57 protein-coding genes are annotated in these 57,671 nt (G+C 43.7%); 42 read left to right on the forward strand and 15 right to left on the reverse strand.

Features of this window, described 5'->3' with window-relative positions; genetic code table 11:
• Positions 1-406 precede the first annotated feature (406 nt).
• The 7 genes from ACE4RR_RS16325 (at position 407) to ACE4RR_RS16355 (ending at position 4,688) form a co-directional block, all read left to right on the forward strand.
• Positions 407-1,591 carry a D-alanyl-D-alanine carboxypeptidase family protein gene (locus tag ACE4RR_RS16325; RefSeq protein ID WP_375536505.1) on the forward strand — a complete coding sequence of 395 codons (1,185 nt, stop codon included), beginning with the start codon at positions 407-409 and terminating at the stop codon, positions 1,589-1,591.
• Between the two features lie 27 nt (positions 1,592-1,618).
• Positions 1,619-2,257, forward strand: coding sequence for a CPBP family intramembrane glutamic endopeptidase (locus tag ACE4RR_RS16330; RefSeq protein ID WP_375536506.1), 639 nt, complete (start codon positions 1,619-1,621; stop codon positions 2,255-2,257).
• A gap of 220 nt (positions 2,258-2,477) precedes the next feature.
• Positions 2,478-2,606 (forward strand): hypothetical protein, encoded by a 129-nt coding sequence (locus ACE4RR_RS16335; RefSeq protein WP_375536507.1) that lies wholly within the window; start codon positions 2,478-2,480, stop codon positions 2,604-2,606.
• Between the two features lie 113 nt (positions 2,607-2,719).
• Complete coding sequence (locus ACE4RR_RS16340; RefSeq protein WP_375536508.1) at positions 2,720-2,875, forward strand: YfhD family protein; 156 nt, start codon at positions 2,720-2,722, stop codon at positions 2,873-2,875.
• Between the two features lie 16 nt (positions 2,876-2,891).
• The gene (bcbE, locus tag ACE4RR_RS16345; protein ID WP_375536509.1) at positions 2,892-4,130 is read left to right on the forward strand and encodes a bacillibactin exporter BcbE; all 1,239 of its coding nucleotides are present in this window, start codon (positions 2,892-2,894) and stop codon (positions 4,128-4,130) included.
• A 143-nt stretch (positions 4,131-4,273) separates the two neighbouring features.
• Positions 4,274-4,402: a hypothetical protein gene (locus ACE4RR_RS16350; RefSeq protein ID WP_375536510.1), complete on the forward strand. Its 129-nt coding sequence runs from the start codon at positions 4,274-4,276 to the stop codon at positions 4,400-4,402.
• A gap of 148 nt (positions 4,403-4,550) precedes the next feature.
• The gene (locus ACE4RR_RS16355; RefSeq protein ID WP_375536511.1) at positions 4,551-4,688 is read left to right on the forward strand and encodes a YjcZ family sporulation protein; all 138 of its coding nucleotides are present in this window, start codon (positions 4,551-4,553) and stop codon (positions 4,686-4,688) included.
• A gap of 226 nt (positions 4,689-4,914) precedes the next feature.
• On the opposite strand, the gene ACE4RR_RS16360 is transcribed toward ACE4RR_RS16355, so the two are convergent.
• From ACE4RR_RS16360 to ACE4RR_RS16370, 3 genes are all read right to left on the reverse strand, one after another.
• Positions 4,915-5,178: a hypothetical protein gene (locus ACE4RR_RS16360; protein ID WP_375536512.1), complete on the reverse strand. Its 264-nt coding sequence runs from the start codon at positions 5,176-5,178 to the stop codon at positions 4,915-4,917.
• A gap of 212 nt (positions 5,179-5,390) precedes the next feature.
• On the reverse strand, positions 5,391-7,007 hold the full coding sequence (gene abc-f / locus ACE4RR_RS16365; protein ID WP_375536513.1) for a ribosomal protection-like ABC-F family protein: 1,617 nt from the start codon (positions 7,005-7,007) through the stop codon (positions 5,391-5,393).
• 305 nt (positions 7,008-7,312) lie between these two features.
• Entirely contained in the window at positions 7,313-8,662 is a 1,350-nt protein-coding gene (locus tag ACE4RR_RS16370) for a TrkH family potassium uptake protein (protein ID WP_375536514.1), read from the reverse strand.
• 200 nt (positions 8,663-8,862) lie between these two features.
• On the opposite strand from ACE4RR_RS16370, the gene ACE4RR_RS16375 reads away from it, so the two are divergent.
• The gene (locus ACE4RR_RS16375; protein ID WP_375536515.1) at positions 8,863-10,905 is read left to right on the forward strand and encodes a catalase; all 2,043 of its coding nucleotides are present in this window, start codon (positions 8,863-8,865) and stop codon (positions 10,903-10,905) included.
• Between the two features lie 110 nt (positions 10,906-11,015).
• Here the strand turns inward: ACE4RR_RS16375 and ACE4RR_RS16380 are convergent, their stop codons facing one another.
• A complete protein-coding gene (locus ACE4RR_RS16380) occupies positions 11,016-11,222 on the reverse strand; it encodes a hypothetical protein (protein WP_375536516.1) in 207 nt (68 codons plus the stop codon).
• A 337-nt stretch (positions 11,223-11,559) separates the two neighbouring features.
• Between ACE4RR_RS16380 and ACE4RR_RS16385 the strand changes: the two genes are divergently transcribed.
• Both ACE4RR_RS16385 and ACE4RR_RS16390 read left to right on the forward strand, forming a co-directional pair.
• Complete coding sequence (locus ACE4RR_RS16385) at positions 11,560-11,691, forward strand: hypothetical protein (protein ID WP_375536517.1); 132 nt, start codon at positions 11,560-11,562, stop codon at positions 11,689-11,691.
• 202 nt (positions 11,692-11,893) lie between these two features.
• Positions 11,894-12,502, forward strand: a complete 609-nt coding sequence (locus tag ACE4RR_RS16390) for a metallophosphoesterase family protein (RefSeq protein WP_375536518.1) — start codon at positions 11,894-11,896, stop codon at positions 12,500-12,502.
• A 247-nt stretch (positions 12,503-12,749) separates the two neighbouring features.
• Here ACE4RR_RS16390 and ACE4RR_RS16395 read toward each other — a convergent pair whose 3' ends face one another.
• Positions 12,750-13,838, reverse strand: a complete 1,089-nt coding sequence (locus ACE4RR_RS16395) for a PRK06851 family protein (RefSeq protein ID WP_375536519.1) — start codon at positions 13,836-13,838, stop codon at positions 12,750-12,752.
• A gap of 238 nt (positions 13,839-14,076) precedes the next feature.
• Here ACE4RR_RS16395 and ACE4RR_RS16400 point away from each other — a divergent pair, with 238 nt between their 5' ends.
• Together ACE4RR_RS16400 and ACE4RR_RS16405 are read left to right on the forward strand one after the other, a co-directional pair.
• Positions 14,077-14,427 carry a PadR family transcriptional regulator gene (locus ACE4RR_RS16400; protein WP_375536520.1) on the forward strand — a complete coding sequence of 117 codons (351 nt, stop codon included), beginning with the start codon at positions 14,077-14,079 and terminating at the stop codon, positions 14,425-14,427.
• Positions 14,417-15,076, forward strand: a complete 660-nt coding sequence (locus ACE4RR_RS16405) for a permease prefix domain 1-containing protein (protein ID WP_375536521.1) — start codon at positions 14,417-14,419, stop codon at positions 15,074-15,076. The genes ACE4RR_RS16400 and ACE4RR_RS16405 overlap by 11 nt, the downstream gene beginning before the upstream one ends.
• 206 nt (positions 15,077-15,282) lie before the next feature.
• On the opposite strand, the gene ACE4RR_RS16410 is transcribed toward ACE4RR_RS16405, so the two are convergent.
• Entirely contained in the window at positions 15,283-16,335 is a 1,053-nt protein-coding gene (locus ACE4RR_RS16410) for a M14 family zinc carboxypeptidase (RefSeq protein ID WP_375536522.1), read from the reverse strand.
• A 346-nt stretch (positions 16,336-16,681) separates the two neighbouring features.
• Between ACE4RR_RS16410 and ACE4RR_RS16415 the strand changes: the two genes are divergently transcribed.
• The 23 genes from ACE4RR_RS16415 (at position 16,682) to ACE4RR_RS16525 (ending at position 42,474) form a co-directional block, all read left to right on the forward strand.
• Positions 16,682-17,155, forward strand: a complete 474-nt coding sequence (locus ACE4RR_RS16415; protein ID WP_375536523.1) for an HIT family protein — start codon at positions 16,682-16,684, stop codon at positions 17,153-17,155.
• 312 nt (positions 17,156-17,467) lie between these two features.
• Positions 17,468-18,469 (forward strand): Gfo/Idh/MocA family protein, encoded by a 1,002-nt coding sequence (locus ACE4RR_RS16420; RefSeq protein ID WP_375536524.1) that lies wholly within the window; start codon positions 17,468-17,470, stop codon positions 18,467-18,469.
• 45 nt (positions 18,470-18,514) lie between these two features.
• Positions 18,515-19,504 carry a Gfo/Idh/MocA family protein gene (locus ACE4RR_RS16425; RefSeq protein WP_375536525.1) on the forward strand — a complete coding sequence of 330 codons (990 nt, stop codon included), beginning with the start codon at positions 18,515-18,517 and terminating at the stop codon, positions 19,502-19,504.
• A 38-nt stretch (positions 19,505-19,542) separates the two neighbouring features.
• On the forward strand, positions 19,543-20,388 hold the full coding sequence (locus ACE4RR_RS16430; protein WP_375536526.1) for a sugar phosphate isomerase/epimerase family protein: 846 nt from the start codon (positions 19,543-19,545) through the stop codon (positions 20,386-20,388).
• Between the two features lie 77 nt (positions 20,389-20,465).
• Positions 20,466-21,395: a BadF/BadG/BcrA/BcrD ATPase family protein gene (locus ACE4RR_RS16435; protein WP_375536527.1), complete on the forward strand. Its 930-nt coding sequence runs from the start codon at positions 20,466-20,468 to the stop codon at positions 21,393-21,395.
• Positions 21,396-21,442: 47 nt separating this feature from the next.
• Entirely contained in the window at positions 21,443-21,904 is a 462-nt protein-coding gene (locus tag ACE4RR_RS16440) for an NUDIX hydrolase (protein ID WP_375536528.1), read from the forward strand.
• Between the two features lie 196 nt (positions 21,905-22,100).
• Entirely contained in the window at positions 22,101-22,880 is a 780-nt protein-coding gene (locus ACE4RR_RS16445; RefSeq protein ID WP_375536529.1) for a phytanoyl-CoA dioxygenase family protein, read from the forward strand.
• 231 nt (positions 22,881-23,111) lie between these two features.
• Positions 23,112-23,732 carry a YesL family protein gene (locus ACE4RR_RS16450; protein ID WP_375536530.1) on the forward strand — a complete coding sequence of 207 codons (621 nt, stop codon included), beginning with the start codon at positions 23,112-23,114 and terminating at the stop codon, positions 23,730-23,732.
• Positions 23,733-23,883: 151 nt separating this feature from the next.
• Complete coding sequence (locus ACE4RR_RS16455; RefSeq protein WP_375536531.1) at positions 23,884-25,218, forward strand: ABC transporter substrate-binding protein; 1,335 nt, start codon at positions 23,884-23,886, stop codon at positions 25,216-25,218.
• 80 nt (positions 25,219-25,298) lie between these two features.
• Positions 25,299-26,225, forward strand: a complete 927-nt coding sequence (locus tag ACE4RR_RS16460) for a carbohydrate ABC transporter permease (protein WP_375536532.1) — start codon at positions 25,299-25,301, stop codon at positions 26,223-26,225.
• Complete coding sequence (locus ACE4RR_RS16465; protein WP_375536533.1) at positions 26,225-27,130, forward strand: carbohydrate ABC transporter permease; 906 nt, start codon at positions 26,225-26,227, stop codon at positions 27,128-27,130. The genes ACE4RR_RS16460 and ACE4RR_RS16465 overlap by 1 nt, the downstream gene beginning before the upstream one ends.
• Before the next feature lie 132 nt (positions 27,131-27,262).
• Positions 27,263-28,177, forward strand: a complete 915-nt coding sequence (locus ACE4RR_RS16470; protein WP_375536534.1) for a class II fructose-bisphosphate aldolase — start codon at positions 27,263-27,265, stop codon at positions 28,175-28,177.
• A 10-nt stretch (positions 28,178-28,187) separates the two neighbouring features.
• A complete protein-coding gene (locus tag ACE4RR_RS16475) occupies positions 28,188-29,585 on the forward strand; it encodes a protein O-GlcNAcase (RefSeq protein WP_375536535.1) in 1,398 nt (465 codons plus the stop codon).
• A gap of 134 nt (positions 29,586-29,719) precedes the next feature.
• Positions 29,720-32,140: an alpha-mannosidase gene (locus tag ACE4RR_RS16480; RefSeq protein WP_375536536.1), complete on the forward strand. Its 2,421-nt coding sequence runs from the start codon at positions 29,720-29,722 to the stop codon at positions 32,138-32,140.
• Between the two features lie 106 nt (positions 32,141-32,246).
• Entirely contained in the window at positions 32,247-33,050 is an 804-nt protein-coding gene (locus ACE4RR_RS16485) for a DeoR/GlpR family DNA-binding transcription regulator (protein WP_375536537.1), read from the forward strand.
• A gap of 103 nt (positions 33,051-33,153) precedes the next feature.
• Complete coding sequence (locus tag ACE4RR_RS16490) at positions 33,154-33,816, forward strand: aspartate/glutamate racemase family protein (protein WP_375536538.1); 663 nt, start codon at positions 33,154-33,156, stop codon at positions 33,814-33,816.
• Complete coding sequence (locus ACE4RR_RS16495) at positions 33,817-35,322, forward strand: FGGY-family carbohydrate kinase (RefSeq protein WP_375536539.1); 1,506 nt, start codon at positions 33,817-33,819, stop codon at positions 35,320-35,322.
• A gap of 80 nt (positions 35,323-35,402) precedes the next feature.
• Positions 35,403-36,032, forward strand: coding sequence for a D-sedoheptulose-7-phosphate isomerase (locus tag ACE4RR_RS16500; RefSeq protein ID WP_375536540.1), 630 nt, complete (start codon positions 35,403-35,405; stop codon positions 36,030-36,032).
• A complete protein-coding gene (locus tag ACE4RR_RS16505) occupies positions 36,029-37,006 on the forward strand; it encodes an ROK family protein (RefSeq protein WP_375536541.1) in 978 nt (325 codons plus the stop codon). The genes ACE4RR_RS16500 and ACE4RR_RS16505 overlap by 4 nt, the downstream gene beginning before the upstream one ends.
• 208 nt (positions 37,007-37,214) lie before the next feature.
• Positions 37,215-38,462, forward strand: coding sequence for an amidohydrolase family protein (locus tag ACE4RR_RS16510; protein ID WP_375536542.1), 1,248 nt, complete (start codon positions 37,215-37,217; stop codon positions 38,460-38,462).
• Between the two features lie 18 nt (positions 38,463-38,480).
• A complete protein-coding gene (locus ACE4RR_RS16515; protein ID WP_375536543.1) occupies positions 38,481-40,553 on the forward strand; it encodes a Sip1-related alpha-galactosidase in 2,073 nt (690 codons plus the stop codon).
• A gap of 18 nt (positions 40,554-40,571) precedes the next feature.
• Positions 40,572-41,627 carry a Gfo/Idh/MocA family protein gene (locus ACE4RR_RS16520; protein ID WP_375536544.1) on the forward strand — a complete coding sequence of 352 codons (1,056 nt, stop codon included), beginning with the start codon at positions 40,572-40,574 and terminating at the stop codon, positions 41,625-41,627.
• 307 nt (positions 41,628-41,934) lie between these two features.
• The gene (locus ACE4RR_RS16525; protein WP_375536545.1) at positions 41,935-42,474 is read left to right on the forward strand and encodes a DUF3267 domain-containing protein; all 540 of its coding nucleotides are present in this window, start codon (positions 41,935-41,937) and stop codon (positions 42,472-42,474) included.
• Positions 42,475-42,503: 29 nt separating this feature from the next.
• Here the strand turns inward: ACE4RR_RS16525 and ACE4RR_RS16530 are convergent, their stop codons facing one another.
• Positions 42,504-43,205 carry a DUF421 domain-containing protein gene (locus ACE4RR_RS16530; RefSeq protein WP_375536546.1) on the reverse strand — a complete coding sequence of 234 codons (702 nt, stop codon included), beginning with the start codon at positions 43,203-43,205 and terminating at the stop codon, positions 42,504-42,506.
• 230 nt (positions 43,206-43,435) lie between these two features.
• Here ACE4RR_RS16530 and ACE4RR_RS16535 point away from each other — a divergent pair, with 230 nt between their 5' ends.
• Positions 43,436-43,888, forward strand: coding sequence for a GNAT family N-acetyltransferase (locus ACE4RR_RS16535; RefSeq protein WP_375536547.1), 453 nt, complete (start codon positions 43,436-43,438; stop codon positions 43,886-43,888).
• Positions 43,889-44,066: 178 nt separating this feature from the next.
• Entirely contained in the window at positions 44,067-44,489 is a 423-nt protein-coding gene (locus tag ACE4RR_RS16540; RefSeq protein ID WP_375536574.1) for an SRPBCC family protein, read from the forward strand.
• 358 nt (positions 44,490-44,847) lie between these two features.
• Here ACE4RR_RS16540 and ACE4RR_RS16545 read toward each other — a convergent pair whose 3' ends face one another.
• From ACE4RR_RS16545 to ACE4RR_RS16560, 4 genes are read right to left on the reverse strand one after another with little or no spacing between them, the layout of a single operon-like run.
• Positions 44,848-46,386: a glycoside hydrolase family 32 protein gene (locus tag ACE4RR_RS16545; protein ID WP_375536548.1), complete on the reverse strand. Its 1,539-nt coding sequence runs from the start codon at positions 46,384-46,386 to the stop codon at positions 44,848-44,850.
• A 22-nt stretch (positions 46,387-46,408) separates the two neighbouring features.
• Positions 46,409-47,236, reverse strand: a complete 828-nt coding sequence (locus ACE4RR_RS16550; protein WP_375536549.1) for a carbohydrate ABC transporter permease — start codon at positions 47,234-47,236, stop codon at positions 46,409-46,411.
• Positions 47,236-48,003, reverse strand: a complete 768-nt coding sequence (locus ACE4RR_RS16555) for a carbohydrate ABC transporter permease (protein WP_375536575.1) — start codon at positions 48,001-48,003, stop codon at positions 47,236-47,238. Before ACE4RR_RS16555 ends, ACE4RR_RS16550 begins: the two co-directional genes overlap by 1 nt.
• A 24-nt stretch (positions 48,004-48,027) precedes the next feature.
• Positions 48,028-48,192, reverse strand: a complete 165-nt coding sequence (locus tag ACE4RR_RS16560; protein WP_375536550.1) for a hypothetical protein — start codon at positions 48,190-48,192, stop codon at positions 48,028-48,030.
• Positions 48,193-48,450: 258 nt separating this feature from the next.
• Between ACE4RR_RS16560 and ACE4RR_RS16565 the strand changes: the two genes are divergently transcribed.
• Positions 48,451-49,443 carry a LacI family DNA-binding transcriptional regulator gene (locus ACE4RR_RS16565; protein ID WP_375536551.1) on the forward strand — a complete coding sequence of 331 codons (993 nt, stop codon included), beginning with the start codon at positions 48,451-48,453 and terminating at the stop codon, positions 49,441-49,443.
• A gap of 338 nt (positions 49,444-49,781) precedes the next feature.
• Here the strand turns inward: ACE4RR_RS16565 and ACE4RR_RS16570 are convergent, their stop codons facing one another.
• From ACE4RR_RS16570 to ACE4RR_RS16580, 3 genes are all read right to left on the reverse strand, one after another.
• Positions 49,782-50,759: a phosphotransferase family protein gene (locus tag ACE4RR_RS16570; RefSeq protein ID WP_375536552.1), complete on the reverse strand. Its 978-nt coding sequence runs from the start codon at positions 50,757-50,759 to the stop codon at positions 49,782-49,784.
• Positions 50,752-51,069 (reverse strand): CD3324 family protein, encoded by a 318-nt coding sequence (locus ACE4RR_RS16575; protein WP_375536553.1) that lies wholly within the window; start codon positions 51,067-51,069, stop codon positions 50,752-50,754. Before ACE4RR_RS16575 ends, ACE4RR_RS16570 begins: the two co-directional genes overlap by 8 nt.
• 628 nt (positions 51,070-51,697) lie before the next feature.
• Positions 51,698-51,838: a hypothetical protein gene (locus ACE4RR_RS16580; RefSeq protein WP_375536554.1), complete on the reverse strand. Its 141-nt coding sequence runs from the start codon at positions 51,836-51,838 to the stop codon at positions 51,698-51,700.
• A 216-nt stretch (positions 51,839-52,054) separates the two neighbouring features.
• Between ACE4RR_RS16580 and ACE4RR_RS16585 the strand changes: the two genes are divergently transcribed.
• From ACE4RR_RS16585 to ppsA, 4 genes are all read left to right on the forward strand, one after another.
• Positions 52,055-52,378 carry an ArsR/SmtB family transcription factor gene (locus ACE4RR_RS16585; protein ID WP_375536555.1) on the forward strand — a complete coding sequence of 108 codons (324 nt, stop codon included), beginning with the start codon at positions 52,055-52,057 and terminating at the stop codon, positions 52,376-52,378.
• A 30-nt stretch (positions 52,379-52,408) separates the two neighbouring features.
• Complete coding sequence (locus ACE4RR_RS16590; RefSeq protein WP_375536556.1) at positions 52,409-52,942, forward strand: SRPBCC family protein; 534 nt, start codon at positions 52,409-52,411, stop codon at positions 52,940-52,942.
• A gap of 223 nt (positions 52,943-53,165) precedes the next feature.
• Complete coding sequence (locus ACE4RR_RS16595; RefSeq protein ID WP_375536557.1) at positions 53,166-54,197, forward strand: serine hydrolase domain-containing protein; 1,032 nt, start codon at positions 53,166-53,168, stop codon at positions 54,195-54,197.
• A gap of 35 nt (positions 54,198-54,232) precedes the next feature.
• Positions 54,233-56,869 (forward strand): phosphoenolpyruvate synthase, encoded by a 2,637-nt coding sequence (gene ppsA, locus ACE4RR_RS16600; protein WP_375536558.1) that lies wholly within the window; start codon positions 54,233-54,235, stop codon positions 56,867-56,869.
• Between the two features lie 34 nt (positions 56,870-56,903).
• Here the strand turns inward: ppsA and rpiB are convergent, their stop codons facing one another.
• Positions 56,904-57,350, reverse strand: coding sequence for a ribose 5-phosphate isomerase B (rpiB, locus tag ACE4RR_RS16605; protein WP_375536559.1), 447 nt, complete (start codon positions 57,348-57,350; stop codon positions 56,904-56,906).
• Between the last annotated feature and the right edge of the window lie 321 nt (positions 57,351-57,671).

The following is a 57,671-nucleotide window of genomic DNA, read 5'->3' on the forward strand; positions in this document are numbered from 1 at the left end:
CGGGCTGGGCTTGACGCTTCTGCGAGATCATCTACGATTGAAACATAGGGAAGAATGATCTGTAGCTGTCACCATCGCATCATTCCTATTCTGTTAAAGGGTGTCCACTTTCTTGACAGAGGTCCACAGTGTCCGCAGAACCCGTAGTTGCTCCCGGACATTTTCTGAAGTTTCTATGAATTCCGTTGCAGGCTTCGTCAGGCCAAATATGAGAAATAAGTACTGAGGAAAGACCTAGACAGACTATCCTTGACAATAATCGACACTATTCGAAATTACCATTGCCCTAATAATTTGATTTCATGTAAAATTGTTAGAGAATTGCAACATATACATAAGTATTTTGAAATATATCTTCTGTATTATAGACATGGTTAGACATAAATCGACAGGGAGGATCTCCGGTTTGGCACAATTTCCACGTACTACTTTAATTCTTATACTGCCAATTTTACTTATCACTTCCATAACACTCATCCCATTCACTGCAAGTGCCGCGGATTCGGAACAAGCCCCTTCCCTTTATAGTGAAACAGCTGTGTTAATGGATGCTGAGACAGGACAGATATTATATGGGAAGGATGCCTCGAGACAGATGAGCCCGGCTTCCATTACGAAGATTGCATCTGGAATCCTGGCGCTGGAGCAAGGTAAACTTGAGGACAGTGTAAAAATCAGTGAAGAAGCTGCCAATGTGGAAGGATCGACGGTGTACCTTCTCGAGGAAGAAGAAATGCAGCTCGAGCAGCTTATTCAAGGAATGCTTATCAATTCAGGCAATGATGCGGGGACAGCTATTGCCGAACACATATATGGATCGGAAGAAGAATTTTCTGCAGAGATGACCCGCTACTTAGAGGAAGAAACAGGGATCGAAAACACAAACTTTACGAATCCTCATGGTCTTTATGGGGAAGATCATTATACGACGGCTGAGGACATGGCTCGTATTACACGATATGCGATGGAAAATGAAGCCTTCCGCGAAATTGTCGCCACGAAAGAACTAGACTGGGAAGGTGCGGGCTGGGAAACGACTCTGCGCAATCACCATCAGCTATTATGGGACTATGAAGGGGCAACGGGAGTTAAGAATGGTTATGTGAGCCAGGCCGGCTTTACTCTCGTTACAACTGCGGACAGAGACGGCCGCGAACTGATCGCGGTCGTTATGAAAGCAGGCAGTAATGCCCAGGCTTATGAGGATACACAAGATCTTCTTAATTTTGGCTTTGATGAGTTTGAAAAACAGCAAACAGGGGAAGAGCAAACTATTCTTTCTCCAGATGGAACGGAATTTATCATTCCGGAAGACTTCACCTATTTAAAGAAACCGGGAGCCGAAACGTCGTTTGAGATTGAAGATGACGGCAATATGGCAGTGGTGGATGTTGAGAGCTCAGAGCATATTTATGAGCTGCAGCTTGAGCTCTCCGAAGATGTTAAACCGGAGGAAAAACAATCTGCTGCACCGCAGCAAGATTCCAAAGAAGAAAAAAACGACGAATCCTTTTTTGTGAGAAACTGGTCTGAGTTCGGCTACATCATGGCTGATATCATCCGCTATCAGGTCTATTTCTGGAGAAATTAATATTGAATGTCTGGAGAATATCTGCCTATGGAAAAACAACGATCTCTTCCTGAAGAGGATGTCACGCTTCAGGCTGTCTGGAAGAGCTTTGGCTTATTTGTCCTAGTCGGTATCCTCATCATTTTGATGTTTTACAACGAAGGACGCATTGAGCACCTGCTGGACGTGTGGAGCATTGATAACTTTGTGCTTTTTGCCAGTACAGGACTGATAATAGGAGGGCTTTTTGCATCCTTTACCATCGCCGTCTACAAGATGACGGAGCTGCAGCTTCCCGATAACGACTACACCCGCATCATTAAAGATTTATTGCATAAAAAATTCGGCATTATGACGATAGCAGTCGGCGCAAGTGTAGCAGAAGAGGTGCTTTTTCGAGCCGCCCTGCTTGGGGTGCTTGCTTTATATATTGGAGAAGTGCCAGCGTTGTTTTTAGTCGCGCTCATTTTTATGGCACTTCATATTCCGCAATATAAAGGTAGTCTGCTTATCCATTTTATCGTGTTTTTTATGGGAGTAGTTCTCGGCCTCCTGTTTTTGTGGACAGGGACCTTATGGGCTCCGATCATTGCGCACGGAGTGTATAATGCGATTATCGCCGTCTTAATGAAAATGGGAAAACTTGAGAAACCAGCAGCCGACGGGCAGGAACAGCCAGCTCAATAAGTAGTAGAGGTTTAGAAACGACCAGCCATTGGTCGTTTTTTTCGTTCTACTTTAAGAAGATTACAAAACTAAGGCGTTCGCTGTGTGGCCCGGAGAAAAACCAAGTTACTCTATTACAGGAACAGCATATGGACAGGAAATCCATTATTTTATAAAATTTTCCAAGATTCTATGGACTGGCGGACATGAGATGCGCTATTTGCCTGAATGGAGGGGGATTTTGCTTACTTTTCGGCCGATAATGGAACTCATGTCCGGCAATGTCGAAAATCCATACTGTGTGGAGTACACCGCGGAAAAGGAGGTGTCCGGAGAACCGGCCGCTAATGACCGCCAGGCTTTTCATTGAGAGGTCATACGCTGCTTTGAGGTCTTAGTATGTGGCAAATCAAAGATGGATAATAAAACATTTTCAGACGAATACTACGTCTATATTCAGAAAGCAGAAAGGAGGAAAAAGTAATGAAAAAGGAAAATAAAAACAAGGTCGTTCACAAGGAAAATATCGCAACGAACGAAGATGTTGAATATTCTGAGGAGCTCGCGGATGAAAACGATAGAAAAGCGAGAGAACGCTCCGAGGAAGCAGATAAACGTGCAATGAAAAAGAGAAGATAGCATATCGGAGGAACACATGAAAGAAAAACGATGGGACCTACTTGCGCTGGCGTCGATTCCGCTAATGATGACTCTTGGAAATTCGATGCTGATTCCAATACTTCCGCTGATTGAAAGGGAAATTAACATTACTCCCTTTCAATCGAGCCTGATTATCTCGGTGTATTCATTTATTGCTATTCTGCTCATTCCTTTTTCCGGCTATTTATCTGACCGGATAGGCCGGAAAAAAGTTATCATCCCAAGCTTAATACTGGTCGGAATAGGTGGTGCGCTTGCCGCCTACGCAGCCTGGCAGATGAAAAACCCCTATACAGTCATTCTCATCGGCAGATTTCTGCAGGGAGCCGGAGCATCCGGTGCTTTTCCAGTTGTTCTGCCGACCGTCGGTGACATGTTCAAACAAGAGGAGCAGGTCAGCCAGGGTCTTGGAATCATCGAGACAGCCAATACGCTCGGCAAAGTACTGAGCCCGATCGTTGGAGCACTGCTCGCTGTTATTATTTGGTATGTGCCATTCGTGGCCATTCCTATTTTGTCTTTTTTATCTGCTTTTCTCGTGATGTTTTTAGTGAAAGTTCCTAAACAAGAGGCTAAAGAAAAGACGAAAAATACATTTCATCATTTTAAGGATCAATTAAAGAAAACCTTTCACGATAACGGGCGCTGGCTTATGGTTGTATTTACCATCGGCGGTATTTTAATGTTTGTGCTCTTTGGCTTTTTGTTTCATTTTTCCTCTGTACTGGAAGAAAAATATAATATTGACGGCTACCAAAAAGGTCTGGTGCTCGCGGTACCACTGCTATTTTTATGCATTGCCTCATTTGTGAGCGGTAAAATCATCGGTAAAGACAAGCAGCGAATGAAATACTGTATCGCAGCAGGCACATTAGCTGCTTCTGTTTCTCTTTTTTTTATAAAAGTAGAACTGAGCCTGCTGCTTTTTATTGGTCTCCTTGCCATTGCCGGCACCGGTATCGGACTTGCACTGCCATGTCTGGATGCTCTGATTACCGAAGGGATCGAAAAAGAGGAGCGTGGTTTTGTTACCTCTCTATACAGCTCGATGCGATTTGTCGGAGTAGCTGCCGGCCCGCCATTGATTGCTGTGCTAATGAAAGAAAATGCAGGTCTTATATATATTACGCTTGCCGGCACCACTATTATAGCTGCATTAATGAGCGTATTTTGGATCCGGCCTTCTGATTCTGGGGAGGAAGAAGGAAAGCCCGAACCTAGCACAGTCAGATAAATTTAAAAAAACAGCCTGGCCCAGGAGCCAGGCTGTTTTTTTAAAAGGGATTGCGAAAAGAAATAGAAAGGTTAGTTTGTAATAGTGCAATAGTGAAGTGTGGCTTCACCATCGAAGCCCTTGAGGAGCCGGAGCCATCCCCTGTGCTGCTCGCCGGGGATTCAGGAATGATGGATGAACGGCGAAGACCGATGTTTTTAATTATTTCTTCTATGAAATCATTGAACGAAAGCGACCGGCCGCGGTCCAGCGTGAAAACATCCAGCTCGTAATTAAAGCAGTCATTTTGCGACACAGATGTGGATACGTATGTTCAATTTAAAGGAAATTAAGCTCATCCCCCTGCACATACCTATTCAAGAAATAAATAAGTACATAGGATGTGGAGAAAGAGTAATTTTATGAAAGGGGCGTGATCGCATGGGTGGTGGAGGCTACGGCGGAGGCGAAGGCTTTGCCCTGATAGTCGTGTTGTTCGTTCTGCTTCTTATTGCCGGGGCAGCCTGGTTCTATAATAATAATGGTTATAACGGAAATGGTTTCGGATTTGGTTTCTAATTCGAAGCTTGAAAAGAGGAGTCGTTCCCAACTGGACGGCTCTGTTTTTTTTGAGGCAGAAGAACACGAAATCGCATCAAGAAAGCTGGAGGGCACGAGGTCTTTGGTACGAAAAAGTCAGACGCCGGCCCCCTTACATAAAAAGAGAGACCGGCGTTTTTTTACGTTACTAATGTTAAAAAAGAGGTATTATTTATTTGGTTTGTCTGCAGCTGTTCGACAGCTATTAAGATTCTTCCTCTTCTGATTCTTCTTCCATATCCGTGCTGTCTTCTTCCGTTTCTTCCTCTTCCATACCATCTTGCATGTCGGACTCATCATCAGCCGGCTCTTCTTCTTCATTCATATCATCTTCAGCAGGAGCCTCTTCTTCCGTTGGAGCTTCTTCACCGGATGGTGCCTCTTCTTCATTTTCCCCGCCGCCACATGCGGTAAGTACACCAAAGGCCATCATTGCGGACGCAGTCGTTAAAAGCAGTTTCTTGTTCATACATTTCTCCCTCCACTCAGATAAGATGAATTGAAGCTGATGCGATCAGCTAAAAACATCCTAGCAGAAGGCTCAGGAAAGCGTCTATGCGATTCGTGTATTTTTGATGCTCGTTCTATACTTTCCCATGCATGTGGATAAATTTGGGTCTATTATAAAATTTTTGTAAGATTTATTGATTTATTTTTAAGATGATTAACGTAATGAGTTGACTATAGCTTTTTCATTATCTCAAGCAGTTCCTGCTCCAGTAGTGCTTTTTCCTCTGCGTTCTGAGAAGCGGCAATCCGGCCTTCGAGAGCCGTGCGCTGCATGTCGAGTACCAGGCGATCGGTTTTTCCGGTCTGCATCGCATCAGTTGGTTGTTTTTTTCGGTTGCGAAATTCGGAAAAAGTGCCCCGGAACAGCTCAACCTTTTCCTGTCCAATCGATAGGATATGATCGGTGGTCTTATCAAGAAAGGCCCGGTCATGTGTAGCAAATAAGATTGTACCAGGGTAGGCTGTGATCATAGCTTGAAGGGCATGCCTTGCCCGCAGATCAAGATAGTTGGTCGGTTCATCGAGCAGCAGCACATTATGTCTGGCAAGCAGCAGGGAGGCGATAGCAATTTTTCCACGCTCTCCTCCGCTCGTCTCTTTTATCCGGCGATGGACTGACTCTTGCTTAAATCCAATATTTGCGAGCACTGTCCTGATAAACGTTTCATCATGAAGGCTCTTCTCTGAAGCCTGCTCCAGAATGGTAGCTTCCTTATCAAGCAGCTTTAGTTTTTGGTGGAAATAACCAATATCCGCTTTTTGAGAAAGGGAAACGCCGGGCTTTTTTTCATACACTGCTGTTAAAAGCGTGGATTTACCAGCGCCATTTGGGCCGATCACGCCGACTTTCGCTCCTGGTGGAATGACACTTGAAAAAGCAGGGAAAAGGGTGCGTCGACCAGCCTGAAGCTGAAGATTTTCAAATGCCAGAGCCCGTTTACCATAAAGCTTTTGATGTGCATGCTCAGGGAAATCAATCGTTTCCCGCTCGCGTGGTTTAACTTTTTTCTCCAGCTTGTTGAGTCGATTCTCCATTGTTTTCGCGATGGCTGACATTTTTCCAGCTCGGTTTCGGATTCCGCCTTTATGAAGGCGTGCTTCTGAGTTTCCCATACGGGACGGGGCTTTATTCATCTTTTGAGAGCGTTCATGACGTTCTAGAGCCGCATTTTCAATGCGCTGCTTTTCTTTTTGGTATTTATCATATTCTTCCTGCTTTTGTTCCGTTTCCATTCGATGCTGGCGCATAAAAGCATCGTAATTTCCTTCATATTCCTTAAGCTCTCCATTTTCAAGCAGCCAGATGTTGCTGCACACCTTATTTAAAAAGGTTTCATCATGCGAAACGATAATCAGTGCGCCTCGAAAAGCACGCAGGCTTTCTTCAAGCTTTTCAATACCGTTCATATCAAGATGGCTCGTCGGTTCATCAGCAATCAGTAAGTCGGGATCACGACTGAGCGCCGCTGCTATTTTTGCACGTGATTCTTCTCCTCCGCTTTTTTCAGTATGCGCCGGAACGGCCCACTGCTTTTGGAGGACTCCTATTTCATCACCACCAAAATCATTTTCCAGCTGAGCAATATAGGCGAGTGTGCCATACAATTGACGCTGAGATGCCTCAAGTTTTGTTTCCCCTGCGATCATCTTCAACAGAGTTGATTTGCCCGTACCGTTATCGCCGACAAGTCCGATTCGTTCGCCATGATACACCTGAAGATGCGATATTGAAAACAACTTCCGTAATTCTGCCGATGCTTCTATTCTTGTCATTTCAAGTAACAGCATTCTCATTCCTCCTTTAGGCTTCATTCGGAGGGGAGTAAAAAAAGACCCCCTCCATCGATCAGGAGAGAGTCGTAACGTAGACAAAAGGATATAAATGTGCCGCAGGCAGGCGTAAATAAAATTTTCCGCAGGGCAGACCTTATAGCCAAAAAGTGCGTACGTATCCCATCTCCAGATCATCCGAAATAATTAAGTTTCCCGGCTGGTTTGATGGGTTATTACTTCATTGGCCTAAAGGTTCGCCTCCTTTTCAATATCTGTTTTAACCTTATAAAAACAATCGTGCGATGTCAAGCGCATTTTTCTTACCCCGTAAAAATATCATCGGTGGGATAGCGGACAGATGGTTTCTTTGGCTTCGCAATGGTAAAGGCAAGTGTCAGTGGCCCGACGCGCCCTATAAACATCATGATAATAATAATCTGCTTGCCGACTGCTGATAATTCCGGCGTCAGGCCCATCGAGAGGCCGACGGTTCCGAAGGCAGAAAAAGCCTCAAATAATATCATGATAAAAGGCGCGCTTCTTTCTGTGATGACAAGGACAAACACACAAATAAATATAAACGTGGAGCTCATTACAATGATCGACAGCGCTCTAAGAATAATGAGATGGCGGATCGCGCGTCCGAACACCACCGGTTCTTCTTCGCCCTTAAGAAAGGCAATACACGCAACAATCATAATCAAAAAGGTGGTCAGCTTAATCCCGCTCCCGGTAGAGCCGCTTCCTGCTCCGATAAACATTAAAAGAAGTGTCATCATTAAAGAATCCGTCCGCATGCTGCCAATATCGATGGAATTAAAACCCGCCGTCCGCGGGGTGACCGCCTGAAAATAGGAAGCCCATATCTTTTCATCGAGTGGAAGTGGACCAAGTGTTGCAGGGTTCGAAAATTCCAGGAAAAAGAATACCAACATCACGAATGAATTCACAACGAGCGTTCCGACAATCATCATTTTTGAATGAAGCGACAATGTCTTAAATTGTCTTTTGTGAAGGACATCAGCGATGACGGTAAATCCGATACCTCCGATAATGAAGCTGAAGGTGATAATTATATTTACGGCAGGATCGCCGACATATCGGGTCAGTCCATCCTCCCACAGGGAAAACCCAGCATTATTGAACGCTGAAATAGAATGAAAGACACTCGTGTACAAACCGAACTGCCATCCGTAATCAGGAACCCAGCGCAGCGCGAGAATCACGGCAGCCACTGTTTCGACGGTCAAGGAAAATAGGGCAAGCAGTCTGATAAGCCGGATTAAACCGCCAATAGACGTCGCATTGAGAGCTTCTTGAATCAGCAGTCTCTGCTTCAGTCCAATTCGTTTTCCAAACAGAAGAAAAATCAATACCGCAAAGGTCATTAATCCAAGACCGCCGATTTGGATAAGAACGAGGATAACAACCTGGCCGAAAACCGTAAACACGGTCCCTGTATCGACCACGACCAAACCAGTCACCGTTGTGGCGGAAGCCGCTGTGAAAAGAGCATCAATCCAGGAAATATGAACTGTCGCAGCAGCAGGAGTTTTCAATAAAAAGGTCCCAGCAACAATAACAAGCGCAAATGTCAACGCAAGAAACTGAGGCGGACTCATGTCGATCATCCACGGTTTAAAGCTTGTGGTCTTAAGCCTCTGCACCATTTCAGTCATCTTCTTCCGCAGTAATGTAAGTTTAATGAGATGAGATTACTCTTTATAAAGTGGAATGTCAATACTTGATTTTTATTGTGGTCGTCCCCGGGCATTATGAAGAAATAATACTAGTTTTCAATTATTATATCGTTTTATGTCGCCAGATAATGGGAAAAAAGTTGAGAGTCATATTTTGAGGAGGTATAAATGTGGGTGAGAATCATAATAAAAATAAAAAAGATGAACAGCTCGAGCAGTACCGGGTGAATGATGAAGGCAAAAAGCTGACGACCAATCAGGGACTCAAGGTTGCCGAAGATGAGTTCTCCTTAAAAGCAGGCGAGCGCGGCCCTACATTAATGGAGGATTTTCATTTTCGGGAGAAGATGACTCATTTCGACCATGAACGGATTCCGGAACGGATCGTACACGCGCGCGGCTTCGCAGCACACGGTGAGTTTCAGCTATATGAATCATTGAAAAAGTATACAAAAGCGGACTTCTTAAATGACACGTCAAAAAAGACGCCGGTATTTGTACGGTTTTCAACCGTGGCAGGCTCGCGCGGTTCCTCTGAAACGGTCCGGGATGCCCGCGGCTTTGCGACGAAATTTTACACAGATGAAGGTAACTATGATTTAGTGGGAAACAACATACCGGTATTTTTCATTCAGGATGCAGTTAAATTTCCAGATTTCGTGCACTCGGTAAAGCCGGAGCCGCATAATGAAATGCCGCAGGCAGCATCTGCCCACGATACATTCTGGGATTTTGTTGCAAACAATCAGGAATCGGCACACATGATAATGTGGGCCATGTCCGACCGGGCCATTCCGAGAAGCTTTCGGATGATGGAAGGCTTTGGAGTTCACACCTTCCGTTTAGTTAACGAGGAAGGAAAATCCCATTTCGTAAAATTTCACTGGAAGCCAGTGCTTGGAACGCACTCCCTCGTTTGGGATGAAGCTCAAAAACTGTCTGGAAAGGACGCTGACTTTCACCGCCGTGATCTCTGGGAATCCATTGAAAACGGCGAATATCCAGAGTACGAGCTCGGCATTCAAGTGATTAAGGAAGAAGATGAATTCAGCTTTGATTTTGACATACTGGATCCGACGAAGCTGTGGCCGGAAGAAGACGTGCCTGTTCAGCTTGTTGGTAAAATGACACTGAACCGCAATGTGGACAACGTGTTTGCAGAAACAGAACAGGTGGCGTTCCATCCGGGCAGCGTTGTACCGGGGATTGACTTTTCGAACGATCCGCTTCTGCAGGGACGGCTGTTTTCTTATACCGATACTCAGCTGATCCGCTTAGGCGGCCCGAATTTCCATGAGCTCCCAATCAACCGTCCCGTCTGTCCATTTCATAATAACCAGCGCGACGGCTACGGACGTCAGACAATCAACAAAGGACCGGTGAGCTATCATAAAAACTCAATTGCCTCCAACACCCCGGAACCTGCAAGCGAAGCAGAAGGAGGCTACACGCATTACGCTGAAAAAATCGATGCCCATAAGGTCCGGGCCCGCAGTGAAAGCTTTAAGGATCATTTTTCTCAGGCGACGATGTTTTGGAACAGCATGAGTGATCCTGAAAAAGAACATCTTAAGGAAGCATTCAGCTTCGAGCTCGGCAAATTAGGCAGTGAATCAATCCAGCAGCAGGTTGTTGACATGTTTGCAAATGTCAGCAGAGAGCTTGCTGTCGATGTGGCAAATGCTATTGGTGTGAAGGAGCCGGAAGGCGGAGGTTCTGAAGTTACAAAAGCCTCTCCAGCACTCAGTCAGGAAAACACGAAGCATACTGCGGAAACGAGAAAAGTCGGTGTCATTATCTCAGATAACTTTAACGGGGAGGAAGTCACAAAAACTCTGGCACTATTGAAAAAAGAAGGCATAATTCTCGAGGTCATCAGTGATAAGCTTGGCAGGCTGAAAGGAACGACCGGCACCGAACTGGCAGTCGACCACACTTTTCTGACCGGCGAATCCGTCATTTTTGATGCTCTTTATGCAGTCGGCGGCAATGGTACGGATAAAAAATTCAACCATGATGCTGAATACTTTATTAACGAAGCGTTTCAGCACTTCAAGCCAATAGGGGCTACCCACGAAGGCAAGCGCTGGATTAAAGAAAATGAGCTGGAAAACAGTCCTGGTGTCATCGTCAGTGATGATATGGATGATTTTGCCGAAAAGTTCACCAGGGCAGTGGCCGCCCACCGTCACTGGGAACGCAGTATCGTCTAACCTTCATGTTTGCAAAAATAAACGGAGTCCTGGATATTGATCCCGGGCTCCGAAAATATGAAAACGTCTATTATCACTTTTGAGATTCCTGCAGATTTTTTATTCACTCTTTACGACGTACGCTGAATTCCAGTGTTCGGATTATTGCTGAAGTTAGAATAATTGTGAACCATGCGCTGCAGATCTTTATGCCCTTCTCTCACCTTCAATGTTTGATTAATGATTTTCTGAAAACCTTCCAAGTCCTTATCAGATGCATTCAATACCGATTTGGAAATTCCTTCGGCCATTTGTTGTAAGGAGTTATCGCGGGTCATGAATAACGACCACCTTTCTTCTGATTTTTCGGACTTCTTTTATGTCCTACCTACAAATTTTACATAAACGATAAATATCCTGCTGGGACTGCTTGAAAACTTATATACATATCTCCCCACATTAATGGCAGAAGTTCCTAATTTCTACATGTGAAATATCTCCGAATGAAAAAAACTCTGGAAATCGCTTTGATTTTTATCGTAAAAGCAAACTTATTGTAATACGATTATTGCAAAAAATATTTTGGGTAATCCGTCACATTTTAGAACAAATATTCGCTGTGCAACAAATTTAAATGGATAAATGTTACAATGTGTTGAAAAGGTGGGTGAGAGGATGGATGAAGAAGATAAATTATATCAACAACTTCAGAAAGAATTTCAAAAGAGTGTAAAACGAAGCCTAAATACAAAAGAAAAAGAATTTATAAGATGGATGGCTGAAAAGGCACTATCCAAAAAAGGCTAGTGACGACATGTTACCTGAAATTAATGTCCTCTTCTGATGTATTTCAGGTCCTGTTTGTTTCTAATTTATAAATTACCAGCCTATAACTTCAACCTTCAATATATTTAGGTCGAGATCGAAATACTGCAAGTAATTTTTTAAATAGATTGTTTTGGCTTTCCAATTAGTAGTTGTAAAAATCTTATAAGGTGGAGGACAGAAAATGCGGTACCTCGCTGTTTCAGATATCCACGGAGAAATGAGCAAATTAGAGGAAGTATTACAAAAGGCCTCATATGATCCTGGGCAGGACCAGCTAATATTACTTGGTGATTATATCGACCGCGGCCCTCATTCCAAGGAAGTGATCGATAAAGTAATGGAGCTGGTAGAAAAAGACGGAGCGATTGCCATCAAAGGAAACCATGATGACCTTTTCATCCGTTCAAAATACGAGCAGGAAATGAAAGAGCTCTGGGAAATGAATGGAGCAACCACGACAATTGAATCCTATGGAGAAGACATGGAAAAGCTTGAAGCGCACCGTAAATGGCTCGAGAACAACCTGCAGCTTTATTATGAAACAGAAGATTACATTTTTGTGCACGGTGGTCTGATGCCTAATGTTCCTCTAGACGAGCAGGAGGAGAGAACGATGCTTTGGATTCGGCACTCCGAAAAAGTCGGACTTGGCAAAACCATTATCCATGGCCATACTCCTGTCCGGGAAATCACATATGATGAAGACCAGATCGATATTGACACCGGAGCAGCTTACGGCGGAAAGCTTACTATGCTGGAATTGCCGAGCCACAATATCTATACCGCTTGATTTTAAGGCAAAAAAGTGACTGAGACTGAACCGTCTCTGAGATTAAACTACGCTTCCGTTTATCAAAAATGATAGCCGGAAGCGTTTATTATGATGCTTTACGAATTTTCTTATCCTTTAATCAATAAAGGTAATCTTTCTAAAGTGCAAGTGAGTTTGCGCAGGGAAGATCAACCTCTTTATATAACCTCTCTTATAGAAAACTCACCCAAAAGTGAGGGCATTCTTCATTTACTGTCCCAGAATTTTACGTGCTGGCCTGCTTCTCTAACTGCAGTGTCAGCATTTTATAAATATTTACAGTAACGGCAGGGTCCATTGCTTCAGCGTACATATTTTCAAGCTTTTCATTGATCTGACTGGCTTCTTTTAAATATGCAGCTCCTTTTTTCATCCACGTTTTGTAGCCTGCTGTGTGCTCCTGTATCGCCTCCGCATATTTTTCATCAGTTCCCGGCGTCACCACCTGTTTATAAAGGTCTACAATTTCGTCACTTTCCTGATCGGGAAAATATTCATGAGGATCCGTACTGTCAAATACACAAACTCCTAACTCTCTGACAATTACCATATCAATACTTTCCGGGTCAAAGCCGCAATGGTACAGCTCAACAATGTAACCTCTTTCCTCTGCTTCAGCAGCAACCTTCTTTAAAAGTGTTGATTTTCCCGTCCCGGCTCTCCCTTTAATAAAATATCGCTTGTTCAAATTTTCCGTGAGGTTGGGGATAAAATCTACGACACCGGATGGAGTGGAAGCACCGAAAAACCGATGCTTTGTGAAACCTTTCTTCCCGGACGGCTTTCTCTTTTTAAAAATTTTTTTAATCAGCTCATCTGCGGTTTGATCAGCTTTGTCAAAGTTCATTTCGTTTATATAGATTTTTTCAAGTTCATCATGAACATGCAGGCCTGTTTTAAATGCTTCATGTGAATTTTTATATGCGGCTTTAATTCCGTCCTTGTAAGCTACGAGCGTCTCTATTTTTTCCTTCAGCAGTTCTTCGTTAATTCCTTCATAGGTATTTACGGCTTTTTCAGTTGATGCATTACATACAAACGAATGGGAAGAGCCGTCATATAACCCAATGCTTAACTGAGGAATGATCACCCCATCAAGAGCTTCATGGTCTGCTGAGCAATGAATTTGTTCAACATCATAACCTTTGTTATGCCATTCTGCTGCGATCTTCTTCAACAAATTTGATTTCACCGTACTTGACGGCCCCTTTAGCACAAATACCCGTTCCAGCCCGTGAAAATTCGAAGCATATAACGGATAAAAGCCTTTGGCTGTATGATCTCCGGCAAAATAGTGCAGAACTCTGCCCGTCATTTAACCACTCCCCAGCAACATATTAAATAAACGTATTTCTCCGTTATACTCTATGCATCATTCTGAACAGGAATGACCACAATACAAATTCTCACGCAGAAAACCTGGCTCACGTTTGGATTATAAAGCTTTTTAAGATCTGGTTCCTGTAATTTCACATATATAATACTATTTATAACATATTACATTGACATACACAGTAATATGTTATAAATTATATATCAGGAGGTGAAGTATTGTGAGCGGAAGAATATCGACCGATTTAATACGAGGCAATACCGTCACGATCATATTAAATATTTTGAGGCAGGGAGACAGCTACGGTTATCAAATATATAAAACGATTACTGAATTAAGTAATCATCAATATGAATTAAAAGAAGCCACGCTCTATACCGCGTTCCGGCGTCTGGAAAAAGATGGACATATCCTTTCCTATTGGGGAGATGAATCCCAGGGGGGAAGACGGAAATATTACCGGATTACTGAGGAGGGGCAGATGCTCTATGAGCAGAACAGAGAGGATTGGTTATTTGCGAAGGACATTTTGGATGACTTAATCAAAGGAGAGATATCAGATGATAAATAGTAACAGCAAGCTTGATCGAAAGATAGATAACTATATTAATAAGCTTTTTGCAGAGGTAGGCGAAAGCCAGCAGCTGTTTGATTTAAAAGAAGAGCTTCATACGAACCTTAAAGAAAAAATCGCGGACTATAAGTCCCAGGGCATGGAGGAGGAGCAGGCGTTTAAAGAGGCAACTGTGTCGATGGGAGATTTAAGCGGACTTGTGGAGGAAATGAGAGAAATCGGGCGCGATAAAACAAAACAAACCATTTATACTTCCATGGCTAACCGTATTTCTACGGCGGGCATTGTAGTAGGCACGCTGCTGATTTTGTTTGGTATACTCGTTTCTCTTCTATTATATGCGATGGGAAATCCATTAGAGTCTGTAGCAGGATCAACGATTTTTGTTGTCTTCGGGGGAGCATTTCTTACGTATTCGGCTTTAACAAGAGAAACGCAGAAGAAATTTGGGATGAATAAAGTACGGGCGCTCCTTTACGCAGTATCGATCGGTCTGCTTCTTTTCGCAGGACTCGCTTCAGCTACCTCAGGATTTGCTACGCAAGAATCCTTCATAGCTGTCGCCTCATTGATACCTTTCGTCTTGTCCGGCGTTGGTCTATTCCTGGCATTGATATTCACTGGTCAGCCACGCAGAAAGCATTAAGCGAAATACGAGGTGAAAACTTTCCCCTGATAAAAATAATTAAGGCTTGCCGCCAGATTCAAATGGCGTAAGCCTTATTTTTTTATTTTATTAGAATAAACTTTCTAAAGTTCACGCTGATCTATTTTCGTGTAAACGAATAATTACAACAAACTCCACATCCCAAAGTGTCTTCTTCATTCTTTAGCTATGGCGCTATTTAACAGTTACTCTTCCACGGTATGCTGTTCTGGGAGTGTGTCCCACATACTCGTATCTGCTGTTTCTATCGAATTGTCCGCTAATGCTTTAATTGTTCCCATCATCGCTGCTTCAGCTTGATCAATCAAGTCATCACTGTACTGGTGCTCTAAAATACCTAGTTTGTTGGGCGAGTCAGAGAGTCCTCTGTTTTCAAAAAGCAATGTCGGAATGTCATAATTCACAGCCAGATTGTTCCTCGCCATTGAAGTAAGAGTGCTCTCGCTGTGGTAGCGTGCGATATTGCTGTAATCTTTAGGCTCAATACTGTCGTAAACGACGGCTCCAATTTTTTTGGAGTTATCAAGTACCTCTTCTGAGATATTATCATTGGTAGGGTAAAGCAGGGCACTAGTTACAATTTCCCCATCCTCTGTGGCACGGTTCGCAATTTGATGGTGAAAATCAATAGCATAATCGATGTCATATTCTTGCAGGACATTCTCATGCAGCGCCCTTGTTTCCGGCTGTGATAATGAATTATGGGTCCGATTTAAATTAATGCCATCCGCGTTATTTCTCGTCTGCAGACCCCCGCGGTACAAATTAGATGCATCCCAATCCACATCCCCCTCTGCTCCGTCCAGGTTTAACCGCGGAACGATGAGAATATTTACGTCCTCGAGTAATTTCGTTTTGTGTTTGCTGCCAGCGGAGAACTGCTCAATGATATCCAGAGCTGACTCCGTTACCAAGGATTCATTGCCATGCTGTTGAGTTAAAAATAAAACTGTTGGATTATCCGAATCAATGTGGCCGTCCTCACTCAATGTTACCAGGGAAAGCTCCCGTCCCTTCACAGATTCGCCGATCGTCTCGACCGTAACATGCGGTGATTGCTGATCTGCATCCTCCAGTAAATCAGACATTTCTTCGTAGTTTGTGAGACTCTCCATTTTCAGTAATTGCTCGTCTTCACCTGAGTCTGCTGCGTAAGAAAATTCAGGAGTCAAAGGTACGGCTAAAAAAAAGAAGGAGAACAATCCGGCTAACGCTGCCTTCGAAAAATTTTTCATCATACATAACCCTCCTATATTTAGTATATTAATAAAATTCAAAATCTTAATATAAAAATCCTTCCAATTTTTAGTAAATGAATCATAAGGCCACCACTACTATATTCACAATGTTTTATATGCGTTTCCGAAAAATCAACATAGAGATGGATATGCTTTTTATTGCTAATCATTTTATTAGAATAGTCTTGTAATAAAAGTATTAATAAGAAGGAGCGCTTTTCATATTTATGTTCTGCGCTATATGCCTTCCATCGTTTCAAACACACAAAGTGGAGGTATGGTAAAGTATTTAAAACCAGGAAATTCGTTTATATAGCAATATGAGAGCCAAAAAGGGAGTGGAAAAATGAAAGATTGTATATTCTGCGAGCCCGCTTTGCAGCCTGAGCAAACCATACAATTCAGTAATGACTATTGCATGTATTTACAGCTTCAACATAACCAGAAGGAGGAAGACGAGAAGAGATCGAAGAAATACTTGCAGGATGTTGGGGCGGGCAGCTTCCAGAAGGAAGAACTGATGCGCGCAAGCCGCAGCCCCTTAGAGGGTTCAGGAGTCATTGTGCCAAAGCAGCATAGAGAAACGGTATTTGAATTGACTGAAGAAGAATGGGAGGCAACTTATTCATTGCTTCATAAAGTAAAAGAATACTTGGATGAAATGTTTTCCCCGGACGGGTACAATATTGGCTGGAATTGCGGTGAAACCGGAGGGCAGACCATTTTCCACTCCCACTTACATATACTTCCGAGATACAAAAATGAGCCATTCGCTGGAAAAGGAATCAGATACCTGCTTAAAGGTGCATCACAAAAATAGGAACAGCTTTGAAACAGTTGAAATAGATGGTGATTTTTCAATTGCCCTCTGCTCCTGGTGACCAATATTATTTTCGCCGATGAATTGAAAAAAGTCGCTCATCAATTTGAAAATATCGCCCATGAATCGAAAAAAGTCGCTCATGATTTGGAAAATATCGCCGATGCTTCGAAAAATACCGCCGATCAATCAAAAAATTCGCTGATGCCTTGAAAAAATCGCTGATCCTCGCAAAGAAACATGAAAAATTGCCGATTCCATCAAAAACTAATGAGACACAAATCTAACCACTTTAGAAAAGGAGAGAAAACTATGGTTCGAGTTATCGTATTAGGTCTTGGAACAATGGGGGCCACCCACGCGGAAAGCTTCGCAAAAATGGAAAATGTCCAGTTGATTGGAGTAGTAGACACCAATAAAGACCTCTTGAATGAACATGCAGAAAGATTAGGAGCGCAGGGATTTGCCAGCTTTGCAGATGCAGCCGAGCAGCTGCAGGGCCAGATTGATGTAGTGTCCGTCTGCCTGCCGACAAATCAGCATGCTTTACATGTGAAATCCTCTGCAGATATCGGGGCAGATGTTATCTGTGAAAAGCCGCTTGCCCGCACACTCGAAGAAGCGCGGGACATGATTGAATATTGTAATAGGAAAGGGGCACGGCTATTCGTCGGTCACGTGGTCCGCTTTTTTCCTGAATATGTGAAGGCAAAGGCAGTCATTAATAGCGGGCAGGTCGGTGATGTTGCTGTGGCCAGGACGATGCGGGGAGGACCGTTTCCGCAGGCTTCCGGTAATTGGTACGCTGATTATGATATCAGCGGCAGCCTCATTCTCGATATGATTATTCATGATTTTGATTTCCTGCGCTGGACGTTTGGTGAAGTAGAGCACGTATATGCCAAAAATGTTGGAGGCACTAAAGGAAAAAACAACTCGAACAGAGACTACGCGCTGGTCACCCTCCGCTTCAAAAACGGGCTGATTGCCCACGTCGAAGGCACATGGGCACATAAACAGTTCAATACATCCTATGAATTCGCGGGGAAAAAAGGAATTATCAGCTACAGCAGTGCGAAAGAAAGCCCCCTGACACTGGAAAAATCAGAAAGTGAAGCCGGACAGGCAGGAAGCGTCGCTGTGCCCGAAAGTCCTCTGGCTGATTCCCCGTACGACCTTGAGCTAAAGCATTTTATTCATTGCATTCAGTCAGGAGAAGAATCAGTGGTGACTGCAGAAGATGCGTATAAAGCGATGGAGATAGCACTGGCGGCGCTGGAATCGATCGAAGAGAAAAAAGCAGTTTTCCTATAACGAACACTATTAGCAAATGTACAGAAAATGAGGAGGGACGACAGAATGAAGGTTGGTATTATTAGTTTTGCCCATGGCCATGCCTATTCCTATACAGAGAGCCTAGTAAAAATAAAGGATGTTGAGCTGGTTGGAATTTTTGATGAGGACCAAAAGAGAGGAACAAATGCAGCTGAAGCCTATCAGACTTCATTTTTTCAAAGCTATGAAGAACTGCTGCAGCAAAAACTCGATGCGGTCGTGGTGACCTCAGAAAACGCCCATCATGCGGAGCATGCAGTAGCTGCGGCTAAATCAGGAGCTGCTGTACTTTGTGAGAAGCCTCTAGCCCATACGATTGAGGACGCAAAGAGAATAATCCAGGTTTGTAAAGAGGAAGGGGTTATGCTGCAAACAGCTTTTCCCGTACGATTTAATCAGGTTATAAAACGGACGAAGCAGCTCATCGAGCAAGGAGAAATCGGTGAAATTCTTGCGATGAAAGGAACGAACCGCGGGAAAAACCCAGGGGGCTGGTTTAACGATAAAGAGCTTTCAGGCGGAGGAGCCGTTATAGATCATACCGTTCACGTAGTAGACATTATGCGGTGGGTGACAGGCTCAGAAGTGCAGGAGGTTTTCGCTGAAGTGGATCAGCTCTTTACAGACACTCCGGTCGATGACGCCGGACTGCTGACAATGACTTTTGAAAATAACGTCTTTGCCACTCTCGACTGCAGCTGGTCCCGAAATGAAAATTTCCCGATCTGGGGGGATGTGACGATAGAATTTATTGGCACGAACGGAACCATTTCAGCTGATGCCCAGGCACAAAAGCTTGATGTCTTTCAAAGTAATGGACTTGAATATGCTTATTGGGGAGATGACATGGACGAGGCACTCGTCCAGGATTTTATTAATAGTGTGAAAAATAAAACAGATCCGTCTATTTCAGGGACGGACGGCCTGCGGGCATTAGAAGTCGCCATCTCCGCATACCAATCTGCTCAAGAAAAACAGCCGGTTTCTAATTCAAGCATTTCTACTTTCAAGTAAATAATAAATTTCGAGTCAAAAAGAAAGGAGCCAATACCATGAAAAAAGGAATTAACCAATGGTGTTATCCGTCAGGAACACCTCTTTCCAATGTACTTTCCTGGACGAAGGAAGCAGGCTTTGACGCGATTGAACTGAATGTAGGAAAAGCAGGGGACATTGGGCTGACCATGGACACTACGCCGGCAGAAGCGCAGGAAATAAAAACGCAGATCTTAAAAGCAGGTCTTACCATTGAAAGTTTATCCACTGCCCTTCTATGGGAGTATCCTCTGTCATCCAATATTGCCGAAGAACGTGAAAAGGGAAAGCATATCGTCAAAAAAATGCTTGAGCTTGCTGCAGCGATGGAGCTTGATGCCGTATTAGTCGTGCCGGGCGTAGTAACACCGGATGTTGCATATGATGCGTGTTATCAAGACAGTCTGCAGGCAATTAAAGATTTGGCTCCGTATGCCGAACAGCTTAACGTGAAAATAGCCATCGAAAATGTTTGGAACCAATTTCTTCTTTCTCCTATCGAAATGGCGGCATATATAGATGATGCAAACTCAGAATTTGTCGGGGCCTACTTTGATGTTGGAAATGTACTTCAATTTGGCTATCCAGAACAATGGATCCGTATTCTTGGACCACGTATTGTGAAAGTGCATGTCAAGGATTTCAACAAAAGTGCCGGAAACATGACGGGCTTTACAAATTTATTGGCAGGCGATGTTAATTGGAAGGCTGTAATGAGCGAGCTGAGAAATATTGATTACAGCGGTGCTCTTACTGCAGAATTAACTGCCTATAAAAGCAGCCCTTCTGCTCTAGCTCATGATACTGCAGGGCATTTGGATCTCCTGCTTTCCATGCAGAGCAGTCCGGCGGCCAGAAATTAGTATTTGATGACGAGATGTCAAACTTTTAGAGCAGCGAGGATTATATTTACTTATCAAGCGACGAAAGGGAAAGAGAAATGACCTATATTATCGGAGTAGATGCGGGCGGAACGAAAACTTCCGCCTGTCTGTTTGATCCTTACGGAAAGCTCTGCCACCAGGCATCGAGCTCTTTTGGCAATCCATTAATGGATGAACTAAAAGCGTTACAGCATGTAAAAGAGGCAATTGCGCCATGTTTTCAACTTATAAATAAAGGTGGTGATGCAGTTATCATTGTCGGTGCCGCCGGCGTGCAGAGCGGAACGTGGAAAGAAGTTTATAAGAAGCATATCAGCTCTTACTATGCTGTTCCATCGTTCGTAATGAACGATGCAGAATTAATGTATTATGCAGTTCACGAAGGAAATGATGGGGTAGTGACCATCGCTGGTACAGGCTCAGTATCCATTGGTGCCATGAAGGGAGAAATAATGATTACCGGCGGCTGGGGTCCGCTGCTTGGAGATATGGGAAGCGGGTACAGCATTGCCTTAGAAGCATGCAAGCACTTTATCTACGAATATGAACATAATCTGCCAGTTTCCAGGCTTTCTCATTCCATCCGGGAATACTGGTCTTTAGAGTCTCCACAATCCTTAAAAGAAATAATTTACCGCTCTTCTAAGGATGAAGTCGCCACCCTTTCCCAGGTAGTATCGGCGCTGGCAGAAACAGGGGACGAAAATGCCCTTTCCATTCTACGGCAGGCCGGTCAGATTCTCGCTGAGCAGACAGTGCTGCTGCATAATAAATTAGGAGCAGAAATTGGGACACTTCCTATTGCAGGAAAAGGAAGTGTGCTGGAAAAAAATAAGTTCGTGCAACAAATCTTTTCTGAAACCATTAATTCCAGTGGAAAGATTCAAAAGATTGTTTACTCAGAAGTTGAACCAGCGAAGGGCGCATATTATTACTGGCAGAAATTAAAACAAAGGGATGGGGAAATTAAAGATACTAATTTGTAAATGTGAATAAAAACGAATAGAGAATTCTGAAATTACAGTCAAATGCTATGAAAAAGGTGATGAATATCTCTGATTATATTAAAGATATTAGAAAACTCATTGGTACTAGGCCATTCATTTTAACCGGCTCCACTATTTTAGTAGTGAATGAATCTAAAAAACTGTTACTACAGCATCGTTCAGATACTGAAGAATGGGGACTGCCTGGGGGAGCTATGGAACCCGGAGAAACACTCGAACAAACGGCTGCAAGGGAACTATTTGAGGAAACAGGATTAAGAGCGAAGGAATTCAAATTTATCGATGTATTATCAGGTAAAGACTTTTATAGTAAATATCCAAATGGTGACGAGGTATACAATGTAATAAGTGTTTATCAGGCAATTAATACACACGGAGAACTCTCAATGGCTGATGGGGAAAGTATAGATTTAAAATACTTCGCTTTAAACGAGCTTCCATCACCAATGGATAAGAGAGCAGAGTTAATTATAAAGAAGTATTTATAGTAGACTTTTTGTATTAACAAGCCTTCTGTAAGAGGGCTTGTTATTTTTCATTTTTTTTGCTTATCAGAAAATTTAATAAACTTATTGATTTATTACTTAATGTTGTATATATTGTTTATAAGTCACATAATACCAAATATAAATGACTGTTTGCGCGTTTGTAAAAGCGCTCACATGATTATGGGGAGGATTTTTGTTGATTTCAAAAGAAGAAGTGCAGCATTTTGCAGAAAATGGTTATTTACATGTGCGTGCAGTGTTCAGCGAGCAGGAAGTAGAGGACATGAGAAATGGAGTTGACCGTATCGTAAACAAAGCGGCTCAATCCCGATATGACAGAAATCACGCATGGGAAGGAGATTACCTGGAGGAAAAGGAGTTAAAAAAGCTGGTGCTGAAAGGATTTCATGATGTGCACTATCAGGAGGCCGCATTCACCCGTGCAATGGTGCATCCGAATATGACATCTGTTCTTCAGCAGCTGATCGGACCGAATGTCGAGCTGCATCATTCGAAAATGCTCGTGAAGCCCCCAGAAAATGGTGCTGCTTTTCCAATGCACCAGGATCATCCCTATTTTCCTCACGAAAAGCACACGATGCTTGCGGCAAGTGTACACCTGGATGATGCAGATAAAGAAAATGGATGTCTGCATGTCGTGCCCGGCTCTCACAAAAAGGGGCCAATTCCGCATATTGGTCAGCACTACCTCGATCAAAAAGAATACTCCATTGAAGAAGGCACCCCCTGCCCAGCGAAAGCTGGAGATGTCGTATTTTTTAACTACTTAACCATTCACGGCTCCCTTCCAAATTACAGCAGCAGAACCCGCCGGAATGTACTTTATCAGTTCAGGGATCCATCCGATCTGCCTGTAAAGCAGTCACATGTGAACTGGGGACAGGGTTTAATGGTTAGTGGAGAGAAGCCGGATTACCAGGAGTATAAGCCGGAAAAGATACTGCAGACGCGATGAACGTCATTACAATTATTCTTGATACGCTTCGCCGGGGCCATGTTCTACTATGGAACCGGAGAGGCTTCTTCCTTTCTCGATGACAAAATTACCACACCTAATATAGTTAGTTTTACAGAAAAGAGTTTGCGGTTTAAAGGAGATTTGTAATTCCCTGAAGAGTATGGTGCCTCCGTAAAGTGTGGGAAGGTTAACCTTTACATTATTGTCTGGGGAAAGGAGTCAACCATCATGGTAACAACATCACCGATCATGACAAAGGTTTACGCAGTGACAGAATGGCTGATGAAGCTGGCTCTTTTAAACATATTGTGGCTCATATGCTCTCTTCCTATCATCACACTGTTTCCAAGTACAAATGCACTCTTTGCGACATTAAGAGCAAATGTGAGGGGGGAAGTAAACGGGTCTCTTTCGAAAACATTTTTCCATTTGTTTAAATGGGAATTTGGATCGAGCTACCGTATCGGCCTGTTTATGCTGTTCATAGGTTTTATTCTTTATGTTCACCTTCAGTTTGCGCTTACAGGAGATACTTCTGTATTTCTCATTTATCGATATGTGGTATATATGTTCATATTATTGTTTGTTGTGGCTTTAATGTATGTATATCCTGTGGCTGTTCACATTACGATGCCGGCCTATAAAGCAGCAGCCATGGCTTTATTCCTCGGTATAAGGCATATCTTCTGGACACTAACCGCTTTAGTGACAATGTGTATTATATTGTTTTTGTTGTACCAGTTTCAGGCGTTTGTGCTGCTTTTTTCCGGGAGCGTGATTGCTGGATTGATGACCAGTATTGCCCACTTGTTGTTCGAACGCTCAGAAAACAAACAAATAATTCAATAAATGTGTATTTATTCATTTTTTGTTGATTTATTGTTTTTTGTGGTTTATATTAATAATAATTAACAATAAACAACATAAAGTATACGGTTGAGGAGGACGATTTTTTTTTTAAGGATTTAAGTAAGCGTTTACAAAAAAGGGAGGAAATACAATGCTAAGAAGAAAAAACCCATTTTTATCTGCTCTTTTTTTACTACTTATTCTCATCATGACTGCGTGCTCCGGTGGCGGAGGTGAAGGGGAAGAAACTTCTGCTGACAATGACAGCGGAGGAAGCGATTCAAACGAAGATGTGGTGGAACTTGACTTTTGGACATTCTGGGGCTCGGAAGTGCGCCGCCCCATTGTAGAACAAATAGTGGAAGATTTTAATAGTTCTCAGGACGAGATTCAAGTAAATCATCTGTTTGTACCATTTGATGATATTTGGACAAAATCTCTTGCTCAGATTTCCGCTGGCGACCCGCCGGATGTCCTGGTAAATGATATTAGAACAACTCAGCAGCGGGCGGACAAAAACCAGGTAGAAAATCTCTCTGAATTTGTAGACAGCGATATGGAGAATCGTTTTTATCCTGATCTATGGAATACGGTTCTCCACGAAGACGAGCCATATGCTATACCCTTCAATACAGATACTCGTATATTATTCTATAACAAAGACGCTTTCAAAGAGGCTGGACTGGATCCGGATCAGCCTCCTGAAACATGGGAAGAACTTGAGGAATATGCTCAGCAGCTTGATATTCAGAATGGAGATCGTTATGAAAGAATCGGTTATTATCCGCTCTGGGGAAGCGTAGGATATGATCTCTGGCTTGGAAATGCTGATGGTGGAACAGCTTTCATTGATGAAAATGGAGAACCGGCAATCAACAGTTCCGAAAAAGTAGAAGCTCTCGAATGGGTGAAAGGCTGGCAGGACCGCTATGGTAAACGTACCATTGAAGAATTCAGTGCTAACTTTGGTGGAGAAGGCGCTAACCCTTTTATCTCTGGCCAGGTAGCAATGTATTCTGACGTAGCAACGTTCTATACGAATATCCGTGATTTCGGTGAAGGAATGAATATTGGAGTAGCGGCAATGCCTGAAAAGGAAGAAGGGAATGGACACTGGAGTGTCGGTGGTGGATTTGTATTAGAAGTTCCTCACGGAGCAGAGAATCCGGAAGCATCCTATGAATTTATTAAATTTGCCACAGACCACGAAACTCAAAAGTACTGGGCAACAGAAAACTTTGATAATGTAGCAAACATCGAAGCCTCCGAGGCAGCGGTGGAAGAACTCGAAGGCGGAGAGAAGGAAACCTATCAGACTTCTGTAGAAGCGCTTGAAGAAACAATGTTCTTCACCGCTCCGTTCGAGCTCCCAGATTATGAAGATTATATTATTCCAAATATCGACGAAGCAATGCTCGATAATATGACGCCTCAGGAAGCGCTGGACCAGAGTCAAGAAGAAGTAGAGCAGCGTTTAAATGAATAAGAGGAGAAATCGAAGTGGTTTCTGGATAGGAAACCACTTCCTCCTTATTCATCTGACAGTAAGAAGAGGGGGGCGGAAGAATGGAAATTAAAATGAAGCGGGGGAAAATAACGTCCCTTCAGAAAAAGGAAGAGCGGCAGGGGTATATGTTTATCTTCCCCTGGGTCTTTGGTTTTATCGCTTTTCTGGGCGGACCGATGCTGTTTTCTTTGTATGCAAGCTTTACTGATTATGATGTAACGTCAAGAATGAATTTCGTCGGCATCTCCAACTATACAGAACTAATATTTAATGACAAATTCTTTTGGATCTCAATGTACAATACCCTATATTACGTCATATGGACTGTGCCGTTGACCACCATCGGTGCTATTCTGCTTGGTGTTCTTCTGAATCAGGGGGCACCTGGCATGAGAGTATTCCGCACATTGTACTATCTGCCGGCGGTTTTATCCGGTGTCGCCGTCTACCTGCTGTGGATGCAGCTTTTAAGTCCCTCCACCGGTCTTATTAACGTAGTGCTTTCCTGGTTCGGTATTCAGGGTCCTTCCTGGCTGTTTGATCCGGCCTGGACCAAGCCTGCGTTGATTATGATGAAGATCTGGGCAGTCGGAGCATCCATGCTTTTGTATTTAGCAGTACTTCAAAATGTCCCCAAACAGTTGTATGAAGCGGCAGAAATCGATGGCGCCAACGCATGGCACAAGTTCCGCAATGTAACGCTTCCAATGATTACACCTGTTATTTTCTTCGATGTAGTCACTTCTACTATTGGAGGCTTTCAAGTATTTCAGGAAGCGCTGGTGATGTCGCCGGAAGGTAACGGCGGCCCTGCTAATTCCCTGCTTTTTTACAATTTCTATATGTATAGGCAGGCATTCGAACAGTTTAACATGGGATACGCTACAGCGATGGCATGGATCTTGTTTTTAATTATCCTGGTTATCACCTTAATTAACATTAAGTTCGGGAAGAAATGGGTGTATTACGAAGGAGGGGATAAATAATGAAAGCATTAGACGATCAGAAGACAGCTTACACAAAAACTAGAGCAATGAGCCGGTCCTCTCTTTCCAATCAAAGAGTGAAAAAAAGAATGAAACGAATTATTGTATTCGCCATTCTTACACTTGGAAGCTTAACAATGCTTTCGCCGCTTTGGTGGATGCTTTCTACATCGTTGAAGTCTATGCAGGAAATTATGGTGTACCCGCCGACATTTATTCCGGAAACGTTTCATTGGGAAAATTTTGCGAATGCCTGGACAGCAGCTCCTTTTACAAAGTTTTTGTTAAATACATTGTTTATTACCGGCATAACCGTTATAGCTAATGTTCTCTCTAATGCATTTGTGGCATATGGGTTTGCGAAGATAGAATTCCGCGGAAAGAAAATTTTGTTTGCCATTCTACTGGCAACGATGATGATACCGGGATTTGTCATGCTGATACCGCAGTATATTCTATTTGCAAAGTTAGGCTGGGTCAATACATATCTGCCCTTGACCATCCCTCACATTTTCGGTAGTGCATTCTTTATTTTTTTACTACGCCAGTTTTTCATGACAATACCGAATGAATTGGTTGAAGCAGCGAAAATTGATGGCGCAAGTCATTTCTATATTTGGTCCAGGCTGATGATTCCGATGATAAAGCCGGCCCTGGCGACAGTTGCCATTTTTGCTTTTAATGGGGCATGGAACGACTTAATTGGACCGCTTTTATATTTAAGCGATGAATCGATGTACACGTTACAGCTTGGCCTGGCGACATTCCAAAGCACTTTACAGACACAATGGCATTATTTGATGGCTGCCTCTATTCTAGTCATGCTTCCGGTGCTTATACTGTTCTTCCTGTTCCAGAAATATTTTATCGAAGGAATGAATTTAACTGGTGGAACGAAAGGATAACAAATTTGCTGGCTGTGATTGAAACAAAACAGAATCCTATATCTTTATCTTCTACAATTTTTGGTGTCGTTAAAAACAAGAATGAAAAAGACGTAATAGAAAATTTTTTCAACAGGATAGGTGGGAATAACAGTGGACGTTAAGTTAAAACGAGAGAACCTATATACGTTAAAAAGAATGCTCGAAACAGCAGAAAAACATACTTGCGCCGTGGGTTCATTCGCCCCGCGCTATACAGAAATGATCCGTCCTGTATTACTGGCAGGAGAGAAGGCAAAATCGCCGCTGATTGTGCAAATTTCTCAAAATGAGCTGATCCGCTACGATATTACATGTGATGAATTTGCAAATGAATTTTATAAAGTGCTTGTAGAAGAGAATATCACGGTACCAGTCGTACTGCATCTCGATCACACATATGATTTCGAGGTGATAGAAGCTGCTGTGAAAGCAGGATTTACGTCAGTTATGATTGATGCCTCTGAAAAAGATATTGACGAAAATATTGTTATTACAAAAAAAGTAGTCGAGTATGCTCGCGCAAGGGGGGTTTCAGTTGAAGCAGAGCTTGGCAGGATCGGTACTACTGATTTTATTGAAACAGACAGCGATGAAGAATTGTTCACTGATCCGGAAGAAGCTAAAAGATTTGTAAAAGAAACCAATGTTGATGCTCTGGCGGTTTCCGTTGGTACAGCTCACGGTGTCTATAATGTAAAAAAACCTACAATAGATTTTAAACGTCTGCAGGAAATTCGCAGTCTCACTCCAGTGCACCTTGTGCTTCATGGTGGATCCGGAGTGCCGGATCATATGATTCAGGAATCGGTTCATCTTCCTAACGGCGGTGTAAGTAAAGTAAATATTGCTACAGACCTGGAAATTTCTCTTCTAGACGCTCTCAGCCGTGAGGAACGAATGAAAAATGCAGAGTGTTCGGACCTTCCAGCGGTTAAGCTGGCAGCAGGACAAAAGGCGGTCGAACAGACCGTTGTGGAAAAAATCTATCGTTTTTTAAAAACCAACGGCCTGGCAGAAACTTTTTAGGGGGGATACAATGACAAATTCTCCTTTTGACGTCCGGGGAGTCATTGAAGGATTTTATGGAGTGTATTACACCTTTGAAGAGAGAAATGACCTGCTTTCGTTTTTGGGACGAAACAATTACAACCTCTATATATACGGCCCGAAAAATGATAGACAGCATCGGGCGAAGTGGCGTGAGCCTTATCCTGAATACATCATGAGTAAATTCTTAAAAAATGTAAATACCGCTCGGGATTATGGTGTAGAATTCTGCTATTCACTAGGCCCTGGTGTTTCTATGGTGTATTCTTCCAGCGAAGAAATGCAGCATATAAAAGAAAAATTTATTTCCTTTTTTCGAATAGGTGTCCGCTCCTTCAGTTTACTGCTTGATGACATACCTTTTGAGCTGCAGCATAAAGCGGATATTGATCTCTATCAGTCAAGTGCTGAGGCTCACGCTGCTGTATGCAACAATATATACGATTGGCTGAAAGGAATGGACTCTTCCTGTTCACTCAGCATGTGTCCCACTGATTACGCCGGTCCGACACGTGGTAATGAATACCTGCCAATATTAAAACAGCAGCTTCACCCGGAAATCGATATGTTTTTTACAGGACCGGACATTTGCTCAAAAACCATTTCTACAACCACAGTTCAAGCTTTTCGGGAGCGTACAGGCCAGAATCCTGTGATATGGGATAATTATCCAGTTAACGATCTGGCTATGAGTCCTGAGCTTCACATAGGACCGATAAGAGGACGGGATGATGACTTATATAAAGAAGCGAAAGGCTTTCTCGTAAATCCAATGAATCAGCCTGAAGCAAGTAAGATTCCGCTGTTAACGTTTGCCGACTATTTTAATGATCCACATCATTACCAGCCTGAAAGCTCGTGGAATCATGCATTAAAAGAAATTGCAGGAAAAGAGTTTTATCCACATGTTAAGCAGCTTGCTGAAAATTCTCTTCATTCCTGTTTAGGAACTACGGAAGCGGAAAAGCTTGAGTGTCTAACGAAGGAAGCAGTAATAACGATCGAAAAAGAAGGGATTCATAATCAGGCTGTGGAAGCACTGGAAGAATATTTGGATCAGGTGGATCACTCCTGTTTCATCATTAAAAACTGGATGGACAATACAGCTCTTCGGAATGATCTGCTTCCCTGGATAGAAGTAATGGAGCATTGGTACTGGATGACGAAGAGGGCAATTATTTGGCTCAGATCGTTAGAAGAAGACGGCAGCAACGACTCGAAGGCACTCAGCTTAATGGAGGAATCTCTTCAGAAAGCGCTCGCCCACCCGAAAAAAATAGGTGGAAGCGTGCTGATAAAGCTGGCAGAACTGGTCCAGCAGAAACAAAAACAGACAATCAATCGTGCTCAAGATTCACGAAGCTCTAGTGAATCCAGCGAAAAGTAGAAGAGCAGGAGTTTAGAGAAGGGTTCCATGGACTGCCTGAACAACCGATGGGATAGGCGGCCAGTTCTGGTCGGCTGAATCTATATTTGGATGTGAATGCAGCTCTGTAAATATAGAGAGGAGAGAAATCTAACGTGGAAGAAAAAGTGCTACATATGATTGGGAATGCCCACCTTGATCCTGTTTGGTTATGGCAGTGGCAGGAAGGTTTTCAAGAAACAAAAGCAACGTTTCGTTCCGCCTTGGACAGAATGAACGAATACAATGATTTTGTATTTACATCCAGTTCTGCTGCTTCTTACGAATGGATTGAAAACAACGATTCAGGGATGTTTGAAGAAATTAAAGCACGTATTAAAGAAGGCCGCTGGCAGATTGTAGGAGGCTGGTGGATTCAGCCCGACTGTAATATTCCAAGCGGAGAGTCCTTTGCGCGGCAGGCACTGTACGGCCAGCGTTATTTTAAAGAAAAGTTTGGTGTGACAGCCACAGTCGGTTATAACGTAGACAGCTTCGGACATCACGGCATGATGCCGCAGATTCTGCAGCAGAGCGGTATGGACAGCTATGTATTTATGAGACCTATGCCACAGGAAAAAGGGCTTCCTGGCAGAGTGTTCTGGTGGGAATCAGATGACGGTTCGCGAGTGATGACCTTTCAAATTCCGTTTGAATACTGCACGTGGGGCAGAGAGTTGAATAATCATATTAAACGGTCTGCCGATGAAATAAAGAACCCTGTCAATGAAATTATGTGCTTTTATGGGGTAGGAAACCACGGAGGAGGACCGACAAAGGAAAATATTGAAAGTATACAGCGTCTGGACGGGGCGGAGGGTTTTCCAAAGCTGAAATTCAGCACACCGAATGAATACTTCCAGACGATACGTGAAAAGAATGTCCAGCTTCCGGTATTTCATGATGACTTACAGCACCACGCCAGCGGATGCTATTCAGTACACTCCGGTATAAAACGCTGGAACAGGGAAGCGGAGAATCTATTAATCGCTGCAGAAAAGTTTTCTTCCATTGCGTTCTGGTATAGGAATCAGCCATATCCACAGCAGTTGGGAAGGGCGTGGAAGAACGTGCTGTTCAATCAGTTTCACGATATTCTTGCAGGGACTAGTATTGAAGCAGCGTATGATGATGCCCGTGATACCCATGGGGAAGCTATGTCCATCGGCGCCAACGCTCTGAATAACGCTGTACAGTCATTGTCGTGGAATATTGATATCGAAGAAGAAGAGGGCATGAAGCCACTCGTTGTATTCAATCCACATTCGTGGGATACGAAGGTCAATGTAGAGATAGAAAACACCGCCTGGAAAGACGGACAGATTCTTATTGATGAAAAAGGAAAAGAAACACCACACCAAATTGTGCAGTCACAGGCCACAGCAAAGGGACGCAGCAGGCTCAGCTTCATTGCTCATCTCCCATCATTAGGCTACCGAGTGTACAAAATTGTCAACAGACGTTCCGAATTACATGAAAAACCTATGCATGCGGGCAGCACACGTATGGAAAATGACCGCTTCCGTGTAGAGTTTGACCCGGAGACAGGCTATATGACAAGCCTGTTTGACAAGCATAAAAAGTTTGAAGTACTGAAAAATGACTCCGGAATTCCCATTGTGATGGAAGATAAGAGTGATACGTGGTCCCACAATGTACTCCAGTATAAAAATATAGCAGGGCACTTCCGCGCAATCAGAGTGCAAAAAGTAGAGCATGGACCGGTTAAAACCGTAATGCGCATTGTCAGCACATATGGCACCTCCAGAATGATTCAGGATTTTACAATGTATAAGGAATTAGACCATATAGATGTGCATACAACGGTGGATTGGCATGAAAAGCACAAAGTATTAAAGCTGAAATATGACATAAATACTATTTTTCGAAAAGCCACCTATGAAATTCCATACGGTCATATTGTTAGAGAAGAAAATGGAGAAGAAGAGCCTGCGCAGAACTGGATCGATTCTACAGGAATTATAAAGGATACGTCTGAAGTATACGGTCTAAGCATATTAAACGACGGAAAATACAGCTTTGACATTCAAACAACTGAAATGAGCATTACTGCTCTGCGGAGCCCAATTTACGCTCATCACGATCCGCTCATTCCAGATGAAGAGGGAGATTATTCCTACATCGACCAGGGCATTCAGCGCTTCACTTATACTCTCCTCCCTCATGAAGGAGGATTTGAAGAAGCCGGGACAGTAAAAAGAGCATGGGAGTTGAATCAGAGACCGATAGCATTATTTGAAACATATCATAACGGGACTCTCCCCCAAAAAAAATCATTTTTACAAATAGACAACGACAAAGTTATTATCAGTGCCTGGAAAATATCTGAAGACAATGAGGATATGATTATTCGCTGCCACGAAACTGCCGGTGAGACGGCAAAAGCGCAAATCGAACTGCCCGACTGGAATCGGAAGATAAACTGTTTTTTTCGGCCGAACGAAATAAAATCTTTCCGAATTCCAAAAGATTCTGACCAGTCGGTCGTTGAAACCAACATGCTGGAGTGGGAATAGATGTAATTCTATCAATTGGGAATAATGGATAATCAAAGTTGCTTTCAGTATATTGAACGAGAGACTTTCTTGATTCGAAAAAAGAAACGAAGGAGTTGATATATACATGATTTTGATAGAACGCCAGAAACGTATTAAAGATATCCTGATGCAGCAGCGAAGTGTCCGGGTCCAGGCGCTGGCCAAAGAATTTAATGTGTCAGAAGAGACAATCCGGCGTGACTTGAACCAGCTTGAAAAAGATGGTCTGGTTAAAAAAAATTACGGAGGAGCGGTGCTTTTAAAGGATGTACAGTCAGCGATGAATGCTATTGTACCAGTAGATAAACGAAAGCTTGAGCATTATCAGGAAAAGGATGCGATCGGCAGGCGGGCAAAAGAACTAGTCAAAGAAAATGAGATAGTTTTTTTAGATGCTGGCTCCACCACCTGGTGTGTCGCGAGACACCTTAATCAGCTCGAAGTATTCACTGCCATTACAAATGGGCTGAACATTGCAGATGAGTTTGGTCATAACGAGTCTATTTCCCTTTTTTTGATCGGGGGAGGGCTTGACCGTAAAACGATGAGCTTTGTGCCATCGCGTCCTGAACAAGACCTGCGTCCGTACAATGCTGATATCGCATTTATAGGTACCACGGGAATCTCTATGAAAAAAAGCTTCGCAAGTCACAATATGTACGAAGCCGAAGTGAAAAGAGCTATGATTGAATCTGCGAAAAAAACCGTTATTGTCGCAGACCATAGTAAGCTGATAAAGCAGGGACTGATTTCTTTTTGTGATTTTGAAGATATAGATATATTGATTACCAGTGATCTGGCAGATGAAGACATCATCGAAGATATTCGCAGTCATGGCGTAGAAGTTATCGTAACTGCTGTAAAAGAAACAGTGGCCGATACAGTCTGAGCGAAAAAACAGACGGAAAAAGCTCCTTAACTCGTTTACGGGGCTTTCTTTTTTGAAAGTTTTGTCCTGTTGTAAATTTATTAGAACGAAAGGAGAGAAGAAAATGAAGAATACGATAGCGATTATTCACACTACTCCGGTTACTATAGAGCCGCTGACACAGCTCGCCAAAGAAGTGGTGCTGGACTGCGAGATAATTAATATAATGGATGACTCCATACTCTCACAAATAAAGGCAAACGACGGCAGAGTGAAGGATGTGACAGAACGATTAATTCAGTATGCTGTGCAGGCGGAGCGTGCAGGGGCTGATATTGTGCTAAATGCCTGCTCTTCTGTTGGAAGCGTTGTTCAACATATACGTAAATACGTATCGGTACCGGTCGTTCGTATTGATGAAGCGATGGCAGAAGAAGCAGTGAAGCGAGGAACAAATATTGGAGTAGCAGCGACGTTGTCAACGACACTTACTCCAACATTAGAACTGCTTAAAGAGAAAGCCGGACCAGAAAACAAAACCTTTACTTCTGAATTAGCCTCCAAAGCGTACGATTATTTAATGGAGGGGGATAAAGAGAAGCATGATGCCGAACTGACAGCTCTTCTCGGGAGGATGGCAGAGGAGCTGGATGTGGTCGTACTGGCCCAGGCTTCGATGGCCCGTGTTGTAAAAGAACTGCCTGACCGGACTCAAAAGCAGTTTCTTTCAAGTCCGGAAGCTGGCATGAAGCGTGTCAAAGCCGAACTGGAAAGAGTGAATGCGTAAATGGCCGTTGTAAGCATCGACATAGGAACAACCCACTGTAAAGCAGCGAAATATTTGACAGATGGTAAAGAGATTGCGGTAGCTGTAGTGAGAAATGACACCAGGTATGACGAAAGAGGGAACCAGTTCTACGATGCTGAACAACTCTTTGATAGAGTACTTTGTGCTGTAAAGAGTGTAGTAGAGCAGCAGCCGGAGAATATAGACGCTGTAGGTATTACAAGCATGGCAGAAACGGGCCTTCTTATCGATCGGAAAACAGGAGAGATAAAGTCACATATGATTCCGTGGTTCGATACACGTGCGGAATCATTTGTGGATAGAGTTAAGCAGACGATAGATGTATATGCGCATTTTGTAAAAACTGGTCTGCATCCGAGCTATAAATACGGATTAATGAAGCTGCTTTATTTACAAGAAACGTCACCTCAACTTCTGGAGAACGCGGTCTGGCTGTCTGCGGCAGACTATATCTGCTGGAAGCTGACGGGGGAGTTTGTAACCGATCATTCCCTTGCTGCAAGGACGTACGTATACCGGGTAGACACAAAGCAATGGGATACAGACGCCATGAAGCTTTTCGGTCTCTCTGAGGAACTCTTTCCTATGGTGTACGACAGCGGGACCAAAGCGGGGGAGGTCCATAAAGAAGCGTCCGTACAAAGTGGATTGAGCGAGGGCGTGCCGGTGGCAGTGTGCGGACATGATCATGTGTGTGCGACGGTTGGAGCGAATGCAAATACGTACAGAAAAGTGCTTGATTCTATTGGAACAGCGGAAAGCCTGGTTGGAACGATACCGCGGTTTGCCTTAGGAAAAAGTGAATATGAGTCCGGCTTTCACTTTGGCCCCCATGTGCTATCCGGGACTTTTTTCTGGATGGGCGGGGTGCCGGCCTCCGGGGGATCGGTGGAATGGTTCCGCACACAATGGACAGAGGAAAAAGCTATATCATATGAGACGTTAAATGAGTGGCTGAATGAAGTTCCTGCAGAGCCTACAGGCATTATCTATGTGCCGCATCTTTCAGGTAGAGGAGCACCGTTTCCGTCGGCAAATGCAAGCGCTGCTTTTATAGGGCTGAAAAAAAAGCACAAGAAACAGGATATATGGAAAGCGCTCCTTGAAGGAACCGCATACGAGCTTGCTGTTATGAAGCAGGCAGCAGAACATTTGCTGAACACAACGATTATAGAAATGCAATCGGTGGGCGGAGGGACAAAAAATGCCGGCTGGATGCAGATAAAGGCAGATGTCACAGGGTGTTTTCTTTCAATACCGGAAACGAAAGAAGCTGCGCTGTTTGGTGCAGCACTGACTGCAGGAATAGGAAACGGAATATATGCAGGTGCAGAAGAAATCAGCTATCTTCCGGTACATAAAAATCAGCGGGTCATCGAGCCGGAACCAAAAAACCATCACCGGTACACTGAGCTTCTCCAAAGAAGGTACATTCCAGCTGCGGAAATCATCCGCTCTATTGAGCAGACAGGAAGAGAGACATGAACGCTTCATCTCAAAGGTTCCAGATTTCCATTCGATGTGCAGAACAGGAAACCATTTGCGTAAGAAGAAAGGAGTAAGCGATGAAGCTAAACACTCTAATAGAGAAATATCCTGATCTTTCCTTTTGTGAAGAGGAAATTAAAGAAAGCTTTCGGATTATGAAAAAGAGTATAGCTGCAGGGGGAAAGCTTCTTTTCTGTGGAAATGGGGGAAGTGCTTCAGACTGTGAACATATTGTCGGAGAATTGATGAAAGGGTTTACAAAAAAGCGACCTGTTCCTCCAGATTTTGCCGATAAACTTTCTATGGAATGCGGTGAATATGGAGAGCAGCTTGCAGCTAAATTACAGGAAGCACTGCCAGCCATATCACTGGTCAGTCACACTTCCCTGATTACTGCCATAGCCAATGATACGTCTGGAGATATGATTTTTGCCCAGCAGATTTATGGACTGGGCCGGCCGGAGGATGTGGTAGTCGGATTATCTACATCCGGCAATTCCGCCAATATCATTTACGCACTACATACCGCGAAGACAGCCGACATGAAAACAATCGGCTTCACCGGGGAGGCGGGTGGCCGTATGAAAGAGCTCTGTGATGTTACGATCCGGGTCCCGTGGACAGACACTCTTGATGTGCAGGAGCGTCATCTGCCGATCTATCATGCGCTCTGCCTGCAGCTGGAAAAGGAGTTTTTTTCCGTATGACAGTAATGGGCGGCTTTGATATAGGAGGTACGAAATGTGCGGTGTCGCTGTCAGTGAGACGAAAGGACAACGTGTTTCTGCTCGAAAAGATTGCATTTCCAACAGCCGGTGGACCGGAGCAGACAATGGAAAGCTTATGCCGAAAGCTGGAAACACTCATGGAAAAGCATCAGGTGACACCAGCATCAATAGGTGTGAGCTGTGGGGGGCCGTTAAACAGTAAAGAAGGAGTGATTCTTTCTCCACCGAATCTGCCGGGTTGGGATCAAGTGCCGATCACAGCCTTCCTGAAAAAACGGTACGGTGTGCCAGTGCTGCTCCAGAATGACGCCAACGCCGGAGCGCTCGCGGAATGGTACTGGGGGGCCGGACGAGGTTCTCAGCATATTATTTTTCTTACCTTCGGCACGGGGATGGGCGCAGGTTTGATTCTGAACGGCAGACTGTATTCGGGCACCAATGATCTAGGAGGAGAAGTAGGACATATGCGGCTCGCAGAGGATGGACCGGTCGGCTTTGGAAAAGCCGGCTCGTTTGAAGGATTCTGCAGCGGGGGAGGCATTGCCGGACTTGCCCGTAAGATGGCACTAGAAGCTCTGGAAAAAGGAGAAAAAGTGGGATTTTGTCGCAGTAGGGAGGACGCCGCATACATTACGGCGAAATCCACGGGAGAAGCAGCAGAGGCGGGAGATCCGCTTGCCTTAAAAGTATACGAAACGGTAGGGATCTACCTTGGCCGGGGACTCTCAATATTAATCGATATACTGAATCCCGAAAAAATAATTATCGGAAGTATATATGGAAGGCAGCAGACGATTCTCGAGCCCATTGTTCAAAAAGAGCTGGCGAAAGAGTCACTGCCTTTGGCCAGATCCGTGTGTGAAATTGTACCTGCCGGTTTGGGTGAAAAAATTGGAGATTATGCAAGCGCCGCTGTTGCAATGCTTGCATTAGAAGAAGGAATGGTTTCTTGAAACAACAGGAAATTCAAAGAGGGGTAATCGGATACGAATATATGGGCTGAGTACATATTCAGGCCTAGCCGCGTACATGCTGCTTAGTAACTGCTGGAATTGGACATGGTTTTCACAGGGCTTCCGGGCAGACAGTATGAAGTAAGGTCCGGACAGAAAAGCTGGAAGTCTTCCCAACTGGACACCAAATGGAAAGGGAGGGAAACGCATGATCACTTCGATTAAAGATTACGTCGATCATCTTCGCATTATAGATGGACACGAACATATTATCCCGGCACATGACCGCCGTAAAAAAAAGGGGGATTTTTTCAGCCTGCTTCATTATTTACGCTCTGACTTATTGACAGCAGGTATGCCCTCCACATTTTTCTCGAGGGTAATGGATATGGAAGAGAAAGTTGATCAGTTTCTGACATATTGGGAACGAACGCATAACACAGCCTATGCTGTCACACTGAAAGAAGCGATGAGAGATTTGTACGGTATGAGAGACTGGACAAAAGACTCTCTTATGAATGTGAATGAACAAGTAAAACAGGCCTCGTCTGACCCTGAATGGTACAGTAAGGTTCTTAAAGAGAAAGCAAAGATAGATATGGTATTTACATTGATCTTTACAACGAAGGTGGATCGAAAACTGTTTCGTCCCGTCATGTTTATGGATGAGACATACCGGCTGTTAAGACGGACAGATGTGGAAAGAACAGCTTATAAAGCAGGCAGGGATGTATATACATTAAGTGACTACCTTCAGGCGGTAGATGAAATGATGGAAACATACGTACGTGAAGGTATGGTTGCAACAAAGCTAGGACATGCCTACTGGCGGACACTTCAGATTGACTCCCCTGCGTTTTCAGAAGCGGAACAAACATTCAACTGCATTATGTCCTCCCATATTGGAGAACCAGTCAGCCAGAGGGAATCAAAGCCTCTGCAGGATTTTTTGATTCACCATATTATCCGGCGTTCGAAAGAGGCCGGGGTGCCAATACAAATTCACACCGGTCATCAGGAACCAAGCGTGTCCAATAACGGGAACGATGTACGTAACTCCAGGGTGACGGACTTAATTCCCCTGCTTCTGTCTTATCCTGAGGCGTCTTTTGTCCTGCTTCACGGTGGCTTTCCTTACTGGAATGAATATTTATCAATTGTTAAAAACTTTCCCAATACTTATGCCGATATGACATGGACTTACATCATTTCGCCAACAATGGCAGCCGCTCTGCTGCGGCAGATGATAGAAATGGTGCCTCAGGCGAAAATTTTTGCTTTCGGTGGAGATTATGATCACGTCGAAGGGGCCTATGCCCATTCAAAACTGGCAAGACGCGTCATTAGTCAAGTGATGTCAGAGCAGGTTAGTTCAGGGAGCATGCTGGAAGAGGAAGCATATGCATGTGCAGAGCGAATTTTGAGAAAAAATTTAGAAGAATTGTACAAGTGGTAACAGGAGGCGAGAAACATTATGATAGACGAACAAACCAGATTCTGTGCGGAGCAGTATATTCGAGAGCATGTATCGGCAGCTGTCTGTGATGAGGCAGGTAACTGGACCCTCCTTTCCCGATCAGTCGAAGAAGAGCTTTTATTTGATCATGACACTGTCCGTGTGTCTGTAGAATTGGAAGAAAAGAAAAATATTTCTTTCGTTTCTGTAAAAGCAGCGTGGAAAAATAAGCGTTCGTTCGCCCGGCATCGCTCTTTTTTTCCGGAAAAAGGTCTCGTACTCCAATTAAGAGGCATGGATGTACCAGAACAGCTGTTAGCACATTATCGACATAAGGACTGGTGGACAAGGCCGTATTTTGAAACGAACTGGGAAAGAATACCTAAACGAACGCAATCGTTACTATATAAAGAAGAAAATGAATTTATCGGATTTCTCCCTTTTTGTGATGAAACATACACATCCGATTTGCAGGGTGCCGACGGAGGCATTGATATTTGTCTGTCCTCCTATGAAGGAGGACGGGATGAATGTTTTGCGGTTTCCTTTGCTTTCGGTTCGGGTTCAGATCCTTTTCAGCTGATGGAACAGCTGGCAGAGGCAGTCACCGAAAGGAAGGGGACCGGAAATATCCGCGGGAATAAAGAGTATCCAGAACTACTGGAGTACCTTGGATGGTGCAGCTGGGATGCCTTTTATCAGGACGTTCATGCAGAGGGAATTTTGAAGAAAGCCTCAGAATGGAAAGAAAAACAACTTCCGGTAAAATGGGTAATGATTGATGATGGATGGTCTCAGCTGCGTGATGGACAGCTAAACGGGTTCCATGCCGATACAGAGAAGTTTCCCGAGGGATTGAAAGGAATCACGAGCATTCTGAAAAGTCAGTATGGCGTCCAAGACGTAGGTGTGTGGCATACGCTTGCCGGCTACTGGGGAGGGGTCCATCCGGAAGGAGAGGCTTACCGCCAGGCTGCATCTTACTTAAAAGAAACAGCTCATCATAAGTACATTCCTCACCCGGATGCCGGGCGGGGGTTTGGGTTTTGGAATATGTGGCATGACCAACTGCGCCGGCAGGGGATTGATTTTATTAAAGTGGACGGGCAGAGTGCCATTGCTAACTTTCTTATGCATCAGGAAGCGATCGGTAAGGCTGCATTTGGCACTCACCATGCTTTGGAAGCTTCCGCTGGAATTTACTTTAATCAGACCGTCATTAATTGTATGGGGATGGCTGGGGAAAATATCTGGAACCGCCCACAGTCATCGGTAGCGAGAAGCAGTGATGATTTTGTGCCGGAGGATGAGATGGGATTTGCAGAGCATGCGCTCCAAAACGTTTACAACTCGTTCTATCACGGAGAATTGTACTGGGGAGACTGGGATATGTTCTGGTCTAAGCATAAAGACGCCTGGCGCCATGCGCTGCTTAGGGCTGTAAGTGGTGGTCCCATATATACAAGTGATGCAGTAGGAGAAACAGATGCACATGTTCTCTCTCCTCTCCATCTGAAAAATGGACGTATACTCCGCTGTGATCTGCCGGGGAGGCCGACTAGAGATGTGCTGATGCACGATCCTTTAGAAGAAGAGTCTATATGGAAGGTATGGAATAGATGCGGATCGGCCGGGGTTGTTGCCGCTTTTCATATACACCCGGACGCTGAATCAGTTAAAGGCGCAACAGGACCGCAGGATATAGTGTGGGAGAGGGAGCAGCGGCAATTTATCGTCTACAGCTGGGACGAAAAAAAAGCTCAACAGTGTTCCCCCGGGGAAAAGCTGCAAGTATCCCTGGCACAGAAAGAGCAGAAGCTGTTTTTATATTATCCTAAATTACATGAGATAACTCCTATTGGGCTCGAAGATAAATATATGGCACCTGTAACCTTTTCTATCCTGCAGGAACTTCCGAACAGAGTGATCGTAGAGGTCAGGGAAGCAGGCAGCTTTCTATTTGCGGCAGACAGAGATCCGGCCGAAATTCAGCTGAATGGCACCCCTATATCCTGGAGTGCTGGAAATGGAACTTATAACGTAAAGATTGAACCTCAGGATGAGGCCCTTATACTGGAGATAAAACTTTAGAAATGGATGTGCAGACATATGGATACGAAAAAACTACGGGTAGGAATCATTGGGGCTGGAGGAATTGCAGTAAATGCCCATCTGCCAAATTATGAAAAGTGCCTGGAAAAAATACAACTTACTGCTATTGCCGATGTAGCAAAGGAAAAAGCAATAGCAGCAGCAGAGATGTTTCACATTGACAGTGCTTACGATAATTATGAAGAAATGCTGAAAAATGAAGAACTGGATGCTGTCAGCATATGCACACCTAATAAATTCCATGCCCCGGCAGCGATTGCTGCTCTGGAGGCAGGATGTCATGTATTGTGTGAAAAGCCGCCGGCCATAACGGTGGATGAAGCAGAGGCAATGACAGCAGCGGCGGAAAAAGCAGGTAGAATTTTAACTTATGGCTTTCATTTCCGTCACACCCAGCAGGTCGCTGCCCTGAAAAGATATATTGATGCTGATGAGCTCGGCGATATTTACGCAGCTCAGGTAACAGCAGTCCGCCGCCGCGGTATACCGGGATGGGGAGTGTTTACGAATAAAGAACTGCAGGGCGGCGGACCGCTTATAGATATCGGTGTGCATATGCTCGACTCTGCCCTATACTTAATGGGTTACCCAAAACCGGAAACGGTTCTGGCAGCCTCTTATCAAAAGCTCGGAAATAAAAAAGGGGTCGGCGTCATGGGTGATTGGGATTGGGAAAATTTCTCGATAGAGGATATGGCACGTGGAATGATTTTATTTGAAAATGGAGCCTCTTTAACAATAGAAACAGCCTTTGCTGCAAATGTAGAGAAATTGGACGTGATGGATGTATCCCTGATGGGTGAAAAAGGCGGAGCGGATTTATTTCCACTGCAAATTTATCAAGAAAAACATGGTACACTTGTTAATACAACACCAGCTTATCTACCGAAAACAAACGAACATGAACTAGAGATCACACGTTTTGTAGATGCGTGTCTTACAGGGTCCATTCCGCTTAGTACTCCAGAACAAGGGCTCTATCTCCAACAGATTATCCACGCGATCTACACATCTGCAGAGCGCGGAGAAGCTGTTAAAATCAGCGAACTTTAAGAATATAAACTGGGAAAGTCCGGAAAAGAGCAAGCTTTTACTCCGTCAATCAGCCAATTTAAATTTGGTGAAGGTTAGAGCTCGGGCACTTATCTGTTATCAGGTAAGTGTTCTTTTCTGCTAAAAAACTCTTAGATTAAAATACTAAAGTCCATTGTCGAAAGCAGGATCATCCGGTGGTACAATCGTTGTTGAAAGGACACCGGCAGAAGTACCTGAAAATATTTACTCGTATACGAGACGAAATCTATAAATTAATAGTATAATGAAAAAAATAAAATTTGCAGGTAAAAGATGGGAGGAAAAGATGGAGAAAATAAATAATGAGACGGTTGTTTCCATTTCTATGATTAAGCTTCAGGCTAGTTTATTTATCAGCACCGTTATTATGATGTTCGGAGTTCTATTTTTGCATTCATTTATGTATGGGGAATCCACGATTACTTTCACTTTTTCCGGTCTTCTACTATTTTTATTAGCAATGGTGATACTGGTTTGTGTTCATGAAGCTATCCATCTGCTAGGTTTTCGCTATATAGGCGGTGTGCCCTGGAAGGAGCTTGACTGGGGGGTAAATTTGAAATTAGGCGCAGCCTATGCCCATTCGAAAAAAATCATCACTGTGGCTCAGATGAAAAAAGTACTGCTGCTGCCACTGCTTCCCACCGGATTATTGCCGCTAGCTGTCGGTCTTGCCTTCAATCTTCCCGTTATTTCCATTTTAGGAGTACTTTTAACAGCGGGATGTGCTGGAGATCTGGTGTTGTATAGAAAAATGCATTCCTTTTCAAATAAAGCCTTCGTGCTGGATCATCCGACCAAGCCGCAATTTACGGTTTACGAATAATCGATTTCTACCAGTATTTTTTAGTAGGGTTATTGATATAAACAAATATGAATATTCTCGTTATGATCGATGGTCGCTAGCAGAATATCCTGGAGAGGCACATTCTTTATATTCGCCTGGTCATACAGCCATGCCAAATCCCGTCCAAGCAGCTCAAGCTCCCGCTGATTAATTTTTCCCTCTCTGATAATAACGCGCGGCATATCAAACGGTTGTACCGTCAGGCCCATATCGGCTGGTGTAAGAGGCTGATACTTGGGGTCTAAAAATATTGAAATCGTGCCTCCCGGTTCCCAGAACGCTTTTGCGACCTTTTTTATATCATCGACTTTTTCCTTTCTCAGCTCTGCTAACAGGCTATCCAGGGTAATTCTCGCTTTTTTTAAATGCCTGTATTGAATCATCCCGTTATCAATCAAGGTGAGCGGAGAAGGCTCGAATAATATTGTGAGCATCCTCCATTTTAACGAAAGTAAAACTCCGCCGAGGTACATGGAAGTTAATACACTTATTGTCACAAATGCCCCGGTTAATCCCAAACTTTCATCCGACAAAGGGTGGGCCATGATATTGCCAATGACTAACGCCATCACAAAATCGAGAAAGCGCAGCTGGGAAATAGAACGCTGCCCCATCACTTTGGCGATAGTAACTAAAAATAAAAAGCCAACGGCAGCACGAAGCGCCCATTCGAAGATATTCAGCGAATCCTGGTTGCTTAAAAAATCCACCTTATTGATCCCTGCCTTCCCTTTTACCCACAAAGCTCAGCCATTTTCATTTTCCTATTTTTACCTGACGACCAACAATTATGTACTAATTTTTCCTTATTTATGTGGGAAATGTGTGCAAAAAGGGTATAAGTAATCTAAAGTAGTAAAAAAGCATCGGGTGATCTATTATTTGTTTACAGTACGTAAAAACCTACGATGGATGAAAAAATGAATGGGAGTCGATCATTATGAATATTCGCGAATTGCAGGCTGATGAAGCAGCACCAATGGAATTGCTGCTGCTGGCTGATCCTTCAGAAAGACTTGTTGACGACTATATCAGCCGTGGTGAAATCTTTGTTGCGGAGGATGACGGGAGGCTTATCGGAGTTTATGTCCTGCTGCCGACGAGACCCGGCACAGTAGAAGTGATTAATGTTGCAGTAGTGGAGCACCTTCATGGGAAGGGAATCGGGAAGTCCTTAGTAAAGCATGCTGTGTATTCAGCAAAGGAAAGAGGATACACGAGAATTGACATCGGAACCGGTAATTCCAGCATTGGACAGCTGGCTCTTTATCAAAAATGTGGATTTCGAATCACAGGGGTAGATAAGGATTTCTTTGTTAAATATTATGATAAAGAAATATTTGAAGATGGGATTCAAGTGAGGGACATGATTCGTTTATCCAGAGATTTATAAAGTGTGATTGGACGCAATTCTTAATTAATGAATTGCGTTTTTTTCAATATTGCACATATGGACGGAAGCCGACTTTTAGAGGGAGTTCGTGTACTAATGAATAAACAGACAGAGAAATTGCATGAAAGAAAGGCGAAGACTTAAAGAGAAAATAGTAAAAAAGGAGGGCATCCTTGTGATGTATAATCTGACGAAAATGAAAATAAACAAGTCCGTTCATGAAGTGTTTGAAGCTTTTGTTGATCCCGAAAAAATTGGTCACTTTTGGTTCTCCTCCAGCTCAGAGCGCTGGGAGCAGGGCAAAAAAATCACGTTGATATATGAAGAATATAATGCAGAAGGACAAATTGATATCGTAGAAATCGAAAAGGACAGAAAGATTGTTTTCGAAGATGACGGAGGACATCGAGTAACGATGGCGCTCGAAGAACTGGACACTGCTCGTACCATTATTGAAGTGAAGGAGGAGGGCTTTGATGTAAAGGATGAAGAGGTTGTCAATCAATTAATTGATAATAAAGAGGGCTGGGTGTATATGCTGACCTGTCTAAAGGGGTATTTGGAATACGGTGCCGATTTACGGGCGGCATTAGTGAAATAAGTACTGGATAGAATATTATATTTAATGAGGAACTGCAGGGCAGAGGGACATTCTTCTGGTAGTCGATTCCTCCATAAAGCAAACGGCAGTCTGCTGCCATTTTCTCCGAACACTGGATCCGCTATTTGCTCCAAAACCCTGTTTTTTTCGAGTCTGCCGTACATGTGTTCCGTTATTGGCCAAATAGAAAGCCAGATTCCCCTTCATGCAGGCAAATAGCGTATCTGATGTCCGCCAACCCTTAGAAAACAGCACATTTTAATTAAATAACGGATCTCTTGTCAGCATCCAGCCCACGGACTAATTTTTCGGAAACAATTACAAAAAGAACAGAACTTCCATCTATTCCCAATATGAATTAGTTAGAATGACTCTCAGGCAGACTGCTGTTAATACTTTTTGATAACGTCCATTTTTCGACATGCTGAAGTTCAATGTCCCCGTCAGCAAAAAAGGCGATTCCTGTGGAAGCTTCTTTTGGATAGATGCGGGCGCTCATCACTTTTTCCCCGTGCTGCATAAATATTTCAACCGACGATTTGTCTATGAAGATGTGAAAGTGAAGGAGGCCGTGTTTATTAGATAAAGTCGTCGTTCTTGTGCCTGTTGGTCCCTCGCCGGAATAACTGCGGTCGAGAGTGACTTTTTTCTCGAGATTATGAAAAAGAAGGGTGGTTTTCTCTTGTAATTGTTCATCTGCGCAAAAATGGATGCCGCAGCTTGAGGCTTTTTTCGGGTCGATTGTGACCTTCATTTCGATACAGTTCCCGTTCACACCAGGAAGGGTGTTGCGCTCGCCATTTATGAGAATATGTTTGTATTCAACTTTGCTGCCGCGCAGCTGATCGAGCTCGGGAAGAGGGAGAATGCTCCATTTATCATTATCAAATGATAGGACTCTTGGAAGGCTCATCGCGCCTGCCCAGAGCTCTTTTCTTTCCGGCATGTCACTTTCCCACATTGTCATCCAGCCAATAACGATTCTTCTTCCGGAACGATCCACGGTCGTCTGGGGAGCGTAAAAGTCGAAACCGTGATCGAGCGGATAAAAATGATCAAAATCAAATGTCCCTTTTCTGAGGTCTAAACTTCCCGGTGCATACACTGCTTGATGAAGGTTTTGGTAATTGTCTCCTTCCGGATTAACTCCCTGCGGTGACATAACAAGCACGTCCTGTCCATCTAAATGGAAGAGATCTGGGCACTCCCACATGTAACCCATGTTTCCCCGTCCTCTCGCTGCTACGCTGATAAATTCCCACGACAGTAAATCAGTGGAGCGGTATAGAAGAGCCTGGCCGATATTGTCCTTGGTTTTAGAACCGAGGATGGCGTAATAATAGCCGTCTTTCTGCCATACTTTCGGGTCGCGAAAATGGTATGGGTGTATGTCAGCATTAGTCGGAGCACTAGCGATGACCGGGTTATCGGAGAGCTTAGAAAAATGAATACCGTCTGTGCTCACCGCTAAGCATTGGGTCTGCTCAAGGTCCTTATCGGGATCCGGGCCGGTCCAGACATTCCCGGTGTACATGAGATAAAGCTTATTTTCGATACTAATTGCACTTCCAGAAAAGCAGCCGTCTTTATCATACTCTTCACTTGGTGCCAAGGCAGGAGGGAGATGTTCCCAATGCACAAGGTCACTGCTTTTTACATGCCCCCAGTGCATGTCATTCCATTCTGTAGAGTAAGGGTGAAATTGATAGAATAAATGATATTCATCCTGAAACAAAGAGAATCCATTCGGGTCATTGATCCAGGAGACCGGAGCGGTGATATGATATTGCAGTCGCCACGTTTCTTTTTTCTTTTCGTGCTGCAGCTTTACTATGCCATTTACAGAAGCATCGATTCGCTGCTGATGAGTCTTTTTTTTACCCTTTGTTGGTGACACTTTCACGATCGCTCCTATTCTATTATTTGACGGCCCCTTCGGATACGCCTTTGATAATTTGTTTTTGTGCAAAAAAGTAACCAATAATAACAGGTATAACGGCGATGGTCAGCCCTGCAAGCGCCAGGTGCCACTGCGTCGTGTACTGGCCAAAGAAATAGAACATCTTCAATGGAATAGTAGCATTATCCTGACCGAGCATAAGGGAGGGCAGGAGGTAGTCGTTCCAAATCCAGATTACATTCAAAATCGCAATCGTCACTGTAATAGGCTTAAGCAGCGGGAAGATGACGAACCAAAACATTTGAAAACGATTGGCCCCGTCGATGGTGGCCGCTTCGTCAAGCGACACCGGAATGCTGCTTAATGCTCCGTGATACAGAAAAATCGCCAGGCTGCACCCAAAACCGAGATACATAAAGATTAGACCGGCCCCGTTCATCATATTTACCTGGCCGAACATCGTCGTCAATGGAATCATAACAGCCTGAAAAGGTACCAGCATCGCAGCCACAAAAACGAAAAGAAGTGTTGTGCTTAAACGGCTCTTGTTACGGGCGAGTGCATAAGCGGCCATCGAGGAGAATATCACAATTATAGCAATACTGACGCTTGTAATCATTACGGAATTGAACAATGATTTTAGAAATTCAAGCTCCTGGAACGCGACAACGAAATTGCTCCACACAAGCGAGTCCGGAAGCGCCATTACATTTGCGAAAATACCATCCGGTGTTTTAAAGGCATTCGTCAGCATTAAGTAAAAGGGAATCAACCAAATGATACCGAGGCCGATGCCGAGAATTTCAAGCGGCAGCTTCCGCTGTTTTGGTTCATTTGCTGTTTTCATTACATTTCAACCTCCCGGCGCTTGTTGTAATAAACCTGAGCCATCGCAATTGCGGTTACGATAATGAAAAAGATTACGGCTTTTCCTTGTGCATAGGCCATGTCGTTATCGACAAAGGCAGTGCGGACGATATCCATCGCAAGCATTTGCGTGGAGTCAAACGGACCGCCATTTGTAAGCGACAAGTTCTGATCGTAAATTTTAAATCCGGTTGAAAGCGTGAGGAACATGCTGACGGTAAATGCTGGCGCAAGCAGTGGAAATAAAATATTTTTGAAGCGCTGCACGGATCCCGCCCCGTCAATTTTTGCAGCCTCTATCAGCTCACCGGGAATGCTCTGCAGATAAGCAATATAAATTATCATAATGTAACCGGACATCTGCCAGGCGGTCAGTATAACGAGACCCCAAAAGCCGGTCGAAGTCGTCGACAACCATCCCTGCATGCTTTCTATCTCGAGGCGGGTGCCGATTTCACTGAAGACATTGACGAAAATAAACTGCCAGATAAAACCCAGAATCAGCCCGCCGATCAGGTTCGGCATGAAAAACACCGTGCGGAGCAGATTACTGCTCTTCAGGCTGCGTGTCACAAGCAGCGCAAGAGCGAGTCCGAAAATGTTCAGTACTATGACCGTGGCAATCGCAAATAACACAGTGAACCAAAATGCGTTTCGAAACTCTCCGTCCTGGAAAAACAGATTAGTCCGCAAAAGAGATGAGAAGGAGGAACACCATGCATAACCGCGAGGGACGGGTACACCCAGTTGCCCTGTTGAATGATGGCTGCCTTACCCTGGCTGCCTGGCCAGTTCTTCAAATTGATCATTTATTTCTACTTTTCCGCTCATGATTTCTACTTCGGTCCGATCGTCATTTGAACCAAAGGATTCAAAGGAGCAACTCGCCAGTCCAATGCTTGAAAAGGTTAATAATACGAGGGCAGTCTTTTTCACGGCATACACTCCCTTTAGTTCCGTATATTGTAAATGCTTACAGTTTGCATTATACTTTAACCAAAATATATGTCAAACGTTTTCTTATTTTTAAAGAATAGTTTGAAATGTTATATAAAAAACAATTATTAAACGTTGATAATATAGGATTTTAAAGATGTAATTGTATGAAAATAAATATGGTAACGTTATTACAATACAACGCTTTCATAATAGGTTACAATAGAAAAAAAGACATATTTGGAAGGACGTTTGTGGATGGCTAGTATAAAAGACGTAGCTAGGCTCTCCGGGGTATCAGTTACGACCGTGTCCCGGGTCATGAATAACAGAGGATATATAGGAAAAGAAACGAGGCAGAGGGTAGAGGATGCGATGAATCAGCTGGATTATCAGCCGAATCAAATAGCACGATCCCTGCAGCGGAGCCAGTCAAACCTCATCGGAGTTATCGTTCCGGATCTGGCACATCCGTTTTTTTCAGAGCTTATCAACAGTATTGAGGCTTATGCGAGTGAAAGAGAATATAAAATCGTCATTTGTAATTCCCTTCAGGATGCGGAAAAAGAAGAAAACTATATGAGAATGCTTCGTCAGAACAGAGCAGATGGAGTTATCACATGCAGTCATACATTAGCCACCAGCAACTATGAGCATGAAAACATGCCGGTGATTTCTTTTGACCGGATTATTTCGTCTTCGATTCCCTATGTAGCAAGTGATAACTACCGGGGCGGAGAACTTGCTGCTGTCCATTTAATGGAAAAAGGATGCAAAAATGTATTGCATATCTCCGGACCGCTGAAGTACGATCTTCTTGCGAATCGGAGAAAGGATGCTTTTGAACTAACGTCAATGAAAGCAGGAGCAGCTGTCGAGAGCATAGAAGGAGCTTACGTACAAGCAACATTCAAAGACAATTATCAGTTTATAGAGGAGAAAGCAGCTCCTGTGTTATCGGATTATGACGGTATTTTTTGCAGTAACGATATATTGGCATACGCCCTCTATATGTTCTGCTATAATCACGGAATCGGCGTTCCGGAAGAGCTGAAGATTATCGGGTATGATAACCACAGCTTCACAAGAATGCTTCAATTTCCGAAGCTCACGACCATTCACCAGCCAATTGATCAACTAGGAGAAGCCCTTGCATATTCGTTAATTAATCAAATTGAAAAGAAATCTCCCGGTAACCATGTGCAGAACATTATGCTTGACGTGAATCTTGTAAAAGGAAATACAACATAAGATTCGAATATTAAGTGACCGGCAGACTGCTGCCATTATCTCCGGACACTGGATCCGCTATTTGCTCCAACGAGCCTGCCGGACATGTGTTCCATTATTGGCCAAATAGAAAGCCAGATTACTCTCCATACAGGCAAATAGCGTACCTGAATGTCAGCCAACCCTTAGAAATCAGCACATTTTGATAAAATAACGGTTCCAGTGTTCGCTCGTCTCAGGGAAACCAGGGCGCTCCTCTTACCGTCCGATGAAAAATGACTTTGCTATTATGGCCGGCGGCTCCTTCATACCACACAAATAACCTGCTGCGGCATATTGTCCGAGCAGGTTATTTTTATTCAATTTCCCAGTCCGCCAAACAGTTCTTCTGCCAGTTCATCTAATGATGCGATGTCACGAAGCGGAAACTGCTTTGATATCGGTTCAAAGACGTCTATCGTGAGGTGACGGGTCAAGCCGATTGCCTGACGATAAAAGGCGAGCCCAAGCGCCTGTTTCGGGAAGTTACTTCCAATCTGCCAGCTGCTCGCTTCAAGGAAAATTTTTAGTAGTTCCTTGTTACAGTCAAATAGGTCACGATAAATCTGGATAATTTCGTAGTGGCGGTCGTTTACCATCGCGTCCCCCCAGTCAATGATACCGGCGAGACGGCCCTTATCCACAAATACGTGCAGGCCTACAATGTCTGAGTGAACGAACGCCGGCTCAAAAGAGTCGAGTGTGCCGAGAAAATCGTCGATTTGGTCGGCCAGGTGCGGAGGAAGCGAGCTTTGTTTTGCGGCGGCGGAAACATTTAAGTTTTGCCAATGAGCAAGTGCCGCGATGTCTGGCGAGGGCTGAAGCTGATGCACCCGGCGCAGCTGACGTCCGAGGTCAGCTGTTATTTGAATACGCTCCGCCTCTGACAGAGCATCGTCCTTCCAGTTTACTCCTGGCATCCTCGTTGTAATCAGGCAGGGCCAGGACTCCTCTGCTCCGCAGAATAGCTCTCCTTCTGCGATAAGGCGAGGAGCAGCGATCTCTGAATCGGTCGCGAGCAGTTTATGAGCTGCTCGTTCGGAGGCGAAGCTCTCACGCCATGCACGAACATAGCCAAACAGCTTTACGACCACATCCCCGCAGATAAAAGCAGGGAAGGTGCCTCCGATACCTGCAATTATTTCTCTGCCGGAGAGCCCGTGATGTTTCAGAATCTTTTCAACAAAAAAATTCCAGAAGTTCTCGTCATGAAGCAGCATGCTGTAATCGCTATCTGTGTTAAAGGAAGATAGGGCGAGTGAGGACCTGCGTTGTTCTGAATTTTCAAAATCACTCATGTGAAATACTCCTTCGCCGGTTATCCTCCGGCTCGCTTTCCACTTCCCGTGTTTTATAAATAATCTTACGGATACTTTCCATTGACAAATTATATTTCTGTTCTAATTCCTCAATGGACCAGCCTTTCTTATAAAGCTGATAGATTTCTACGTTTCTTTCAGCAATAAATTGACGGGTGCCGTTTCGTTCTCCCCATCGGGCACGCTGGTTTTCCTTTTTAGGAATATAAATGAGCTCACCCTGAATGTATTTCTGAAGCTCCTTCAGCAGGCTATGGGGAAACACCTCTTTTCCATTTTTGTATTGCAACGTTAACGTCCTCCTTTGTATGGTGTCCGAGGTGATACGCAGTAACAAATTTCATAGGATAACGTCTCCTTTCGTTCAATTTTTAAAGTAAGTCTTACAGTGTGAAGTAAGACTTTCTCTTTGTTATAGTATAATCTTGGATTTTGTTTATGAAAAGAAAATTTCTGCCTGCATAGTAAATGAGGCCGCCACAGCGGCCTCAATCTGTAAGGTTTCCGCTTAAGCGGAAACCACCTCTTTGAATGGAATGATAATAATCAGCCTCCTTTCTGAAGATTCTGTCGGTCCGACACCTTTATTAACTCATGAAACCAGCCGGGTGAACAAGTGAAAAAACAATTATATCTATTTTGTACCAGTAAAAAACACCAGCCTTAACTATCTAGGCTGGTGTTTTCACTTTATTTTTTTCAGCATCTTTTTCGTTTCGCGGCAGTTGTTTTTTCTTCTTTTTATTCTTTTTGATCCATCTATAATTTGAGGCTTCTTTTTCGAATTCTTTCATGCGCCGGTGAACTGCGGATTTATCTGGTATAAACATGTGCAGCACAACTTTCTTAAAGAGATAACTCTCTTTTAATGAGGGGGCAGAGCTGCTGCGCCGACTCAGCTGTCCATGAAAGTGTGCCTAATAGACCCTTTTTACAGGCTGAAAGGCTTCTTTTACAGACACTGAAGAAGCGGCAGCTGCCCCTGATTTACTCAGTAAAGCGGTTTGTTCTTTGATTAATGTAAAGGTTAATGCCTCAGTATTTATGAACGCAATCATATCAATCAGCCTCCTCTCAATAAATTTTATCGGACCGACACATACATTAACTCATGAAGCTGCCTGCCCGGACAATAGAAAGAATAATTATATTTATTTTGTACCAGAGCAAGGCTGTTTCTCAGTCACGCTTTACCTTTTTCATTAGCAATATAAATATTCCTTGACAGAAATATTCCTTTAGAGTTATATTATAAATGGAAGGAGAAAGGAATAATGCACGCTACTATTACGACAACCTTAAGTGCTCTTGCTGAGACGAACCGCCTGCACATTGTAGAGCTTTTGCGTGAAGGTCCCCTCACGGTTGGGGAGATCACAGACCGGCTCGGGCTTCTTCAGCCGCAGACGTCTAAGCATTTAAAGGTACTAAGTGAAGCAGGACTTGTAGAGGTAAAGGCATCGGCAAATAAGCGGATTTATCAGCTGAAACAGCAGCCATTTCAAGATCTTGATGAGTGGCTCGGGTCCTTCCATCGTGTTTGGCAGGAAAGATTTAATCGTCTCGATGAGTACTTGCAGAAACAGCAGAAAAAGTAAGACAAAAAATTTTCTTGGGAGGCATGAAAAATGGCGGAAAACAATAATTCCAACCGTATGACTTCGAAGGTAGATGGACGTACACTTATCTTAGAAAGGGTTTTTGACGCACCGCGTAATTTAGTTTTTTCTGCTTATTCTACTTCAGAAAATCTAGCTGCCTGGTGGGGTCCTGAAGGCTGGGAAACGAAAAATCACCGATTTGAGTTTGTGCCGGGCGGCGTCTGGCACTATTGCATGCGTTGTATCGATAAAGACCAGGGAGAGTATTACGGGCAGGAGTCATGCGGGAAAGCCGTTTTTCACGAAATTACTGCCCCTGAGAAAATCGTTTATACAGATTACTTTTCAGACGCGGACGGAAATGCCGTTGAAGGAATGCCGGAGATGGTGGTGACGGTTGAATTTGAAGAACAGGGTGGAAAAACGAACCTCATTTCGAAATGTGAATTCAGTTCCATTGAGAATCTTCAAAAAGTTGTCGAAATGGGAGCAAAAGAGGGCTTCAACTCGCAGCTTAATAAGCTGGATGATTTCTTAAAAGAGCATCAGCTGCGCAGCTGAATTTGACGTATAAGAAAAATTATATAAACTCATAGGTAACAAATAATCCAGACTGATTCAGTAGAATCGTCTGGATTTTACTATAAACAAAATACTTTTATCCCAGAAAAATGAGAAAAGGATTCCAGAGAAAAAGCTAGAAAGTATTAATTTAAGGGAGATGTATATCTAATTTTCGACCACTCCGGTCTATAAACAACTGAGCTGCAGCGAGGTGGGAAAAGTGAAGAACAAAACTTCTAAAATAGATGCTGCTCAATTAAACAATATCATCCTCAGGGAAAATTTTTCTGGCGTCATTCACGTTAAAGAAATCAACAATACCATTTTCCAAAAAGCAAATGGCTATGCAGATCGAGTGGAAGAAAGGGAGAATATAGCCTCCACAGGCTTTGGCATCGCTTCAGGCTGTAAGATATTTACTGCCACAGCTATATGTCTCCTCGCAGAAGACGGTCTGCTTACTTTCGATACATTACTGAAGGATTGTCTGGATATACCGTTTCCATATTTTGATGAAAGAATTACAATTCATCATTTATTGTGCCACAGCTCCGGAATGCCCGACTATTTCAATGAAGAGATAATGGACGATTATGAAGAGCTCTGGAAGGAAGTTCCCATGTATCTTTTAACGAATCCTTCAGCCTTTCTGCCATTATTTCAAACGGGAAAAATGATGTTTCCTCCCGGTGAAAAATTTCACTACAACAATGCCGGTTATATAGTACTTGGATTAATTGTAGAAAAGCTGACAGGCGTGTCCCTTCACGATTATGTCGAATTAAATATATTTGAACGCTGCGGGATGGTTGATTCAGGATATTTTTCTATGGATCATCTTCCTAAAAATACAGATATAGGGTATATCGATAAAGAGGATGGTACATGGAAAACGAATATTTATTCCATTCCAATTAAAGGAGGCGCTGATGGAGGGGCTTTTGTGACAACCTCAGATATGATTAAATTCTGGGATGCCTTAATACACCAACAGCTTCTTAGTAAATTTTATACAGAGCTTCTTCTCACCCCCCACATCCAAGTGGAGGAAGAGTTGCATTATGGATACGGGGTATGGATAAACAAATTTAAAGGTAACATACAAAAATATTATGTTATCGGGTTTGATCCTGGAGTAAGATTTTACTCTGCCTATTATCCCAAATCAAAACGAAAGCTTGTTATCTCATCGAATAAAAACGATGACCTTCGTTTGATGCGGAATGCAGTGGAAAAATCTATTCCTCTGTAAACCTGAATGACTACAAAGGAAAAGAGGCGGGATCGATGCATACATTTGTGCTCTCGTTAGAGGAAATTAATCAATCAAAGCTAAAAGAAGCAGGGGGAAAAGCGCTCAACCTTGGAAAAATCACCGGGCTTTCAGAAGTCAATGTACCTCCTGGCTTCTGCGTCAAAACGAACGCCTTCCAAAAGATGATGGAGGAAAATACAGAGATTCGCAGGCTGATTGACGAGTTAGCAGACTTGAAAATAGAAGAGCTAGGGAAAATCCGCAATCTCAGCTCAGAGATCCGTTCGGCTATTGAAACGGAAGCACTTTCACCTGATATAGCAGAGGAGATCATTAGCCTCCATCTTCAGTCAGGAATAGAGCATGCCTATGCAGTGCGGTCCAGTGCCACCACCGAGGATCTGCCGCACGCTTCGTTTGCCGGACAGCAGGATACATACTTGAATGTAATTGGAAGAGAGGAGATTCTTAATCACGTTGTGAAATGCTGGGCCTCCCTTTTCACTGAAAGGGCGGTGATGTACCGAATACGAAATGGGTTCGACCACCGTCTGATATATATGTCTGTTATTGTTCAACAGATGGTTATACCGGAAGCATCGGGCATTATGTTTACAGCTGATCCGGTCACCTCTAACCGTAAGGTATTATCTATTGATGCAAGCTTCGGGCTGGGAGAAGCCCTGGTCTCCGGTATCGTTTCAGCGGACAATTACCAGGTCCGGGAGCACAAAATTAGTAATAAGAAAATTTCCACCAAGAAGACTGCGATCTGTGCCTTAAAGGAAGGAGGGACCGATGAAAAAAAGCTGGAACCGGAGTGGGAGCATAAGCAGGTGCTGACTAACGATCAGATTTTTCGGCTTGCACAGATAGGAAGAACGATAGAGACTTCTTTCGACTTCCCTCAAGATATCGAATGGTGCATAGCGGATGATACATTTTATATTTTGCAGAGCCGCCCAATTACGACTCTTTATCCGCTTCCGGCTGCAGCCGATGGCGAGCTGCGGGTGTATATGTCCATGGGCCATCAGCAGATGATGACAGCGCCAATCAAACCGCTCGGCATGTCTTTTTTTAAGATTTTATCAAAGGATTTTACTCTACAGGAGGCGGGGGGAAGGTTGTTCGTTGATTTCACCCATGATCTCGCTTCCCCGATTGGGCGCAAGCTTTTACTTAACACCTTGGGCAAAAATGAACCATTGATGAAAAATTCATTTGAAAGCTTAATCGCACGTAAGGATTTTATGAAAAGCCTGCCGCACGGGAAGAGAGTACTCAGCATGCAGACGGACGGGATATCGTTGTCCCTGTTCACTCAGGCAGTGAAAAACTACTATAAAAATGATCCTGCCATTATTCATCAGCAGATCGCTCTGAGTGAGTTATCGTTGAGCGAGTTGAAACGCCGTATTTCCCGCGTCTCAGGGGAGGAGCTCTTTGACTTTATTTTAGAAGACCATATTCGCTTAAAAAATGTACTGTATGACCCCCGAAGTCTCGGTATTATTATGGCTGGTCTATTTGCTTCCTACGAGATTAACAGCAGTATAGAAAAATGGCTCGGAGAAAAGAACGCTGCTAATACGCTGTCTCAATCGGTCCTTAACAACGTGACCTCCGAAATGGGGCTCGCTTTGTTGGATGTGGCAGATGCGGCGCGTGATTTTCCGGAGGTTCTTGCATTTTTCGAAAAGGGGGAATGGCCGTCTACAAAGAGTGATTTCTTTCGGAAGCTGTCCGAACTGAATGGCGGTCAGGCAGTCTGTGAGGCAATGGAGACATATCTAGAAAAATTCGGCATGCGCTGCAGTGGAGAAATTGATATCACAAGAACTAGGTGGTTGGAGGATCCATCTGCTCTCGTGCCAATGATGCTCAGCAACATAAAAAACTTTGAACCGGGCGCGAGTGCAGACAAAATCGAACAGGGGCGCCTGGAAGCAGAGCGGAAAGAACGGGATCTCTTAATTCGCCTCAAGAAGCTGCCCGGAGGTGCAAGAAAAGCTGCTAAAATGAAAAAAGTGATCAGTGTTCTTCGTCATTTTACCGGATATCGGGAATACCCCAAATACGCTTTTATCTCGCGTTATTTTGTATATAAGGAAAGGCTCCTTGAAGAAGCGGGTACACTCGTTGACAAAGGAATTCTACAAGAAAAAGAAGACATTTATTATCTCACCTTTGACGAACTTCGCGAGGCTGTCAGGACACATGCAGTGGACAGAAGCATAATCAGCGGGAGAAAGCAGAAATATGAAGAATACGACAAACTAAGACCGCCGCGCATTATCACATCCGAAGGGGAGTGTCTCACCGGTGAACTCAGTACAGAACACTTTCCTCAAGGGGCGGTGCCAGGTATCGCCGTTTCTTCCGGCGTTATTGAAGGCCGGGCAAGGGTAGTCTTACAAATGGAAGATGCAGACATCGAGGAGGGTGATATTCTGATTACACCCTTCACCGATCCCAGCTGGACACCACTTTTCGTCTCCATTAAAGGCTTAGTTACAGAGGTGGGCGGCCTGATGACACACGGAGCAGTAATCGCACGTGAATACGGACTGCCGGCAGTCGTCGGAGTCGAAAATGCTACCTTAAGGATAAAAGATGGCCAGCGTATTCGAGTAAATGGCAGCGATGGCTACATTGAAATACTGTAGGTAAGATTGAAAACAGAGCCCACTACAGCTCTGTTTATCTATCGTTATCCATTTCTGCAAGCATCTCCACTCTTCGCCGAAAGGCTGGATCCGTGCTGAATTCCGCTTGTAAAAAGCTATCTATTAGATCAATTGCCAGTTTATATCCAACGATTTGCGCTCCAAGAACCATAACATTGACGTTGTCGTGCTCAACGCATTGGTGGGCTGAATAAACATCATGGCAAACGGCTGAGCGTATGCCTTTCATTTTATTAGCTGCTATGCTTGCGCCTACCCCAGTTCCACAGATCAGCAATGCCTTATCCGCTTGATGTTCTGTAACCGTGGTACAAACCTTTCTGGTAATGACCGGAAAATCAATAGGTTCCTCGCTGAACGTTCCAAAATCCGTAACCTCATGACCAAGAGATTTCAGGTGCTCTACGACCGTTGCTTTTAATGGAAATCCCGCATGATCTGCTCCTACTGTTATTTTCATTTTCATCCTCTCCTTATCTACTATTTATTAACTCAGGCAGCCAGGTTGTCAATTCTGGAATTAAAATAACTAAGAGAAGTACTATACAGTTTGCAACAAAAAATGGAACAACATTTTTTATTACATTACCTATTTTCTCCTTGCTAATTGAAGTCACAATAAATAGAATAACTTCACTGAAGTGGTAAGTCTACTGATGTCTGAAGTCGTAGTTATTTTGATGTGGAGAACGAGAAAAATCAGAGTTGAACCTATAGGAATTAATTAAACAAGGGAAGCTCAGGTCTAGTTGTTTACTAGTCGCAGGCTCTCTCCAAGAAA

This window comes from Alteribacillus sp. HJP-4, assembly GCF_042139015.1.
Taxonomy (GTDB): Bacteria; Bacillota; Bacilli; order Bacillales; family Marinococcaceae; genus JBHIKY01.

Bases quoted from the DNA above. Each gene is read 5' to 3' on its own strand.
- ACE4RR_RS16330 (WP_375536506.1), top strand. From the start codon at position 1,619: ATGGAAAAACAACGATCTCTTCCTGAAGAGGATGTCACGCTTCAGGCT.
- ACE4RR_RS16340 (WP_375536508.1), top strand. From the start codon at position 2,720: ATGAAAAAGGAAAATAAAAACAAGGTCGTTCACAAGGAAAATATCGCA.
- bcbE (WP_375536509.1), top strand. From the start codon at position 2,892: ATGAAAGAAAAACGATGGGACCTACTTGCGCTGGCGTCGATTCCGCTA.
- ACE4RR_RS16355 (WP_375536511.1), top strand. From the start codon at position 4,551: ATGGGTGGTGGAGGCTACGGCGGAGGCGAAGGCTTTGCCCTGATAGTC.
- ACE4RR_RS16360 (WP_375536512.1), bottom strand. From the start codon at position 5,178: ATGAACAAGAAACTGCTTTTAACGACTGCGTCCGCAATGATGGCCTTT.
- abc-f (WP_375536513.1), bottom strand. From the start codon at position 7,007: ATGCTGTTACTTGAAATGACAAGAATAGAAGCATCGGCAGAATTACGG.
- ACE4RR_RS16370 (WP_375536514.1), bottom strand. From the start codon at position 8,662: ATGGTGCAGAGGCTTAAGACCACAAGCTTTAAACCGTGGATGATCGAC.
- ACE4RR_RS16380 (WP_375536516.1), bottom strand. From the start codon at position 11,222: ATGACCCGCGATAACTCCTTACAACAAATGGCCGAAGGAATTTCCAAA.
- ACE4RR_RS16385 (WP_375536517.1), top strand. From the start codon at position 11,560: ATGGATGAAGAAGATAAATTATATCAACAACTTCAGAAAGAATTTCAA.
- ACE4RR_RS16390 (WP_375536518.1), top strand. From the start codon at position 11,894: ATGCGGTACCTCGCTGTTTCAGATATCCACGGAGAAATGAGCAAATTA.
- ACE4RR_RS16395 (WP_375536519.1), bottom strand. From the start codon at position 13,838: ATGACGGGCAGAGTTCTGCACTATTTTGCCGGAGATCATACAGCCAAA.
- ACE4RR_RS16405 (WP_375536521.1), top strand. From the start codon at position 14,417: ATGATAAATAGTAACAGCAAGCTTGATCGAAAGATAGATAACTATATT.
- ACE4RR_RS16410 (WP_375536522.1), bottom strand. From the start codon at position 16,335: ATGATGAAAAATTTTTCGAAGGCAGCGTTAGCCGGATTGTTCTCCTTC.
- ACE4RR_RS16415 (WP_375536523.1), top strand. From the start codon at position 16,682: ATGAAAGATTGTATATTCTGCGAGCCCGCTTTGCAGCCTGAGCAAACC.
- ACE4RR_RS16420 (WP_375536524.1), top strand. From the start codon at position 17,468: ATGGTTCGAGTTATCGTATTAGGTCTTGGAACAATGGGGGCCACCCAC.
- ACE4RR_RS16425 (WP_375536525.1), top strand. From the start codon at position 18,515: ATGAAGGTTGGTATTATTAGTTTTGCCCATGGCCATGCCTATTCCTAT.
- ACE4RR_RS16430 (WP_375536526.1), top strand. From the start codon at position 19,543: ATGAAAAAAGGAATTAACCAATGGTGTTATCCGTCAGGAACACCTCTT.
- ACE4RR_RS16435 (WP_375536527.1), top strand. From the start codon at position 20,466: ATGACCTATATTATCGGAGTAGATGCGGGCGGAACGAAAACTTCCGCC.
- ACE4RR_RS16440 (WP_375536528.1), top strand. From the start codon at position 21,443: ATGAAAAAGGTGATGAATATCTCTGATTATATTAAAGATATTAGAAAA.
- ACE4RR_RS16450 (WP_375536530.1), top strand. From the start codon at position 23,112: ATGGTAACAACATCACCGATCATGACAAAGGTTTACGCAGTGACAGAA.
- ACE4RR_RS16455 (WP_375536531.1), top strand. From the start codon at position 23,884: ATGCTAAGAAGAAAAAACCCATTTTTATCTGCTCTTTTTTTACTACTT.
- ACE4RR_RS16460 (WP_375536532.1), top strand. From the start codon at position 25,299: ATGGAAATTAAAATGAAGCGGGGGAAAATAACGTCCCTTCAGAAAAAG.
- ACE4RR_RS16465 (WP_375536533.1), top strand. From the start codon at position 26,225: ATGAAAGCATTAGACGATCAGAAGACAGCTTACACAAAAACTAGAGCA.
- ACE4RR_RS16475 (WP_375536535.1), top strand. From the start codon at position 28,188: ATGACAAATTCTCCTTTTGACGTCCGGGGAGTCATTGAAGGATTTTAT.
- ACE4RR_RS16485 (WP_375536537.1), top strand. From the start codon at position 32,247: ATGATTTTGATAGAACGCCAGAAACGTATTAAAGATATCCTGATGCAG.
- ACE4RR_RS16490 (WP_375536538.1), top strand. From the start codon at position 33,154: ATGAAGAATACGATAGCGATTATTCACACTACTCCGGTTACTATAGAG.
- ACE4RR_RS16495 (WP_375536539.1), top strand. From the start codon at position 33,817: ATGGCCGTTGTAAGCATCGACATAGGAACAACCCACTGTAAAGCAGCG.
- ACE4RR_RS16500 (WP_375536540.1), top strand. From the start codon at position 35,403: ATGAAGCTAAACACTCTAATAGAGAAATATCCTGATCTTTCCTTTTGT.
- ACE4RR_RS16505 (WP_375536541.1), top strand. From the start codon at position 36,029: ATGACAGTAATGGGCGGCTTTGATATAGGAGGTACGAAATGTGCGGTG.
- ACE4RR_RS16510 (WP_375536542.1), top strand. From the start codon at position 37,215: ATGATCACTTCGATTAAAGATTACGTCGATCATCTTCGCATTATAGAT.
- ACE4RR_RS16515 (WP_375536543.1), top strand. From the start codon at position 38,481: ATGATAGACGAACAAACCAGATTCTGTGCGGAGCAGTATATTCGAGAG.
- ACE4RR_RS16520 (WP_375536544.1), top strand. From the start codon at position 40,572: ATGGATACGAAAAAACTACGGGTAGGAATCATTGGGGCTGGAGGAATT.
- ACE4RR_RS16525 (WP_375536545.1), top strand. From the start codon at position 41,935: ATGGAGAAAATAAATAATGAGACGGTTGTTTCCATTTCTATGATTAAG.
- ACE4RR_RS16535 (WP_375536547.1), top strand. From the start codon at position 43,436: ATGAATATTCGCGAATTGCAGGCTGATGAAGCAGCACCAATGGAATTG.
- ACE4RR_RS16540 (WP_375536574.1), top strand. From the start codon at position 44,067: ATGTATAATCTGACGAAAATGAAAATAAACAAGTCCGTTCATGAAGTG.
- ACE4RR_RS16550 (WP_375536549.1), bottom strand. From the start codon at position 47,236: ATGAAAACAGCAAATGAACCAAAACAGCGGAAGCTGCCGCTTGAAATT.
- ACE4RR_RS16565 (WP_375536551.1), top strand. From the start codon at position 48,451: ATGGCTAGTATAAAAGACGTAGCTAGGCTCTCCGGGGTATCAGTTACG.
- ACE4RR_RS16570 (WP_375536552.1), bottom strand. From the start codon at position 50,759: ATGAGTGATTTTGAAAATTCAGAACAACGCAGGTCCTCACTCGCCCTA.
- ACE4RR_RS16580 (WP_375536554.1), bottom strand. From the start codon at position 51,838: ATGATTGCGTTCATAAATACTGAGGCATTAACCTTTACATTAATCAAA.
- ACE4RR_RS16585 (WP_375536555.1), top strand. From the start codon at position 52,055: ATGCACGCTACTATTACGACAACCTTAAGTGCTCTTGCTGAGACGAAC.
- ACE4RR_RS16590 (WP_375536556.1), top strand. From the start codon at position 52,409: ATGGCGGAAAACAATAATTCCAACCGTATGACTTCGAAGGTAGATGGA.
- ppsA (WP_375536558.1), top strand. From the start codon at position 54,233: ATGCATACATTTGTGCTCTCGTTAGAGGAAATTAATCAATCAAAGCTA.
- rpiB (WP_375536559.1), bottom strand. From the start codon at position 57,350: ATGAAAATAACAGTAGGAGCAGATCATGCGGGATTTCCATTAAAAGCA.